This window comes from Arthrobacter psychrochitiniphilus, assembly GCF_003185915.1.
In the GTDB taxonomy this organism is placed as follows: domain Bacteria; phylum Actinomycetota; class Actinomycetes; order Actinomycetales; family Micrococcaceae; genus Specibacter; species Specibacter psychrochitiniphilus.
Genome location: NZ_QHLZ01000001.1, coordinates 632,905 through 690,575, shown reverse-complemented (window position 1 = coordinate 690,575; position 57,671 = coordinate 632,905). Strand labels below are relative to the sequence as shown.

The window sequence follows — 57,671 nt, the reverse complement described above, 5'->3', positions numbered from 1 at the left end:
TTAATTCGGGAAGCCGTGAAGTGGCTGAGCGCCGCCCAGCGTCCGGCCATTGTGGCTGGCGGTGGCGTACGCCGCGGTCATGCCAAAGAGCAGCTGCTCTCCGTGGCGCAAAAACTCAACGCCCCTGTGGTTTGCACACCGGGCGGCAATGGTGCTTTCCCGTGGAACCATGAACTCTCGCTGCAATCATGGGTTGAGGACCGCCATGTCACCGAGGTCCTTGAAGATGCTGATGTGTTGGTGGTGATCGGATCCTCCTTGGGTGAGGTCTCCAGTAACTACTTCACCATGGAACCGCGTGGGCGCATCATCCAGATTGACGCAGAACCCCGGGTTCTAGAATCCAACCGGCCTGCGCTGGGCATCCGTGCCGACGCCGGCCAGGCCTTGAGCGCGTTGGATGAGGCCCTTGATGCTTTCCTCAGTGCCGATGCGAACTGGCACGGAGCAACCCCGCAGGCCGTCGTGGCTGACACACTCGCCAAGGTCCAGGCCCGCCTGGACGGTCAGGATCTGGCCCTGGAACGCAAATTCATGGCTGATATCCGCGACGCCGTCCCGGCCGATATGCAGACCTTCTGGGACATGACCATTTCCGCATACTGGGGCTGGAGCTGTTGGGATTCCAAGGACGGGGAGTTCCACTCGGCCCAAGGCGCCGGAGGCCTCGGCTACGGTTTCCCGGCAGCAATTGGCGGGGCGCTCGGGCTGCAAAGCCACGGTAAACCCGCCCGCGTCTTGGCAGTGGCCGGGGACGGCTCCTCGATGTACTCCATCTCGGAACTGGCCACGGCCAAGCAGCACAACGCCCCCGTCACCTGGCTCATTGTGGATGACGGCGGCTACGGCATCCTGCGCGAATACATGATCGATACCTTCGGCAAAGCCACGCACACGGAGCTGGCCCGCCCGGACTTTGTGAAACTGGCGGAAGCCTTCGGTGTGCCCGCCCGCCGGGTTGCCCCCGAGGACGTGGGGGACGCGCTGCGGGAAGGGTTCGCCGCTGACGGACCCAATGTTGTGGTGGTTGATGTGCTGCTGAAGATGTTCGGCCCCACGCACCTGAATCTCTAACCCGCTTCTCCACCTACAGCGCCGGGAGGTAGTAGTTATGTTTGGAGGCCGGTCCACCGGCCTCCAAACATAACTACTACCTCCTAGCAGGCTATGAACCTGACGTTCGACGGCGGGCGGTCACCTTTCAGCGCGAAGGTGGCCGCCCGCCGTCGTTGTGCCAGTGCAGGAGGCCTGTGTGAGGCACTGGGAGGGATGGCCAGCTGTCATATAGGGAGTATCCGTTGACAAGGTGTGATGGATCACATCTACTTTAGGTAACATCATGTTACCAATGGGTGCGTGGTGTCGGAATCATCCGATCGTATCTATAAGGGGAAGCATGCTGAACTCCGAACTCGTGGCGCGCGTCAGCGCTGCAGGGATCAATCCACCACCACCTCCGCAGCGGCGGCGCCAGCGCAAGCGCCGCGCCGCCATCGGTTCTGCTGTGGGAGCGGTGCTGCTGGCAGCTTTTGTCATTCCGCTGGCCGGGACGCCAGCACAGGCTGCCACCGAGACACTCTTCGAAGCCGAGGCTGCCACGAACGTGTTCACCGGAAAGGCTGTGGTGCAGGACCGCCCCGGCGCCTCCGGAAATAAAACAGTGGGATACGTGGGCGGCGGGAACGGCAAAATTGGTGTCAAGATCAACGTCATTGACCCTGCCCGGACCAAATTGCACCTGCAGTACGTCTCCGGTGAGGACCGGGATGTCTCCGTCCAATGCAATGACGGCGTAGCTACTTTGATTGATCTGTCACCGAGTCCCAGTTGGGAACAGTCCAAACGGCATCAGCTCAGTTGCGCCAACCTGGTGGCAGGAGAAAATATCATCACGTTCTTTAATGCCACAGGCCCGGCCCCTGACATTGATGCCGTGATTGTTGAGACGGCTGCGCAAACACTTTTTGAGGCCGAAGCCGCCGGAAATGATTTTGTTGGCAAGGCCGTCATTCAGAACAACACAGCGGCCTCCGGTGGCAAAACCGTGGGCTATGTGGGCGGCAACAACGGCCAAATCGGGATCAAGGTCAGCATGGAAACCGCAGGGGACAAGGAGTTTGAACTCCAATACCTCTCACCCGATTCAGGCAAACGCAATGTCAACGTCCAGTGCGAAGGCAGCGAGAAGGTGTTGCTGGATCTGGCCGTGGCACCTAATACCAGCACGCCCCTGCGCAAAGCCTTCTCCTGCTACCTGCACGTGGGCATCAACACCATCACCGTGTGGAACGCCAACGGCCCGGCCCCTGACATTGACGCCATCATCTTGAAGACGGACGGATCCGACGGCGGCACGCCCACGAACGTACCTACCGACGGAACCGGGGGTGAGACTCCTGATCCGTATGCGGACAACCCCGCGGCGGCTATGCCTATGGCAGATCAGGACAATGCTGGAAAATGGACCAAGATTGAGGATTACTCCTCCGAATTTAATGGTGTTGATCTGGATGAGGGCTTCACCCGCTTCACCGATCAATGGGGGTGGCGTGCCGAATGGCGGTGGGAAGATGATGCTGCCGTGGTCAAGGATGGGAATCTGGAACTGACCCAGTCCTACGATCCCACCTCGGAATTCAACATCACCCCGAGCAAGTGGCAGACCAACCTCATCGATGTGAACCTGCAGAACAACAATGCGGACACCGTCACCTCCTATGCGGCACACACAGGCAAGACCGGGCTACGTCACACGTATTACAACCAGTACGGCACGCGCACCCAGCAGAGCTTCTCTGGGCTGGCTGCTGGAAGCTACACACTATCTGCCTGGGCAAAGACCACGGGAACCCAAGGCTCCGTGGCTCTGGCAACCCAAGGCTGTGATGGAAGCTCGGAGGTGAACAGTGCCAGCATTCCGCGCAGCAATGGTGCCTGGACCCAGTATTCGCTGGCGGTATCCGTCACTGCGGGAAGCAACTGCCAGGTGGGGCTGCAATCGAATGGCGCTGACTTTGCAGACGTCGCCATGTTTGACGATGCCTCCTTCAGCGCAGACTCTGCCCCTGTAATCAACAAGCTGGCCAACCCCGGTTTTGAGGAAGTCGCCACAACGTACAACAAGTCAGGCGGCGTCCAGCACAAGGAAGCCATCAAGTTCGGCTACTTTGAAGTCCGTGCACAGTCCGGCACCCCGTTCCCGGGGACCTGCCTAGCCTTCTGGCTGGACGGGCGCGAGGGCGACTACGCCACCGAGCTGGACATGGTGGAGATGGGGCAGAACCCGAGTCGGCCCGGATCCGTCGACTTCGCCAAGCACCGCTGGCCGTCCAAGGCGCTTGGACCCAACCATCAATCCGACGGCGGCTCCACCTTCCAGGCGCCCTGGAACCCGTCAGAGAGCATGCATAACTACGGTTTCGAATGGGGACCGGGCGTTCAGCGCTGGTATGTGGATGGTGTGTTGCGCCGGGAAAGCAAGGACCCTGTCTACGACCCCGCCGAGCAGATCATGATCCTCTCGGTCGGTTTACGAGCTCCTTACGTCAATAACCCCGGCGCTTACCCCAACGCTTACGACAACGCTGAGCCGTCCAAGTTCGATTACGTGCGTGTATGGAAGAAGCAGTCCATGACCATTGACAGTGCGGTGGAGGGGAACTATCAGTCCTCTTTCGTCTTCCCCGCAGAGTGGACCGCGAAGCCGGCAACAGGAGCCCTGGGCGGTACGGTGCGCACCTCAAGCACCGCAGGCTCATCCTGGAGCATGCGCTTTGACGGCGACGGCGTGGCTGTCACCGTACCGGTTGGTCCCGGCCAGGGCCAGGTGGCCTATGCCATTGACGGCGGGGATCCCGTCATCGTCGATCATGCGGCGGCCGCTGATGCCATCTCCACGGTGTGGACCAGCCCCACGATCAAGCGGGGTAAGCACGTTCTGACGGCCACGGTGGTGGGAGTTGCGCGGGCCACGGCACTTCCCGTGTCCGTTGACTCCGTAGCCGTGCTGAACAGCGGTGACGCCGTCGTTGCCGACATCACCGTCGTTCCGGAAGCAGTAACCTTCGATGCAGCCGCAGGCACCTACACGGTTCCCGGCACCACAGGAATCGAGTACGTGGTGGATGGTGCCGTAGTTCCGGCGGGCAGCCACCCGTTGCCCAAGCTGGTGACGGTCACTGCGCGAAGCGTGAGCGGTTACGCCATTGCAGATGGTGCTGAAACCTCGTGGAGCTACGCTGCCGAGGTAGTTCCTACTGAGGAGCCCACGGTTGAGCCGACTGAGGAGCCCACGGTTGAGCCGACTGTGGACCCGACGGTTGAGCCGACTGTGGACCCGACTGTGGACCCGACGGTCGAGCCGACGGTGGAGCCCACTGAGTCGGCGCTGCCGAGCCCGAGCCAGAGCCCGAGTGGAACCCCGAGCCCTGCGCCCAGTGCCACAACAACCACTGCGGCCGAGGATGGGCTGGCCAGTACGGGTGCCAGCTCGCCTGCGCTCGCACTGGGCATCCTGGTCCTGCTGCTCGCAGGAGGGGCCTTGGTGCTGGGAGGTAAGGGCCGTCGCAAGGCCTGATCAGTAGCCGGATGCCGGCAGGCCAGTAGTCGCTGAGCCTGCCGGCACTGATCCGGTTGGAGAAGACAAAAAAGTGCGGGGCCAGCTTTCCCTTCTGGGAAAGCTGGCCCCGCACTTTGTGCAGCTCGCTGCGGAAACGGCTCAGGCGCCCGGGGTGGCAGGAATGCCAGGCTCCACATAGCGCTGCGAGTCGGCCATGGGAACCCAGACGGGGGAGGTCTGGCCAAGACCGGTGACGGGACGGTCGAAGGCATCAAAACGGGGCTCGGAATGCGCGGCAAACCAGTCCGTCAGCTGCTCCTGCAACTCTTGCCGGCGAGTCGCGAAGGCGGGATTGTCAATCTCGTTTCGGCTTTCCTGCGGGTCGGCCAGAAGATCGTAGAGCTCACAGACGGCCCCGCCATAGCGCACCACTAGCTTGTGGGACTTGGTACGGATCATCCGGGTGCCGCCGTACTCGTCGAAGATCACAATGGCATCCTTCCTGCTGGCATCCTTCGCGCTGGCATCCGCATCTGCGACGTCATTCAGGAACCGGGGAGCCATGGACTCGCCGGCAATCAAGGGATCCAGCGGGGCCGGGGCTCCAGCCAACTCAAGCAGTGTGGCGTGCAGGGACGCCGCGGAGGTCATGGTGTCATCGAGCCGCGGCACAATGGTCCCGGGCCGGTTGATGATGAACGGGACCAGGATGGAGTTATCCCACACGTTGAGGGGCGTGGTGCCGTTGCCCTTGCCCCAAATGCCGTGGTGGCCGCAGCTGAACCCATTGTCGGAGGTGAAAATGACATAGGTATCATCGCGGATTCCGGCGTCGTCCAAAATGTTCAGCAGACTCCCCACGCCCCGGTCCACCGCCGTGAGTGCGGCACAGAAACCGGCCAAGTTTTCCTGCGGGTTCCGCATTGCTGCAGCCAGATCGCCGTGGTCCCAGTTGAACCAGTCATGGGCGGGAGGCCGGGGAATGCTGGGGAACTCGCTGTCTTTGTACAGGTCCACATATTCCTGCGGGTGGTTGCCGTCCGTCCAAGGGGAATGTGGTGCTGTGTAGTGCACCTGCAGATAGAACGGTTCTTCCGCCTGGGCCAGCTCAGTCAGCATGGCGGCGGCATTTTTGGTGATCGCGTGCGTGATGTAGCCATCCTCGGATTGCTCCTTGCCGTCAGCAATGACAGGTGCACCAAAGTAGGATCCGCCGCCATCCCGGTGGCTATACCAATGACTGAATCCGGGGGCGGGCGTGCGGGCGTCGCCCAGATGCCACTTGCCCGAGTGGGCGCACGTGTACCCGGCCTCATGGAGTAGTTCCGGGGTGGTGGCAAAATCCTGCAAGTAATGCACGCCTCGTGTGCTGACACCGCTGTTTTCACTGCGCAACCAGTCATGCACACCGTGGGCCGAGGGCATCCTCCCTGTCACCAACGACGCGCGTGCCGGTGAACACACCGGGGAGGTGCAGAAGAACCGGGTCAGTTCCAATCCGGTCTCGCCCAGTTCATCCAGAACAGGGGTGATCAATTCGGGCATGGTGCGCCCGCGGGCCCAGGCGCCTTGGTCGTCAGTCATGACAACAATGAAGTTTGGCGCTTTGGCTGCTGTTTGCTTACTCATTTATCCGATCCTGCCACGATGCCGCTTTGGAAGTAGCGCTGGCCGAAGAGGAACAGCACCACTACGGGAATACTAATGATTAAAACGGCTGCCATGAGCAAGTTCCACTGAGTGGAGTCCTGTTGGAAGAAAACCGTCAGGCCAAGCTGGAGTGTTTGCATGTCATTGGAACGTGTCATGATCAAGGGCCACAGGAAATCGTTCCAGGCGCCCTGGAATGCCAGTACGGCAACGACGGCGACAGCTGGGAACGCCAGCGGCGTGTAGACCTGCCAGAAGATGCGGAACTCCCCTGCGCCGTCCAGTCTGGCGGCCTGGCCCAGTTCATCGGGTAGGTCAATGTAGAACTGACGCATGAGGAACACGCCCAGGGCGCTGGCCAGATGGGGGACCATGAGACCGAAGTAGGTGTTCAGGAGTCCGCCGCCACCGGCGCCCAGGATGTCGTTTCCGCCGAGTAGCGGGAACTTCGTCAAGATGATGAACAGTGGCACCATGATGACTTCTGGAGGTACTACCAGAAGGGCGATGAGCCCGCCCATGACCAGGCCCCGGCCGCGGAAATTGATCCGGGCCAGCGCATAACCTGCCATGCACGACAGGGCGACTTGGCAGGCCGAGGAGACCACGGTGACAATGGTGGAGTTGGCAAAATATAGGGCGAAGTCGGCGCTTTGGAAGGCGTTGAGGAAGTTCTCGGGGTGCACGCCGTCGGAGAATAGCGCCCCGCCGGAGGCAGTGGGCCCGCCTAGTGAAACCCCCACCACATAGAGCATGGGGACCAAATACATGGCACAGACCACCAGTGCGATCACGTACAGCCGTGCGCGGCCGGGTTTCCGCCGTCGGGCCTTCTGCATGCGGGGTGGACGGGCCTGCGACTTTTCGTCGATTCGATCAAGGACGGTGCTCATGGTGTGGACAGCTCCTGTCGGGAAAACAGCTTCTGGCCAAGCTTCAGCAGCAGCGAGGCCAACACAACGGCCAGGAACAACAGGACGGCGATGCTGCTGGCGGCACCAATGTTCAGTTCCGTGAAAGCCGAGTCATACATGCGGTAGACGAGGGTGCGGGTTGCGTTGATGGGCCCGCCCTGGGTCATGACGTAGGACTGGGTGAACATTTGCATGGCGCCCAGGAACCAGGTGACGAAGACGAACAGCAGGGTTGACTTCAATTGTGGAATGGTGACGAGGAAAAAGCGCTGGAATGCATTAGCGCCATCCACGTGAGCTGCCTCATTGATGGAGGTGGGGATGGCTTGGATGCCGGCTAGCAGGATCACCATGAAATATCCCAGATTGCGCCACAGGCTCATGACCATGATGGAGGGCATGGCCCAATTTTGGTCGGTCAGGAAGTAAATGGTGTCAATGCCCAGTCCGTTGAGTGCTGCGTTGATCGGCCCGATAGCCGGATCAAAAAGGAACGTCCAGATCAGTGAGATCACTACGTAAGAGGCGGCCTGCGGAATATAGACTACGGTGCGCATGGCGGCGCCGCCCTTGAGGGCCTGACTGAACAGCATGGCCACCATGAGGGCCACAACAACGCCGACAACCACCTGCCCGAACGCAAAATAGAACGTGTTTGTGGCCGCTTCCCAAAAAGCCTCGTCGCCAAAGAGCCTGCGGTAGTTTTCCAGGCCCACCCACTGTGGCTTGTTGATCATGTCGAACTTGGTCAAGCTGAAGTAGCCGGCCACGATCAAGGGGATGATGCTGATAAGCAGAATGACTGCCACTGCCGGCGTGACAAGAGCTACGCCGGCACGGCGCATTTTCCGTTCGGCTAGTGAACTAGGCGACGCCATTGATTTCATTCACCTTCTTATCAATTTCAGTCAGGGCTTCCTCGGTGGTGGCCTGGCCCAAGATGGCCTTCTGGAGCACAATCTTGATGGCCGGGCCGATGGCGAGCATGTTGGGACTTGAGGGTTGGGTCACCACGAATTCGCTGGCCTTGCTGAATCCCTCGGGCAGGCCCTTGAAGAAGTCTGAATTGACGGCGTCGGTACGGGTGGGAAGGGCGCCGACCCGCTCATTGAGGGTTTCCATGGTGCTGACGCTGGTGAGCAGCTTAACCAGTTCCCAGGCTTCGTCTTGGTGCTTGGTGCCAGCGGCAACGCCGAACTTGTTGACCCAGGCCGAGGAGACGGGCGCGCTGCTAGAGGTGGCCTTCAACGGCGGGCCGGCAACGATCTTCGGTGTGGGCTTGTCCGCAAAGTCCTGGGTGTTGCGGTATACCAGCAAGCCCGAATATTCGGCACTGGAGCGTCCGGCAGCCACGGCTCCCGCCCCGGTGCCGGTGAACACATCATTGAAGTCGGAGAGGCCGTCCTTGTAGAAGGAAACAAGGTAGTCAAGAGCGTTCTTGCCCGCGTCGCTGGAGAACGTGGCCTTTCCGGAGGAGTCCCAGTAGCTGCCGCCAGCCTGGAACATCAGCTGTGCAAAGGACTGTTGGATGCCAATGGATTTGTCATTGAACCAGGAGATGGGGCTCTTGGCGGGCCCGCCGTTCTTGGTGGAGAGCTTCTCGGCCATGGCCTTGTATTCATCCCAGGTGGTGGGCAGCGTGTCCTCTGTGTAGCCGACACTTTCCAGATGGTCCATGCGGTAGCAGGCCGTGCGGGTATCGGCGGCGAAGGGTAGCGCGTAGAGCTTGTCCTCGTAGCGGGCGTCCGTGAGCATGTTCTTGTTGAACTGTGCGCTTTCATCCCAGGCAGCAAATTTCTCATCCAGCGGTAGCAGGGCATTCTTGGACGCCAGCGGTGCGGTCCAAATGCCACCCAGTGTCACCACATCGGCCAGGGAGCTGCTGGCTGCGGCTGTGACCATCTTCTGAAAGCCGGAGGCCCAGTCTGAGGTGCGCAATTCCAGCTCAAAGCCCGTTTTGGTCTTGAATTGTTCTGCCACAGTTGTTTTCAAAAAGTCGATGGTCTTCTCATCTGCCCCCAGCAACTGCAAGGAGAGTGTCTTGCCGCCTCCGCCAGTGGCCGATCCTGTGCCCGTGCCGCAGGCCGAGAGGGCAGATAGTGCCCCAAGCCCGGCGGCGAGCGTGCCTGCCCGGAGAATGGTGCGGCGGGAGGGAAGATGGGAGGTAGTGTGCGCTGCGTTGGGCATGTCTCTTCACTTTCATGACGGTTGGGTGTGCCTGGAGCGGATGCACCATGTTCCGCGCTATGTTGGTAACATGATGTTACTAAGGGTGCTGTGTTATGTATCACTCTGTCAAGGTGGCCGAGTAACTTTCAAAATTTGAACGCGGTCTCAGATAGCTGTTGAACGGTGGGCGAACATGATTTCCATGACTCAGGGCGGCGTTAAACGTCACAACCAGGTCCGGGTGCTGCGCGCCGTCAGGGACGCCAGCGGCATTTCCCGCGCCCAACTTGCCGAGGTCCTGAACCTGACCAAGGTTGGCGTGTCACGACCCGTGGCTGAACTGGTGGCTGCAGGTCTCCTTGTGGAAGGGCAGGCCCCGCAATCCGGTCCGGGGCGCCGGCCCATCGGCCTGCAGCTGGCCCTGGGTAAGTTTGCTTCCATCGGGTTCGACATTCGCGTGGACCGGGCCATCGAGGTGGTCAGGGATGTGGACGGAACAGTGGTTTCTCAGCAGGTCATTGATCTGCCACCCGGTGTGACGGCCCCCGCGCTGCTCGCTATTTTGGCGCAACGGATTCTGGCCGCAGCCCTCCTGCCCAGATACACCATCATTGGCATAGGCGTTGCCCTGCCCGCCGAGCTCGATGATTCGCTGCGCACCGTCAAGTTTTCCCTGCCACTGGGGTGGGGAAAGGTGCCATTTTGTGATGAGTTGGAATCCCTGATTGAGAACAGGTACCAGGTGCGTCTGGCCGATGTCTCCGGCGCAGCAGCCCTGGCGAACAGCAGGATGGGCCTGCCTAACCTGGCCCACCTACAAATTGGTTATGGAGCCGGCCTGTCCTATATCCGGGACGGCTCGTTGGGCAGTCTGGGGCTGGTGGGCGAATTCGGACATATGCCCATGCTGGCCGGCGGGCCGCAGTGCTTGTGCGGACGCTTTGGCTGTCTTGATGCGGTGGCGGGGTTCCAAATCCTCGTGGACGGTGCCGCCAGGCTCGGCCTAGCCCATACCACCGGCCCCGGCGGCATGAACGATCTCAGCCGGAGGTTGTCGGAGGAGGCCGGCCAGGGAAATCAGCAGGTCTGCACGCTCATCGAATCGGTGGCACAGTGGCTGGCCCGGGTTGTTGCGGCCGTCATCACCATCCGTCCAGCGCAGGCCATGACAGTTGGCGGCTACCCTCTGGCCTTGGGTGACGCGTTCTGGCAGCCCTTTGTGGCAGCACTGGAGCAATTGCATCCTCAGGCTGCCCAGCTGATGGTGAAGTCCCCGCTCGGTGATGAGGCCTCCACCGTGGGGGTTGGGTTGCTTGGTGCGGAAATCCTCTTTAGTGACCCCATCGGCTGGGCCGCATTGCACTCGGGACTGCCGCAACTGATCTGAACACCGCCATCGTTCCGCAGCGCCGCGGCTGAACACCGGTCTGAACGCCGGGCCCGGCACCCGCCGGGCGTGGTGGCCGATAGGATTGAGGGCATGAGTTCTGCTGTTGGGTCCCAGGCCCGTCCGTTCCAAGTTGACCTGCACGGCGTTGTTGATTTGCTAAGTCGGCACATTTATTCGGGCCCGCAGGTCTATCTGCGTGAGCTGATTCAAAATGGGTGCGACGCCATTTCCGCTAGGCGTGCGGAATCCGGCTACGGGGACGGCGAAGGGCGCGGGGAGATCCGCATATTCCCCTCGAGCCCGGACAACCCCGAATTTCGCATTGATGATGACGGGATCGGCTTGAACGCGGAGGAAGTGGCGCAACTGTTAGCCACGGTGGGCCGCAGCTCCAAACGAGACTTCTTTGACATGCCCCGCCAGGATCTATTGGGGCAGTTCGGGATCGGCCTGCTCTCCTGCTTCATGGTGGCTGATGAAATTGTGGTTGTCTCCCGCAAAGCCGGCGAGAGCGCCGTGCGCTGGGTAGGGTCCGCGGCCGGGACTTTCAGCGTCAGTGTTCTGCGCGGTGCCGAGCTTCCCGTGGGGACCAGTGTGAAGCTGCGCCCGCGCGCTGACGATGCTGAACTGTGCCACCGCGCACAGGTCACCGAGTTGGCCAGCCGCTACGGGCGCTACCTGCCCGTGCCCATCTTGATTGCCGACGGCACCGGCGGATTCGACACCATCAACCAGTCACCCGTGTTTGCGCTGGGCGGTCAGGAGCGTCTTGATCGGCGCGGCGAGATCATGGAACTGGGCACCGAACTTCTGGGCACCCGCCCGCTGGACGCCATTGAGCTGAGTAGCCCCGCCACCGGCACGCGCGGCACCGCCTACATCCTGCCGTTCACGCCGCCACCGGCAGCCCGTGCCGCGCATTCGGTGTACCTCGGCGGCATGCTGGTGGAGGAGCGCAGTCAGGACCTGCTGCCTGAGTGGGCGTTCTTTGCACGCGCCGTGGTGGATTCCACCGGTCTGAAACCCACGGCGTCCCGGGAATCGCTGGTGGCCGATGAATCGCTGGAGATCACCCGGGCTGAGCTGGGTGCGGCCCTGCGCGCCTGGATCATCCGCATGGGTACCGGGAACCCGAACAAGCTGGCAGAGTTTGTCTCCATCCACCACTTGGGCTTGAAATCGCTGGTGGCCTACGACGACGAACTTGCCTCATTCCTGACGCGTTGGCTGAGCCTGGAGACCACTGCCGGACGGATGAGCATCGAGGAGCTGGTGTCCCGCAAGCAGCTCATCCGCTACACAGAGTCGCTGGAAGAATTCCGCCAAATTGCCGCGATTGTCCCTGCCGAGGACCCCGTGGTCAATGGGGGCTACGTGTATGACGCGGAGATTATCCGCCGCCTGCCATTCCTCTTTGACGGGGCCACCGTGGAGAAGGTTGCCCTGGCCTCGCTGCTGGATACTCTCGCCGTCCCGGCCCTGGCCGAGCGTGCCACGGTGCTGGTCTTCGAACAGCGCGCCAGTGCCGTACTGGCCTCCTTTGACGTACAAGTCAGTGTGCGCAGTTTTTCACCGGCCAACGTTTCGGCACTGTATCTGGCAGATGATGCGGTGCTGCGAGGACTCCAGCGCAGCGCCGCCCGCAGGGTGTCCAACTCGTTATGGAACGGTGTGCTGGACCAGGCAGGAAAGTCGCTAGACGCTGCAACGGAGCTCAACCGCCGGCTGCCACAAGCCACACTGTGCGCCAACTGGGAGAACCCACTGATCCGCACATTGGCCCGCAGCAGCGACGAGGCAGTGTTTAACCGGACCATGAAGCTGCTGTATGTGCAGGCCATGCTCGCAGCTCATCTGCCGTTGGGAGCCGCCCAGCGCAGCCTGCTCACCGAATCGCTCAGTGACCTGGTGCAGTTGAGCCTGGAACATTAGCGCCGCCCGAATTTTAATCGCTGGTTGATCCATTGCCGGCACCGCCCCTAGCCCGGGCGCCAACAACCTGCCACCGTGAGGGAACTTGAAATGAACACGAGCGAAGGACTTGAAGGCCTCATCCACGAGGCGGCAACCTCCTCTTGGGGGCCCGAACTTGCTGCCATTGTGGAAAAGGCGTTGGCGCTCGCCGTGGAGCAAGGCGATGAGTCCGGTGAATACCGGGTGCGCTTGATCATGGGCAACAATGCCCAAATGTCAGGAGACACGGACATGCTCCTGACCAATTTTGCCTGGTGCCTGGCTAAGCATGACCAAGACCCGCTGCGGTTCCCGGCAGAGCCTGATGAGGGCAGCGACCTCATGTGGCAGTTCAAATGGATGGCGGGCGTGCTGGGCGCCGACCCCCGATTTTCCAGAGAACAAATAGCGGCCGTCATGGAGGACATGGACCAGCATTACCGCAGGGCCAACCTGGGGATGTCCGGGGTGGCCATGGCACGCTTCGAATTGGCCTTCTATGATGGCCATCTCGAGGACGCCCGGGAAGCGTTCGCCACCCTGAATGCCACGGAGCGTGATGACTACTCCCACTGCGAGGCTTGTGTCCGCTCGGTTGCCATGGACTACTACCTGAGCATTGGGGATGTGGAACAGGGTATTGGCGCCTTTGCGGAAATCATGGACGGCGGCTTCAGTTGCGGTGAAGAGCCGGAGAACGCAATTTCCATGGTGCTACTTCCCTTACTGCGCGCCGGTGACGTAGATGGCCTGGATTCCTTGCACCGGCGCAGTCTGCGCGCAGCCCGGAACAACGCCGATAACTTGGGGATCATCGCCAACCATGTGGTGTTCTGTGCCGTAACAGGCAATGAGGCCCGTGGCGTGGCACTGGCCGAACGGCATTTGGCCTGGCTGGCCCACGATCCCTTGTCCCACCGGAAACACCTGAACTTCCTCACCGCGCTGGGCTTGCTGATGGAGAAAGTGGTTGCAGGCGGCAACGGCGAGATCCCTATCCGGGGCTCGGACAGCGCACTTCTGAATCCCTTCTTGGGGGAGCGTCAGGGTGTTCTTTCCGCCCAGGAACTGGCGCCCTTGTGCTGGGCTGCGGCGGAGGCCCTGGCTGCAGATTTCGATGATCGCAATGGCAACAGCTGGCACGCCCAGCAGGTGCGAGCACGCCGGGAGCTGGTGGCCGAAACTCACCCGTTGCCGCTCGGGGACGAGGCGCTCACTACCTTGGCCCAGCCGGCCGCCGTCGAACCTCAGGGCACTGAAGAGTGGCGTATTCGGGCTATAGATTTAGCAGCTACCGGCCAGTATGACGCAGCGCTGGCGGCCTATGCCAGCGGTGTGCGCGGCACCGAAGACCCCCGGGAGCTGGCCTCCCTGCACCGGGTTGCTGGCGGAATTTACGCCAGCTTACCGGGGGAGAAGAATACGGAGTTGCTGCGGGAATCCGTTTCGTTGCGTGCTATTGCGCTGCGTGCTGCCGGGGATGAGACCATGGCGGCTTTGGCGGAGCGGACCACCGAGCTGCTGGACGGGCCAGGCAATGCGGACAATGCGGAAGGTACTGAGGCGAAACTGGCCCTCATCACCAAGGAACTGGCGTCCCTCACAGACCACCCCGAAGCTTGCTATGACCTTTATGCCGACCGTGCCTATCTCTTGATCGCCGGCGGTCACCTAGAACAAGCCCGGGTAGCCCTGACGGAGACGGAGGCGGCTATCAACGAATGGGCCGTTTCTTTCCTGGCACCATCGGAGCAAGTGCTGCGCCGGGCCAGGGCTTATCACTCCTCGCTCATGCTGCGCCTTGCCGTTGAATCTGATGACCTCGAGGAAATGAGCCGTTGGGTGCAACGGAATCTGGAGCTGGAGACGTACGTGGTCCGCAGGGCCACCAGCTTGGGGATGCGGGCGCGGCTGGCGGCACAGCGAGGTGAGCTCGTCAGCGCCTTGGCCGATGCCGAAGAGTCCACGGATTTGCTGTTGAGTGTGGGAGCGCGTGAGACTGCGGCGCAGTCCAGTGCCCTGACGGCGGCCATTTTGGCCGATATGGGCCGTACCGAGGAATTCCGTTCGCGCCTGCGCTTTGGCATCGCGCAGGCCCGGTTGGCCGAGTCCCCGCAAGTTCTGGGCCTGGCCTACACACTGTCCAGGGATCTGGTGGAACACGGCTCCAACGAGGAAGCCATTGAGATCATAGATGAGACCCTGAATAATTCCGGGCTGGACATAGGGGACCATGACCGCGGGGAACTGTACGAACTTCTGGGTATGGCCCTGCGCGGCGCCGGTGAACTCGGCGGTGCGGTGAACGCCTGGGCTGTGGGAATTACGGCTTTTGCGGCCAACGGGGAAGCTGACCGGGTGGCACAGCTGCACCTGGCGCTCAGTTCCACTTATCAGGAAGCGGGCTATCTTGAGCTGGCTGCCCAAAGCGCGCGGCAAGCCGTTGACACGTTGGCGAGTGCTCTTGAATCAGGGGCTGTTGGGATAGAGCCGCAGGCCCTGATCGCCGCCCACATGCAGCTAGCGGAAGTGCTCAGCCTGGACGACGACGATACCGCCGCCGCCACGATTGAGACCGCCAGCACGCTTGCCGTACAGGCCGATTCGGGCGTGCAGGCGGCGCAGATCCAGCTGATCCGTGCCCGCCACCTGTTCCGGGCAGAAGAGGTGGATGCGGCGGTGGCGCAGGCACTGCAAGCCGCCAGTGCCTTGGAAACTCTTGATGATGGGCAACAGCAGTCCGTCTTGGCGCTTTTGCAGGCTGCGCACATGCTGGACAATGCCAAACGCCATGACGACGCCGTGGCTATTTACCACAGCGTATTGGAAGAGCTGCAGGGGGATCCTCAGGGGCAGGAAATTGTCCGCCACCAATTGGCCGACTGTCTTGAAGCCGGTGGCCGAAATGCTGAAGCCGCAGCTGTGCGCGCAGAGGCGGAAGAAGGCCAGCAGCGCGGCTAGCTACCTCTGCGCGCTGGGTAACTTAATAGGGTGCCACTTAGTACTGTGCCACCTAGACTGGGCCGCATGGCTATTATTCATGACGCGCAGCTGCACCCGTCCAAGTCCGAGCTCCTCATTGAGTGGTTGCCATCGCAGCCGTGGTTTCAGGGCGCCGCCGCCACTCTCGTAAGGGTTGGTGCCTACCGTTTCGATGACCCTGCGGGTGAAGTGGGGATTGAAACCCACCTGGTGGCGGTAGACGGCCGCACCTATCAGGTGCCGCTGACGTACCGGGGCGCGCCGCTGGCTGGGGCGCAGGATTTCCTCATCGCCACCATGGAGCATTCAGTCCTGGGCCGGCGCTGGGTCTACGATGCTACAGCCGATCCCGTCTACCTCGGCGAACTCGCTGCTGCGATCCTGACTGGCAAACCGCAGGCCGTGGAAACCCTTGCCGCCGCTGGTGGGGGAGTCCTTCCGGCCACGGTCCAGCTGGCCAGTACGGGAACACCCGCCACGTCCGACGCCGGGCTGCCGGACTTGCGCTGCGGGTTCCCGGCGACCACCGGGGTAATCACGAACGTTCCCTGCGGAGCAGTGAACTTTGCCATTTTGCGAGAATTGGACACCACCGGGACGGTGCAGCATGAGCACTCATTGAGCGCGCGCTGGGACGGGCAGGAAGTACCGGTTTTGCTTGCCGCTGCTATCGCTGCCTGAGCTCAGAGCGGGGAAACGATAGCCGAGAGTGGCTTGACCGTGCCCAAGCCCCGGAAGAAAGCCCTGGGAATCTGCTTTCTGGTGCTGATTTACGCCGCGGCGTTTATCCTATTGATCATCCCTGCCGTCTTCTTGTTCATTGGCCTGCAAGCGCTCGGCAGCACCATGGGTCTCTGGGCGGGGGAGCCCACTACCAACGACGGCGAAGAGTCCTGGGCGACCATTGCCGGCCTTGTTGCCTTCGCAGTAGTGCTCACCGGAGCAGGGCTCGGAGCGTGGCCGCTGGCCCGGCGTTTCGGCATGCGTCCGTGGCGGAGCGTTGCCATTGCAAGCGGCGCCGTGGTCATGGGATTTGCCGTGTGGCTGATTCCCGGTTTCTAGTAAGGCACAGGTTCCGGTTCTGCCCGTGGGAGCAGCGCGGCGTAAGCAATTGCTGCCGCAATGAACAGGAGCAGAAAGCCCAGTAGACCCATGGCTACCGAGTTGCTGGAGGCCTGCTCTTGGGCGACGCCGAATCAGGCTCAGCATGGTTGCCACGGCGACCAGGACGGCCAGCACAAGGATTGTGGGGCTGTACCCAACGCCGTCGGGCCCACATGTCTGGCAAGGTGCCTGGGCAGCAGTGGGTTGAGAATTAGCCACAGCACAATACCCGCGATCAGGGCGCAAGCCGGTATGACAACCAGCAAAGGCAAGGCTTTCGTCGTCGTTCTTGGTGTACTCGGCTGCTTGGAATTCACAGACAAACTTATCCCCTTTTAGCTCTGCCCCGGTGTCATCCGGCATCCATTCACCGGACCGAAGGGGCCCCTGACTAAAAGGCCAGGGACTGGGAGCGCGGGCCAGGCTATCTGGCTGCCAGGCGTAGATTGACCTTCTGGCAGAGCTGTTCCTCAGTCAGAACGGTCCCACGCTCGTCCTTAAGCGGGAACACAACCACGGTGTTGTTGGGATTCAGGCAGGCACCCAAAGCGGGGGATGTGGTGACGGGGCCATGATTCGTGTTCTCGGGGCCAACGAATTTTCCGGGAACCATGAATCCGTAGGCCCAGGTGGCTTCGCAGGAACTGATGGCACCGGCAACTCCAAGGGGGTCCATGCCATCAGCCTGTGCGGCATCCGTATATTCAGAAGTGGTGGATTGCGCGCTGTAACAACGGGTCGTGTTGTCGATCTGGAACTGGGTTGCGGGAATAACAATTGCTGCTGCGCTAATACCGAGCACCAGTGTTCCCGTGCCGGCCAGGAGAGTCACCTTACGCATCTTGGCCGTGTGCTGTTTCCGTGCGATTTCATTTTGGGTGCTAGACCAAACCCGGTCCATGTCAGCGTCAGTGGGCCAGTGATCGTGTTGTTCATTGTTCATGATGCATCCTTTATTCGCTGGCGGGAGAGCCGGTTGCGGACTGCTGAATGGGTGATTCCCAATGACTGTGCAGCGGCTTCGTAGCTGAAAAGCGTTGACAAGGCAGAGCCGAAAAATCTCTCGGTCCGTGGCCGAGAGTGCCGCGAGCTCGGGTTGCACGCTTCGCAGCAGCGCGGCATCCATGGCGTGGCTTTCGATGTTGTGCCCCGGCTGGTGGAGGTGGGGGGGTGATCTGCCAGATCCGCGTGGTCGCTTCACCATTCCTTCTTGCGGATGTTCCGGCACTGCAGGCGGCACACCGTCGCCAGCCAAGGCATCAGCGAGCCGCCGGGCAAGTCAATGTCGTTGGATTTTTCCCACAGCACTATGAACGTGGCTTGGGCTGCGTCCTCAGCAGAGTTCCTAGACCCGAGAAAGCGATGGGCAACGGTGGCGGTCGCCTTGAAATGACGTTCGTAGATCTCCCGAAAAGCTTCGTGGTCCACTGTTTGGAGGCGTCTGAGTAGCTCATGTTCCGAGACCTGGCGGGCAGCTTGGACAGCTTCGGGCTTCATTGCTGCACACTCGCTTTCATTGGATTTGTTGACGCTTACACCTGTCTATGTCCGTAGCCGAGTAATCGTCTCATCACTGCGGCGTAGTATTTTTTCGCCGGCGGATGCAGCAGCGCCGTTGTCAGTACTCGACTGCATGGCTCGTTTCAGAGCAACGAAACGAACCCTGCCGCCCGATGAGAGGACTACTGAGAGAGAACCACTGGGCAGGGGTTGGCAAAAACCCGCTTCACGTTCATGCAGTGGGATGCGGGGGCACATACTTCGGCATAAATCCGAATGATTTGTACAGTGGGAGGCATGTTACTAAGCCGAACCGCACTGTTGACCTTGATTCTGTCCATTGGGTTGCTCGTTGGCGGGGCGCTCGTCGTCACCTTCACGGCTCTGGGCATATTAGGGTGGGCCCTGCTTGTAGTAGGCATCGTGGCTGCAATCGTCGCCGTCACCACGTCAAAGCCGGAGCGTCTGAGCGAGAAAGCTGGCACTGCACAGAATCAAAACTGAGCTTCCTTTTAGAGCATCAGAATTCCATAACGGCAAGCTCTTGCGGGAGCCACCAGATTACAGTCTCTGACTGTTAGGTGCTGCGGGCCCTGTATCTTGGCGCACCTTTTACCAATCGACGCCTGCTGCGCGCAAAATCGAGTTGATCTTTTCATCATGTTCGGTGTTCCAAGCATCAAGTGTCTGGGCATCCTCTTGCTGGGCTTTCGCCGAGACCGCTTTCAATACCGTTTCCAGGCGGTCAGCTGGCACAGCGACGATCCCTTCCTCATCCGCAACGATGAAATCACCTGGGTGAATGAGTACGCCACCGCAGTTCACGGGTTGTTGCAGCGGAAGTACCACAGCTTTCAGCCCTGGCTTAGGCACTACGGCACGCGCAAATACGGGAAACCCGAGTTCACGGATTTCTTTGACATCACGGATCGCGCCGTCGACTATCAAACCGGCAATCCCGCGCCGGAGTGCGACAGCACAAACGTTTCCGCCTGCGATTGCATGGGAAGCATCACCGCCGTCAACTACCAGTACAGACCCAACGGGGGCACGGTGAATCGCTGCGTGGAGCATCAAATTATCTCCAGGGGCGCAGCGCACTGTATAGGCAGGTCCGTTTAGTTGCGCACCGTCCCACAACGGCCGAATTTCAGAACTAAGGATTTGCGACCGGTTAACCTGATCGGCGACTGCTGTGGGCGAGACAAACTGCGGCAAGGCTGACATGAGGACTCCCTAAAGTGATCGGATGCACTTTGAGCCTACTGGCCAATGGTCGTGGACGTGTCTGGTGAGTGTTGCTTGGGCGGGTACAGCTGGTGCCGAACGAGGATCCGGAAGGCTAGCTGTCGATGTGCCTCGACGACGATCAGATCGATCACCAGAACCTCGTCTCCTGCAGACTGTAATGGCCTCACCGGAGCAGGACCTCTCCTGCGCCAGCACACCTCCACCGGGCTCAATGCGCGGGTCAGCTGCTCTACTGTGTTCCGAGCGGGGACAGGCAGTTGGTGAGCCCGTCATGAAGCAGTGATATCACGTTTAACCGCCTTCAGCGAGTGTTCCTGCCGAGTCAAGAACTGCTTGCCGAACCATCTCGCGGGTCAGGTCTCCGACTTCCTCCGACAGCCGCGCTGTACGTTTCTCCCCGATGAACGGCCGTGCAGGCGAGTCTTGAAATTTGTGCAGACGAGTACTGGAAACGACATACATAGGCTCACTAGTAATATTTGAACGTGTTCAAAAAGAGTGCTTTACTTTGAACTGAACACGTTCAAAAGATGGGACTCGGCATGAATGACAACCGGTTGGAGCGCAAGAGCGATCAAACGAAGGCTCTGGTGCGCCAGAGTGCCCTTGGCTTGTTTCGGAGCCAGGGCTATGCCAAAACCACCATGCGCGCTATCGCGGAGGAGGCGGGTGTTTCACTGGGGAGCACCTATTACTACTTTGCATCCAAGGATGAACTGGTCCTGGAGCTGTACCGCGAGTCCGTGACGGAGCAGCGGGCTGCTGCCAGCGCAGCCTTGCAGGACAAGTCAGGCCTGGGTGAGCGGCTGAAGGCGGCACTTCATGCCGGTGTTGATGCAATGACCCCCTATCACGCGTTTGGCGGTGCCTTCGTTGGTAGCGCACTGCCCCCGCAATCTGCGGTCAACCCCTTTGGTCCGGCTTCCGCTGGGGTCCGCGAAGACGCTATTGGAATTTTTCGCAACGTTGTTGAGGGAACCAAGGTGCCAGCGTTCCTGCGTGCCCAGCTGCCGGAACTGCTGTGGCTCGGCTACATGGGTGTAGTCCTGTTCTGGGTGTACGACCATTCCGAAGACCAACGCCGCACCCGCGCCCTGATCGACGGCGCCGCCCCTCTGATTGCCAAACTGGTGGGACTTTCGAGGCTGCCCGTGGTGAAGCCGCTCATTGAGGAAGCGCTCGCGCTGAAGGCCCGGGTGCAAGGATGAAAAGTGTGGTGATTGCGGGTGCCTCCGGTTTCATCGGAACGTATTTCCGCCGTGAGTTTGCCGCCGGTGGGTGGCAGGTACGCACCGTGGGGCGAACGGGCGACGCCGTGTGGGGCGATACCGCGGCCATCACAGAACTCCTCGAGGGTGCGGACTTGCTGGTGAACCTGGCCGGGAAGTCTGTCTCCTGCCGTTACACGCCAGCGAACAAGGCCGAGATCATCCGCTCCCGCCGCGAGACCACCGCCGAGCTGGGCCGCGCCGTTGCCGGCTGCACCCGCCCACCCGGGGACTGGTTCAATGCCAGCACCGGGACCATCTACCGTGACGCGCGGGACCGGCCGCAAGACGAGTGCGACGGCGAACTTGGCTCCGGCTTCTCCGTCGAGGTGGCGCGGGGCTGGGAAGAAACGCTGGCTGCCGCAAATACCCCTGGCACGCGGCGGATCCCGCTGCGCATCACGATCGCGATGGGGCCCGGCGGCGGTGCCATGCGCCCCTTCAACACCCTGGTCCGGCTGGGGCTTGGCGGGCGCATGGGCGGCGGCGAACAGAAATACAGTTGGGTCCACATCGAGGATCTGTTCCGTGCCGTGATCTTCCTGCATTCCCACCCGGAGATTACCGGACCGGTCAACATTGCCGCGCCCGGGGTCGTGAAAAATGCCACCCTCATGGCAGCCGTGCGCCGGGCTAACCATGTGCCTTTCGGACTGCCTGCCCCTGCCTGGCTGCTGCGGATAGGAGCCGTGCTGATTTGCACGGAAACCGAGCTCGTGCTCAAGAGCCGCTGGGTCTCGGCGAGCAAACTGCAGGACGCCGGGTTCGAGTGGAAACACCCGGAACTGGCTGGTGCACTTGCCGACATCGCAGGCGGCTCCCGTGGCTGAGGAAGGGCAGTACCCGCCCAGACAGGCGCAGAGCGCCCAGTGGGCCAAGAAGGATCGTTTCAGGATGCGCTACGGTGCAAGCGCCCTGATCATCGGTTGGTTGGGCACTTTCCTCCTCTTTTGCCTAGGGCTGACTGTTGCAAATTTGATCGCCGAGGGCCCACACGGGTTGGGAGCGGGCTTCTTCTTCCTAGCGGTGATGTTTGGTTTTCCAGTTGCCCTCTTGGCTGGCCTGCCACTGGCTGTTCTGCTCGCCTGGCCATTGCGGAGGGTCCGGGACCAGCGCCTTCATGTTGTGGCCTTCGCCCTAGCTATGGGGGTGGTTGCAACAGGTGCTGTTCTGTTTTTCTATGCACCGGACTCTGCGGAAATGGGTGGGCTCATGGTCGCTTTGATCCTATGGACCGCAGCGTGCGGTGCTATAGGCCGGGCGTCCGTCATCAAGCTTGTGACGCGCCGTAACCCGCTTGTTCCTGGAGGCCTTGAAGACGGGCTGAGCCGCACCGATCCGGTAGGCTCGCCATAACACTGCCTGCCCCCGCTACTTGCCGAGAATGGATGACCGCGACGTGTCTGCCTCCACCCTGAGAATCACCACCCGGACCATTGAACTGGCAGAACTGGGTAAGGATTCGCCCCTTCCCTCGGTGCAGTCTTTGCTGGAACCTCCCTACACGGTGGGGGAGGGTATCCCGGAAGAAATTTCAGCCGGTGTGCGCTGGGGCAAAGTTGCAAACATTTTCCCCTACTCCATGCAGGAGAGCTACACGCGAGAGACAAGCGCAACGGCCCTGACCGCCGTCGTACTTGAAAATGCGCACGTGAAGGCGACGTTCCTGCCGCAGCTGGGCGGGCGGCTGTGGTCGCTGGAAGACAAGGCCACAGGCAAGGAATTGCTGCACACGAATGAGAAGATCCAGTTCGCGAACCTGGCGCTGCGCAATGCCTGGTTCGCCGGCGGGATTGAGTACAACATTGGCACGCGCGGGCACTCGCCCACTTCCAGCGTGCCCCTGCATACTGCCATGGTGCGCACGCCGGAGGGGCAGGAAATTCTGCGTATGTGGGAGTTTGACCGCCTGCGCGAGGTGGTTTTCCAGATCGATGCGTGGCTGCCGGAGGACTCCCGCGTGGTGCTGGTGGCCGTGCGCATCCGCAATCCCAGCGAGCGCACCGTGCCCATGTATTGGTGGACCAACGCCGCTATTCCACAGACGCCGGACACACGCGTGATTGCCCCGGCGCGGGAATCGTACGCCACAGATTATGACGGTTCCATGATGCGCGTGGACACCACCAACTTCCGCGGCGCCGATGCCACCTGGCCCGTGCGGAATCCTCAGGCTGTGGACTTCTTCTTCGATATTGCCCCGCAGGAACGGCGCTGGGAGGTTGCCACGGATGCCGACGGCGACGGGCTAGCGCTGGTGTCCTCGGCGCAGCTGCGAGGGCGCAAACTTTTTGTTTGGGGTGAAAGCGTGGGCGGGCACCGCTGGCAGGAGTGGCTCACGCCCACCGACTCCGGCACGCCGCGGCACTATGCCGAGATGCAGGCCGGCCTGGCCCAGACACAGTTTGAGCACGTGCCGATGCCTGGCGGCGCCAGCTGGCAATGGGTTGAGGCGTATGGCAACGCCTCCCTTGACCCGGCGCTGGCAGCCGGGGAGTGGGATGGTGCCGTGGCTCATGGTGCAGAGCGCGTGGAGGCCCTGGCTTCTGAAGAGACCATTGCCACTGCCCTGTCCCACGCCGGACGCTGGGCTGATCTGCCACCTACCGAAATGCTGGTGGCTGGCAATGGCTGGGGTGCATTGGAGCGAGTGCGCCGCGAACATTCACAGACTGACTGGCTTGATGAGACTGGCACCCCGTTTGGGGTTGAGACCCTGACCAACGAGCAAGCGCCGTGGCTTGAGTTGCTGCATGCGAACGAGGGCATTGTTGAAAAGCCCTTCGAGGCCACCGCAGGGCAGGTTCCGAGCCAGCCGTTCGGCGGCGCGCATTCCTTTGTGCGCGGCCTGGACTGGGAAGACTTGCTGAGCGCAGGGCGGAACACGAGCGCCGAGGGCGCGTTCCACCGTGCAGTGATGGTGCACGCGCGGGCATCAGACTCGGCCGGGGACTTGGCGGTTGTGGCGTCCTTGTACCGGCAGGCGTTAGAGGCAACGTTTGTGGCAGGTGCCGCCTTGAGCGATTCGAGCCGGGCCTTGGCACATCGTGGACTGGGCCTGGCCCTGTTGGTGGCTGGGGATGTTGCCGGCGGGTTAGCCGAACTTGCTACAGCCTGTGCTCTGGCACCGGAGGGCCGGGAACTGCTGATCGAGGCCATGACCCTCGCCCAAAATAATGGGCAGCCGGCACTGTCTCTGGAGCTACTGGGCAAAGCGCCAGCGCAGTTGGCCGAGGTTGGCAGGATCAAGTTCCTGCAAGCCAAAGCGCATGCGGACCTTGGCGAAATTGAGCCAGCTGCTGCGATTCTTGTGGCAGGGGTCGAGGTGGTGGACCTGCGTGAAGGGGTCAACTCGCTCACCGATCTGTGGCGCCAAGTCTGCCCCGGCCAGGACGTGCCGGAGGCATACCAGTTCAACATGCACTAACCCACCGGCCTGGACGCTCGCTTGGATTCGGGTGGGTTTTGCGCAACGCTCGGTGGGAGTCTATTTATTCAGGGACTCGGGCAGGAACCCTCTGCCCACCACGCGGGCGGCCACCGGGCGGATGAGTTTTGAGCCCAGCGTTATCGCTCGCGCCCGCCAAGGCTCCATGGTGTCCAGCGCTGCCAAGTTACCTGAGGATAAGAAAGTGTGGACGCTCTGCTGGAGTGGTTGCATGAGGCGCACCGGCCATTGGCGACGGCGCTGGAGAAGGCGGCAGGCCGGCGTCGTACTTTGGCCTGCCAGCAAAGGTGGAGCCAGGAGGCGGGCCGCGGCTACGGCATCCTGAACCGCATAGTTCACGCCAACCCCGAACACTGGGCTCATGGCATGGGCGGCATCGCCAATGCAGAGCAGGCCAGTCTGGGACCATTGGGGGAGCCGATCGAGCTGGATGGAGAGCAGCTTCACCTGCTCCCAGCTCTGGACAGACTCCACTACCGGTTGTAAGAAGGGGGCATTGGTGCCAATCCGTGCCCGGAAAGCGGCAAGTCCCTCTGCCTTGATGGCGGCGAAACCATCTTTGGGAATCAGCATGCCCATTTGGTAGTAGCCGGTGCGCGGGATGGTGATGATCATGGTGCTGTTGCGCAGGTAGCCGAGAGTGTCAGGTGGTGCGGACGGGGGAGTGGGAAGCCGGAACCAGAGCACATCTATTGGCACACCGCGGGCAATGGGGTGCAGACCTGCGGATTTTCGAAGTGTTGAATCGCGCCCATCGGCGGCCACGCTCAAGGCGGCTGTGATGTGGAGTGGGCCCTCTGGTCCTGTGGCCTGAACACCGGTCACCGTGGTTCCGGAACGAGTCACGGCTTCTGCCGTGGTGCCCATGAGCAGATGAAAGTTTGGCAGTAACTTGGCCTCCTCCGCTAGCAAGGTCAAAAAATCCCATTGCGGCATGAGCGCTATCCGCTTGTTAGTTCCGCGCAACAAGCCAAAATTGACGGGCGTCAGGCGGGTGTTGCCTAACACCACATCCAGGGTGGTGATGCTGTGCTGTGGGATCTGCAAAAACTTTTCCCGTAAGCCCAACTGGTCTATTAGGTCCAGGGTGGAGGGGTGGATGGTGTCGCCGCGGAAGTCACGGAAAAAATCTGTGTGCTTTTCCAGTACCGTGACGTCCACTCCGGAACGCGCCAGCAGAAGGCCCAGCATTATGCCAGCGGGGCCGCCGCCCGCTATGCAGCACGTTGTTTTCCGCTGATTTCCAACCACGATGCACCTTTCTGAAGGCCCCGATTCCCGGGACCCCGATGCGCTCGATGCTACGCCTGCGGGGCCATCCGTGAAAGCTTTCAGTGAGGGAGCGTTGGGGAAAACCGCGCCTAAAGTAAGTGAGCGGGTGTGGGGGAGGGCGGATTGACAGCTCGGGTGAGGCGTGCCATAGTCTTTAGCATGAACCTGTCAGACAGCTGGACAGCCGGACAGCCTCAAATAGTTCGTGTCAGCGCCGCCGAAGCCGTCTTCCAAGCCATCCGCACCGCTATTGAAGACGGTGAATTGCGCGTAGGCACCAAGCTGAGCAGCGAAACCGCGCTCGCCACCCAATACGGGGTCAGCAGGTCCGTGATCCGCGAGGCACTGCGCTCCTGCACGGCGCTGGGCCTGACTGAAACTCTCACGGGCAAAGGCACCTTCGTCATATCCGCCCGTGTCTCCAGCGATCTGGTCCTGGGGCACTATTCGGCGCGCAGCCTCATGGAAGCCCGCCCCCACATTGAAGTCCCGGCCGCGGAGTTTGCCGCGACCCGCCGCAGACCCGAACAACTTGAGGAAATGCGCGGCATCCTCGAGCTCATGGCCGAAGAGGACGACCCCCAAATTTGGGTCAACCTTGACGCCGCCTTCCACGGCGCCATTGCCCGTGCCAGCGGAAACGGCGTGTTCGAACGGGTGGTCAATGACATCCGCGACGCCATGGTCAACCAGTCCGAAACCATTAACTTGATCACGGGGCGGGCACGCCAATCAGACCACGAACACCAAGAAATTCTGGCGGCCATCACCCGCGGTAGCAGCGCAGACGCCGGCCACGCCATGGCGATTCACCTCTCTGCCGTCGACACCGCCCTTAGCCTCATCATGGGAGAGAAGTAATCATGAGCACCACCGAATTTCCCCGCCACACCCCGCTTGCCGTGCAGACTCGAGGAGAACTTGTTGAGAGTGTCCACTACGGCTCGCTCATCGCACTGGATCCCGCAGGCAAAACCGTTCTGGAACGCGGCGATCCCGAGGATCGCATGTACCCGCGGTCGGCGCTGAAACCACTGATCGCAGTGGCACTTCACCGGGCGGGCCTGCGTTTAACGCAAGAGCAGCTGGCCTTGGCCGCAGCCAGCCACTCCGGCTCAGCGGGCCACCAGCAAATAGCACGGGACATCCTCGCTTCAGCCGGTTTGAGCGAGGACGCGCTGGGCAATTCCACCGACCTGCCCTTCGGCGTCAGCGAGCGCGAGGCGTGGCTGAGTGCCGGTCACCGCCCCACCCAGTTGGCACAAAATTGTTCCGGCAAGCACGCCGCGCTGCTGGCCACCTGTGTTCGCAACGGCTGGCCGCTGGCGAGCTACCTCGACGCCGGCCACCCCCTCACCGCATTGATCCGCGCCACCGTGGCCGAGCTGACCGGCGATCCCATTACCGCCATCAGCACCGACGGTTGCGGCACCGAGGTGTTCGGCCTCTCACTGACCGGCATGGCCCGCGCCTTCAGCAAGCTCACCACGGCGCCGGAGGGCACTGCGGAGTACTGCGTCGGCGCCGCCATGCGCGCGCATCCCATGGTGGTTGCCGGGCTGGGCCGGGATGTCACTACCTTGATGCAAGCCGTTCCCGGGCTGCTGGCCAAGGACGGTTTTGAAGGCATTCAGCTCATTGCCCTGGCTGACGGCAGCGCCGTGGCATTGAAAATTTCCGACGGCGGCGACCGCGCCCGCATGCCGGCCGCCGTTCCCGCGCTCCTGGCCTTGGGTGTAGATCCGGCCCTGCTAAAACCCTTCAACCACCTGCCCGTTTACGGTGGCGGCCGGCCCGTGGGGCAACTCTTCGGACTCCCAACCCTGCCCGCTTAGCAAACCCTGCCCGCTTAGCCGGCCCTGCTAGTAAAAGCAGCCCTGCCCGTAAAAGCAACAGTCAACTACCTTTTCAACTACGGCGCCACGAAGCGCCCAAGGAGCATCATGAGCATCACCGAGCTACTTTCTGCCGCCACCGTCCGGCGTGAACACGATTTGATTGGTGACAGAGACATCCCTGCTGATGTCTACTGGGGCGTGCACACCCTGCGTGCCGTGGAAAATTTCCCCATCACCGGCATTCCCCTGAGCAACAACACGCATCTGGTCAACGGCCTGGCCATGGTCAAACAGGCGGCTGCCCAGGCCAACCATGAACTGGGTCTGCTTGATGAGACACGCGCCGGAGCAATCATTCAAGCGTGTCAGGAGATCATCGCCGGGGAACTTCACGATCAGTTCGTGGTGGACGTCATTCAGGGAGGTGCCGGGACGTCTTCAAACATGAATGCAAATGAGGTCATTGCCAACCGGGCACTGGAAATCCTGGGACACGCCAAGGGGGATTATCAGTTCCTGCACCCGAATGATCACGTGAACCTGAGCCAGTCCACTAATGATGTTTATCCGACGGCGGTCAATGTTGCCACTATCTTTGCCGCGAAATCGCTGGTGAGCGCCATGGAACACCTGTGTGTTTCCTTTGCCGCCAAGGCCGTGGAATTCCGGACAGTGGTGAAAATGGGGCGCACCCAGCTCCAGGATGCTGTGCCCATGACGTTGGGGCAGGAGTTCAATACTTATGCTGTGACCATGGGGGAGGACCGGGCCCGCCTGGCTGAATCCACCTTACTGGTCCACGAGATTAATCTGGGTGCCACGGCCATTGGTACCGGGCTCAACGCGCCTCTGGGATACTCCGCGCTTGCCTGCACCCACTTGGCGGAAATTTCAGGGTTGCCGCTGACAACCTCCATTGACTTGATTGAGGCTACCCAGGATGTGGGCGCCTTTGTGCACCTCTCTGGTGTGCTCAAGCGCGTGGCCGTGAAACTATCCAAGATCTGCAACGATCTTCGCCTGCTCTCCTCCGGCCCCCGCGCGGGTTTCGGCGAGATCACCTTGCCGGCCGTGCAGGCCGGGTCCTCGATCATGCCGGGCAAGGTCAACCCTGTAATCCCCGAAGTGGTGAACCAGGTGGCGTATGAGGTAATTGGCAATGATGTCACCATCACAATGGCGGCCGAGGGTGGGCAGTTGCAGTTGAACGCCTTTGAACCCGTCATTGTGCACAGCCTGACCAAGAGCATGCGCCACCTGGAAGCCGCCTGCATCACCTTGGCCGATAAGTGCATTGACGGCATCACCGCCCACGAGGACAAGTTGCGCGCCCAGGTGGAACACTCGATCGGTCTGGTCACTGCACTGAATCCGGTGTTGGGATATGCCACTTCAACCAAGATTGCGCTCGAAGCGCTGGCCACGGGGCGCGGCGTGGCCGAACTTGTCCTGGAACACAAACTGCTGAGCGTGGAGCAGCTCAATGAACTTCTACGCCCGGAACACCTCGCTAATCTGGGCGACTGAGACGCCCGCACTGTGCGCTTCGCCGCCCTGCAATGGCGCAGGGCGGTACCCAAAGACTAAAGGATCACCAGAATGGCCCATCAGGACATCATTGAGAGCGTTGAACTAGTACAAGATCAGCCCAACGCCGCATTAACAGCGGAGGACGCCGGGCTTCATAAGGGACTCAAAGCCCGGCAAATACAAATGATCGCCATTGGTGGGGCCATTGGCACCGGATTGTTCATGGGGGCTGGAGGGCGCCTGGCCGGGGCTGGCCCGGCACTGATGTTCAGCTACGCGATTTGTGGATTCTTCGCCTTCTTGATCCTGCGGGCCTTGGGTGAGCTGGTTATTCACCGCCCCTCCTCAGGCTCCTTTGTCTCTTACGCCCGCGAATTCTTTGGAGAGAAGGCAGCCTTCGTCTCCGGCTGGCTGTACTGGCTGAACTGGGCGATGACAGCAATTGTGGACATCACCGCCGTCGCACTCTATATGCATTTCTTTGCTAAATACGTGCCCTGGATTGGTGCCGTTCCCCAGTGGGTGTGGGCGCTGGGTGCCCTGATGCTGGTGCTGGGTCTAAACCTGGTGTCCGTGAAAGTCTTTGGTGAGTTGGAATTCTGGTTTGCGCTGATCAAGGTGGTGGCGCTGGTGAGCTTCTTGCTCATTGGCACGTACTTTGTCATTTTCGGCACCCCCGTGGCCGGCCAGGAGGTGGGCTTTAGCCTGATTGCAGACAACGGCGGATTCTTCCCCAACGGGCTGCTGCCGGTGGTGGTTGTCATGCAGGGTGTGGTCTTTGCGTACGCTTCGATTGAGCTGATTGGCACGGCTGCCGGGGAAACCAAAAACCCGGAAAAGATCATGCCCAAGGCCATCAATACCGTCATTATCCGCATTGCTGTGTTCTATGTTGGCTCCCTGGTGCTGCTCTCACTACTGCTTCCGTACACGGCGTACAAGGCGGGGGAGAGCCCCTTTGTTACCTTCTTTGGCTCCATCGGCGTTGAGGGTGTGGACTCCATCATGAACTTGGTGGTGCTGACTGCGGCGCTGTCCTCGCTGAATGCTGGGCTGTACTCCACGGGGCGGATCCTACGCTCCATGTCCCTGGCGGGTTCGGCGCCCAGGTTCGCAGCGAAGTTGAACAAGGGCGGTGTTCCCTACGGCGGCATTTTGCTGACGGCGGCCGTGGCGTTCCTAGGCGTGATCCTTAACGCGGTGGTACCCGCCCAAGCGTTTGAGATTGTGCTGAATATGGCGGCGCTGGGCATTATTGCCTCCTGGGCCATGATCGTACTATGCCAGCTGGCGCTGTACCGATTAGCGAAAAAGGGGCAGGCGATCCGTCCCTCGTTCCGCATGTTTGGTGCGCCGTACACCGGCTACCTGACCTTGGCATTCCTGTTTGCCGTGCTGGTTTTGATGGCGTTCGATTCACCAGTGGGCACCTGGACCATCGCCTCCATTGTTCTCATTGTGCCGGCGCTCATGGTTGGTTGGTACCTGAGCCGGGGACGGATCAATGAGATTGCGGCCAGCCGGGACGGATCCACCGGGGCTCACCCCGTCAGTGCGCACCAGGTCAGTGTGCACCGCCGCGATACCCACCCGGACTCTTCAATCTAGGGGCTGCCGGTGGGGGAAGCTCACCTCGGTGTGAAACAGCAGCTGATGCGGTATTTTGGCAAAAATACTGCATCAGCTGCTGTTTGGATTTCAAGAGGCGGGGCACCAGCGATCAAAGAGCAAGAAGTGATCCGCTAGGACAGCAGGACCTTAAAGCTCAGCGGGGCCGGTGCCAGTTGGTAGGGCGGGAGTACCCCGGGCCCGCAGGATGCGGTGCCGATCCCGTGCACAGCAGCATCAAGAGTGAGGTAGCTGATGCCGTCCGCCACCAAGTCAGGGGTGTGCCGTGCTGCGCTGAGCACTTCCTGGGACCACGGGCGCAGGGTGAAGGAGAAGTCCGTGCCCTGGAAGGTCAGGCTCTGGCCGCCGCCTCGCTCCGTGGCGAGCTGCAATTGCGAGACCCCTGCCCGTGCACCATTTTCCTGCGGCCGGACGTAGGGCACCTCCAGTTCCTCGAGTGAGGCGCTGAACCAGCCAAGCTGCGCGGCCATGCCCGTGTCCGGATACTTTTGGCCTGGCCCAAACCCTGTCCACGAGGCCTGCGAAAATTCACCGGGAAGCTGGAAATCGAAGCCCACCCGCGGCCAGGTCCGGCCCCATCCCGTGCTGGGAGTAAGGTTCGCGCTCAGCTCCATCGCCGTGCCGTCGGTGCGCCAGAGGTAGTCAACATCCACATGGTGGCGGGCCACGGGCACACCGTAGCGCACCCGCACATGCAATTCCCCGGCGTCGTGGGCCATTGACTGCAACCGCCCTTCTAGCAGGGGTAAACCGGCGTCTTCCCATGTGGTGGCGGGACGGGGTGAACCCGGCTGGGCATGGTCCTTGCCGTTGTCATTGTCCGTGGGGGAACGCCAGAGCGTCAGGCGCGGACCATTGAGCGCGATGCCCTTGAAACTGCTCAGCTCACCTGTCATGAGGCTGAAAGTGGCGGGTCCGAAACTTAGCACGTGGCCCTGCCGCGCAATATCCGGGGCGCCGTGTGCGAGCAGCGCGGGCCGGGGTGCCTGCGGGCTCCCCTGTTGCGTCCAAGCGATCTCGTGGCCAGCCGGCGCCCACGGCTGATCCGTTGCGAGCACGGCACTGATGGTCAGAACGCGCTGAGCGGCCAGTTCCGCGTGAACTTCCAGGGGAAGCACGACGCCGGTCTGCTCGCCTGCCGCTGTCACCGGCACCAGAAGCGTCCCGTGAGTGATGCGGCCGCTGGCACTCTCCACCCGCCAGATGAAAGCTAGATGGGAGGTGTCGAGGAAGTCGTACTTATTGCGCACGGTGAGGGTGCGCCAGTCGTGGGAAACGCTCAGGGCGAGAGGCTCCACAACCTTCTTGTAATCGAGCAGTCCCGGCCGGGGGTCCAGATCTGCCGAGATCATTCCGTCAATGACGAAGTTGCCGTCATGGACCTTTTCGCCAAAGTCCCCGCCGTAGGCAAAGTACGCTTCACCGTCAGGGGTGTGTTGGCGGATACCGTGTTCAATCCACTCCCAGACAAATCCGCCCTGCAGACGCGGGTATTTATCGAACAGATCCTGGTATTCCTGTAAACCACCCGGGCCGTTTCCCATGGAATGAACGTATTCGCACAGGATGAAGGGCAAATTGCGCCGATGCGTATCCTGGATTGCATCCGGCAACGGACTTTCTTCCTGGCGCCCAATCAGCTCAACGTCTGCGGGTTTGAGGTACATGCGTGAATACACGTCCACGTACGGGCAGGCCCAGTCTCCTTCGTAATGGACCAGCCGCTCGGGATCGCGGGCTTTTGTCCACTCTGCCATTGCCGCCAAGTTTTCACCCTTGCCAGACTCATTGCCCAAGGACCACATGATGACGCAGGGGTGGTTCTTATCCCGCTCCACGAGCCGTTGCATACGGTCCAGCAGCGCCGCACGGTACTGCGGTTCAGCGCTGGGATTGCCAGCCCACTGTCCATCTTCGAAACCGTGGGTTTCATAGTCACACTCATCGATAATGTAAAAGCCCAGCTCATCCGCAGCCTGGAGCAGGAACGGGTGCGGGGCGTAATGCGCGGTGCGGATGGCATTGATATTGTGTTGCTTCATCAACTTCAGTTCGCGAAGCACTTGCTCCGCCGGGACGGTGCGGCCCAAATCGGGATTGTGCTCATGCCTGTTCACCCCGCGGAACAGCAGCGGGACTCCATTGAGCTTAATTTGGGCATCCTGAACCGTGATGGTGCGGAACCCCACGTTCAAACGCAACGTTTGTGCCGGTGTGCTGATGCGCAGTTCGTACAGGGATGGGGACTCGGCACTCCACGGCTTCACTACCCCCACATCCAAGGCTGTGCCTTGAAGAGCTGCGCCATTCAAGGGTGCTTTGAATCCCAATGCAGGAATCTCCACCTTGGCCCCGGGCATGGGTGGGTCGAGCTCCACCCGCAGCGTCCCGGTCCCTGCAGCGGTATAACCGGCGTGCACAAAAACGTCTCTGACGGCGCCCGCCGGGTGCGCCAGCAAGGTCACATCACGGAAAATTCCCGGGAGCCACCAAGCATCCTGATCCTCTAAATAGCTTGCCGCACTGAATTGGGCCACCCGGACCACCAACACATTGGTGCCGAGGCGCAGAAGCCCGGAAACATCAAATTCCGCAGGCAGCTTTGACCCTCGTGTGGTTCCCAGCAATGCCCCGTTAAGCCACACGGTTCCGGCATTATCAATCCCATCAAAACGCAGGAGGGCACCGGCAAGGAACTCTGCACCCACCTCAAAAGCAAGCCTGTAGTCACCCACTGGATTTGCATCCGGAACAAAGGGAGGATCCAGCGGGAACGGAAACTGCACGTTGGTGTACACAGGAGCACCGTGACCATGGAAATTCCAGTTCGACGGGACAGGCAAACAATCCCATACGACATCATTGAACCCCTCGCTCTCGATGCCCTCAGGTGCCTGCGCCAGCGAATCCGAGTAATGGAAACGCCAGTCCCCATTGAGTGAAAGCGTGGGCAGCCCATCCTCTACATGAGCCCGGGGTGGAAGGCTGCCCGTGCCGGGCCCAGGATTAGTCAGGTCCATGATCGCTTCGTACGGGCTGGCGGCAAGGTTGGCGAGCGAAGGTAGCGGGTTCACAGCAGTGGTTCCTTTGCAGGTCAGAGAAGGGTGAAGAGCACGCACCTAGTATATGCAAAGTGTCATAGTCTGCCTTGGTTTGACACTGCGGCAGCTAAGAGGGCAATGTGATCTAAGATACCCAGCTCAACTCTGTCCCCATTTCTGTCTCCTGCAGTGAAATGGTCACAAAAAGTTGAGTATTGGGCGCAAATTTCAGGCCCCACTGCGGGGTTTGGGCAATCCTTTTCCCTTCAACAATGGTGGTGATGGCGAATGAAGCCAAGAATTATCACGTCAATTGCATTATCGGCCCTAGTGACAATGTGTCTTAGTGCCCTCCCGCTCAGCAGCGTCTCAGCAACAGCCCAGACCGGAACCGGAGCGGCTACAACGCTGGGCACCGAGGCCACCCTGCTGGCCGAACCGCGCGTTCTTTTTAGCGATGATTTCCAGACCAACGACGGCGCGAAGTGGCTCGAAGCCAAGGCCAATGCAGCTACGGAGATCTTGTTCACCGGCGGCATGGCGAGCATCAAGGGCGGCGGCCCGGAAAACCGGATCCTGTCCAAGGCCGAAATCCTGTCCAACAACTTCACCCTTGATCTGGACTTGTTCATCAACGCTGGCAACACCAACAGTGCCGTGAAGATGGGCTTCTTCGCATCAGAAGGCGCAGCCTCGCGCTACCAGCTCACCTACGACGGGCCGAGGAAGGCCCTGCGGCTCGAAAAAGCCGAGGGACCCACCGTGACGGTCCTTGGCGCCCCGGCCAACATTGACCTGCCCGTGAACACCGACGGCGAGCCACACCACATCAGCATCGAGGTGGCAGGTGACCAGGTGCGCGCCCTCGTGGGTGGCACGGCCATGCTGGACGTTCCCGACGCCGGTACGGCCTCCGCCGTGCAGGGCCGGATCATGTTCGCCAGCCAGTTCCCGAACCAAGACTTCAGTGTGGACAACGTCCAGGTAAGCACCACAGAGGCCGAGAAGGCCGGTGAATACACGGTGGAACTAGCCACCGAGACCAACAAGGTCCTGGACACGGACCCGGCAACGGCTGGTGGCACGGTCTCGGCCAACCGCAGCTCTGGAGACCCCGGCGACGTTGTGACACTCTCCTACACGCTCAAGCCCGGCTACGTGTTCAACGGCTGGGAATCCAGGCGTCTGGACACCAACACCAGCACTGACGGTTTGCTAACCATCACCGACAACCGTTTTGCTTTCAATGACAAGACCGGCAGCGTGCTGGTCATTGCAAAGTTTACCGACGAACCCCACGACCCGAATGTGTTGTTCAAGGACTACTTCGACACGGCACTGAACGCCCATGGGCAGTACACGATCCCCACGCCGGAGGATGCGGCCATTGTCGACGGCGAATTGGTCCTCTCACCTGCCAAAGGCCCGGCATCAGTGCAGCTCAGCAGTGCAGTGTTGGCCGAACTGGTCAACTACCGTATTGAATTTGATGCGCACAAGGCCAACGGCACCCCCGGCACCATGCAGGTGGCCTTCCGCATGGCCGGCTTCACCGACCGCTACGCCCTGGTCCTGAACGGTTCCAAGGCCATGCTGCGCCGCTTTGACGCAGCAGGTGGGAATGTTGAACTGGCCAGCACCATGTACGACTTCAACCAGGCCCGCAGTTCGGTCCTGATCGACGTCTCCGGCGACACCGTCTCCGTCTCAGCCGGCGGCGCCCCGCTGCTGTCCTACATGAACAAGGACGACGGCGCGAAGGACAGCGCGGACTGGTCAGGTGTTACCCCCGGGTTCGCGCTGATCAACATGACCCCTGGAGCCCCTGTGGCGTTCGATAACGTCAAAGTGGCGGCGACCCCGGTCTACGTCAAGGCCTCAGTTGAGGTGAGTAACGCAGGGGTGCCGGACCTCGATCAGGCAAGTGGCGCCGTCGTGCTTTCCAAGTATTCGACATCCGCCGGGGACACCATCACGTGGCAGAGCTACCCCAAGGGCGGTTACACGTTCGCCGGGCTTTCCTACAACGGTGTGCCGGTGACGGGGGAGGCGTTCACCGTTCCCGCCGGCACCACAAACGACATCACGCTCGTGGCCCTGTTCGAGGCGCAGACCGCCTCAGCCACCACGTACTACATTGATTCCGTGGCTGGCGACGACGCCCGCACGGGCAGCTCGCCCGCACAGTCCTGGCGCACCCTGGCCAAGGCCAACCGAGCACTGAACCCGGGCGATGCGATCCTGCTCAAGCGCGGCAGCAGCTTCGAGAGCGCCGGTGCGGCTCTGTCCTTCACCGGCTCGGGAACGGCAGCACAGCCCATCCGTGTTGGGGCTTACGGCGACGGCGAACGGCCCGTTCTCAACGGTGCCGGAGCGGTTGAGAATGTGGTGACGCTGCACAACCAGGAATACGTGGAGATTTCCGGCCTGGAAATCACCAACCTGGATGCACGCTACAACACCAGTTTCGGCCTGAACACGAGCACCAACACAGTGAAGAACCTGCGTGCGGTCAACATCTCCGCCCGCGACTTCGGCATTGTGAACGGCATTTCCCTCACCGACCTGTACATCCACGACATTAACGGCAACCTCAACGCCAAGTGGAACGGTGGCATCTTCTTCGACGTCGGCGCCACGGTGGACAACGGCGAACTGCTCGGTGTGCCAACAAAGTTTGATGACGTGCTGATCGCCGGCAACAAACTCGAAAGGGTGGACCGTTCGGGCATCAAGCTCGTGAGCTCCGCCTGGTCCAACCAGTCGCTGGCGAACTCGCCCGGGACACCGCTGAACTGGTACCCGTCAACGAATGTTGTGGTCCGTGACAACCAGTTCCGCTACATGGGCGGTGACGCCATCACCGTCCGCGACACCGACGGGGCACTGATAGAACACAACCTGGTGCGGCACTCCCGCTACCAAAACACCGGATACAACGCCGGGATCTGGCCCTTCCAGGCCACCAACACTGTGATCCAGTACAACGAGGTCTCCAACACCCACGGCGTACAGGATGGTCAAGGCCTGGACACCGACCACGTGTCCTCGTACTCGGTCATGCAATACAACTACTCGCACAACAACGAGGGAGGCTTCATGCTCATCATGAACGGCTTCCCGCACACGGCTCCCACCATCCGCTACAACATCAGCCAGAACGACGCCGATAAAACCTTCGAGTTCGCCCGAGGGACCGCCGCCGGAACCATGATCTACAACAACACCATCTACTCCGATTCCACCCTTCGGGGGCCGCGTGGCGGCGTGCTCGACCTTGCCAACTCAGGTGCAGGAACGGGCAACCGCGAGGTGTTCATCTTCAACAATGTTTTCCACTACCCGGAGGGGCAAACCTTCTACGTGGGGGAAGCCGAAACCATGAAGACGAAGGCGATGCTGCTCAACAACGCCTACGCCGGCGGAATTACACCTCCCGCTGCGGAAGAGCACGCCATCACCGGCGAGCTCGGCCTGCCTGGCGTTGGCACCGCACCTGAAGACGGGGCTAGCCTGCCGCTGACGGGCACCAACGTGGGCGGGCACTTTGCCGGCTACATGCCCCAGGAATCTTCGGCACTAAGAAATTCAGGGCTGAGCATCGACGAGGTGGTGGCGCATTATGGCGGAACGGTGACTGACCGCAGGGCCATGAGCCCCACCCAAATCCACGCCTTGGCACTGCAGGGTAAGAGCATCGATTTCGTGGCAGGCCCCAACATGCCTGCTATTGACGGAGTCCGCTACGGTACCGACTTCCTCGGCACCACGCTGCCAGGCACGCTGCCAGCGCGGGATGCACAGAACACCGAGGGAATCACCGTTGGTGCCATCCAATTCGTGGTTGATGAGCCCGCCGTTGAACCGGAGCCGGAAGAGACGCCCGCACCGGATGTAACGCCCGCACCGGGAGAGGCGCCCGCTCCTGGGGAGACCCCCACTCCTGAGGAGTCGGCAACGGCTACGCAGCAGGCACCCGCTGGTTCTTCCGCTAGCGGGCCGTTGGCCTCCACCGGTGTGAGCGGCTTCTTTGGGGGCGCCGCCATAGCGGTAGCACTCATGATGCTCGTTCTAGGTGTTGCACTGCGCCGGATCCGGACACGGGCCTAGTGCGCAGCCGCAAAACAACTACTTTGGGGTGGGAGGTGCGCTCGGTCAGTGTTGTCATCGGAATTATCTTGATGGCTTGGCTGACCGGGTGCACCGCCCCGCCCCCAGGGGGTGGTGCGGTCATCGATGCGGTCTATGTGCACGCTGAGGGAATTCACGACGGCGAGCTTGCGCAACGGAAGGCCTACGATCTTGCGGTCTTTGAATGGGCTGCTGAGAGTGGTCTTGCTGGCGTGCCCTCCTACAGCGAGCTGGAGCAGGACTATACGGATGCGGTGTCCTCTCAAGTTGCCGGCAAGGCGACGGGAACCGGTGTCTACGGTGCCCGGACCATGACGCTGTGGGACTTCTATCTGGAACAAGTGGAGCGGCGTGTGCAATTGCTCAAGCCTGAGATTCGCGAGGCCTTGAGCATGGATGAGGTGCGTGAATACTACGAACAGCACCCGGAGGCGTTCAAGCGGCAAGAGCTCATCACGCTCAAAGTCACTGATTGGCAGGGCGGCCGGGCGCTGTCAACCCGTGAGGTGGTGATTGATGAGACGAACGTGCGCATGCTCCAAGAAGGGGACGACGCTCTGATCTCCGCCGCGCTTGATCTGGGGCAAGGTGAACTTGCAACGGTTCAACGCCCTGATGGCAGTTTTGCCCAGCTTGAATGTCTCTCGCGGAAGGACAACGGGGTACAACCATTAGATGCCGTGGTCCAGGCCGCGGCTAGTCAGCTGGCAGACCAGCGCTTCGGCAGCGAATTGCAGCGCAGAATCAGCGCAGCCTCCTAGCAGGCACAAAGAGGGCGGCAACCACGGAACAGTGGTTGCCGCCCTCTTTACATCTGCTTTTCTTGAGAGGACCGTGAGTTCTAGTGGGACACGGCCGGTTCCAGACTTGCCCCGAACAAGTGCGCGCCGGTGTCCGGCAGGATCTTCTTCACAACGGGGCCGTTGATGCGCCCAGAGTTGTCCGGGTCCACGGGGGCCTGCCAGGAAACGTTGACGGCACCCGTGCCCGGATTGAGCCGGGCGTACAGGTCATCAGCCAAGTGCTCCCGTCCGGTGCGGCGCAGATGCTCCATGTACAACACCGGGTCATTGTAAAGTGCGGGACCATTTTGCAAGGTGGTCTGCATGGGGTCCGGCAGGGATCCGGGCATGCCAGCATAAGTGTTCCACCAGACGGCCAGTTTGGAACGCATCTGATCTACTAGATCCGGCTCCTCCGTGAGCAGGTTTTTGACCAGGTAGGGATCTTCCGTGACGTTGAACAGTGATTCCCATTCGGCGCGGAAAGCCCCAGGATGGTAGGTGCGGATGTACAGGTGATCCCGGGTGCGTACGGCGCGTTGGTAGGTATGGGCGCCGTGCCCCAGCACCAGGTAGTCGCGTGAATCAATGGACTCTCCGCGCACAGCGTCAGCGAAGGACTCGCCCTGCCACTTTTCCGGGATGGGCAGGCCCAGCAGATCGCAGATGGTGGGAGCGTAATCAATGTTGTAGAGCAAGGCATCGCAGCCGGCTCGGCTACCAGCTTCTTCGGTCAATCCGGGCCATTTCACCAGCATGGGGAGGTGGTGGGTGGGTTCGCTGGCTAGGCCGTGCTCCGCATAGGAGCCTTGTTCCCCGAAGGCCTCGCCATGATCGGCGCTGACTACTATTGCTACTTCTTCATCCAGACCTAGAGCCACCAGGCCCTCCAATAGGCGGCCGAACTGGCTGTCCCAGAAGTGAATGGCGCCGTCGTAGCCGTTGATGAGTTTTTCGTAGTCCGCACGGGTGCGGATTTCTTGGGGGAAGTTATAGGGCACTCGCCGTTCAAATAAACCGTCTGAGTACATGAAATCAAGGGCAGAGCGCGGGCCGTAAATTTCGCCATGCCCGTCAATGGCTTCTTGATCTGGCCACGCCGGAGCAGGGCCGGAAGCGGCTGCTTTGTCCGTCCATTCCTGCTCTTGGAGGTAATCCATGTGCGGATCCCAATACGTCAGGTGCAGGTACCAGTCATCGGTGTCCTTGTTCCGTGCAATCCATTCCAGGGCAGTGTCCGTGACAATGTCCGCCGGCTCGTCGCCAACATCCGGGGTGGCGCGGATGCTTTCCCGGAAGTTGCCCAAAAAGTACCAGGCCCGGTGCCGTTCGGCGAAGGAGGAGACTGCTGCCGTCAGGTAGCCGTGTGCGCCCAGGTGCTGGCCCAGGAGCGGGCGCCCTTCAACCAGGCCGTGTCCGGAGTCTGCCCGGAAACGTGCCGCCTCACCGTGGTGGCCGATCACGCCGTTGGTGATGCCGAACTGGCCGCTTGTCAGGGCCGTCCGTGACGGCATGCAGGGGGAGTCTGAGGCATAGTAGCGGTCAAAACGGGCCGCGTCCTTGGCAAAGACATCCAAATTCGGGGTGATGGGACGCTGGTAGCCGTAGGGCCCGGTGTGGTCGGGTCGGAGAGTGTCGACGTCGACATAGATAATCTTCATGGGTTCCTCTTTAGACGTGGCCCGTGACGGGGCCGCCGCCAGTGGCAGCGTAGTCAGCAATTTGTTCAGTCAGCCGGGCGTGGGTCAGCTCCAGCCAGGTCAGGTAGGTGGTGCCCAATAGGTAGGAGCGTTCGCGGCCCAGCCGTACCAGTTCCTTGTGCCAGGTGGCGTCTACCTCAATGGCGGCATCCTCAGGGTCTAAATCATCGCTATAGGCCTTCACCCGCTGTTGATCGCGGCGGTAGTCCAGCTCAGTGCTCAAGATCTTCAGCGCTACTTCCGGGCCCAAAATGCCGGTGAGTAAAAACCGCATCTGGAAATCGGAGTCGAGCGGACGCACCGTGGGCACATGGGGGGACAAAGCCCACTCTTTAAACGTTGCAACACCGGCATCGGTCAGCCGGTAAACCTTCGCGTCGGGCCCCGTGTTGCGGTGATCGATCACCAGATTCACCCAGCCCTTGTCAAGGCATTTAGTCAGTTGCCGGTAGATCTGGGACGGCTGGGGGGTGTAGCCGAAGAAGGGACCTTCTTGATTGAGCCACTTGTGCAGGTCGTAGCCTGCCATGGGCGTTCGCACCAAATGACCCAAAATAATGCACTCAAGCTTGTTAAGCACCGTGTTGCCTCTCCTCCTACTATGTGCTTAGAATCATAGCTGTCTAATGAACGGCTCGCAAAGAGTCAGGCAATATGTTCAACTTTGTACATGAAAATGTACCTAGTTCGGATGTTAGTGCGTCCAGCGTCACCCATGCAGATGTAAAACAAAGGAGTTTCCATGAAGGCACCTAAGCGGGCCTACCGGGTCTTAGCCCTGGCAGCTACGGCCGCAATTTTTCTATCCGGTTGCGGCGGCGCCAATGATAAACCGGCGGCAAACCCGTCAGAAGATGCCGTTCTGACCCTGGCCTCCGGTGTGGAGCCGCAGTCACTGGATCCCGCAATGTCGCGTGAAGCCCAGTTTGTACAGTACTTTCAGCCGGTTTTTGACACGCTCATTCGCCGCGATTCCAACGGTGACCTCCAGCCCATGCTGGCCACCAAGTGGGACATTGCCAAAGACGGCAAGGCTCTCACGTTGACTCTGCGCGAAGGAGTGAAGTTCACCGATGGCGGTGACGTCACCGCAGAGGCCGTCAAGGGTAACCTTGACCGGTTTAAGGCAGCTGGCGGACCGTTGGCTGGCGCCCTGGGTGCCGTGGAGAGCGTTGATGTCCTGGATCCTGCGACAGTGAAGCTGAACCTCTCCACCCCTGACCCGGCACTGCCGTACGCGCTGGGCGGGCCCAGCGGCTACATCCAGTCACCGGCCAACTTCGATGCCGCCACAGTGGACACCCAGCCGGTTGGCTCGGGCCCCTATGAGCTGGATCGCTCCGCAACCACCCCCGGTTCGCAGTACACGTTCGTGAAGAACGAGGATTACTGGGACAAGGACCTGGTGAAGTTTGCCAAGATCGTCATCAAGCCGATCAAGGATGAAAACGCACGCTTCAACGCTGTCCGTTCCGGCCAGGCTGACGGCATGATCGCCACAGCCAAGACGGTTAAGGCCGCCGAGTCCGCTGGCGTCACGGTCAAGATGGTTCCGGGTGACTGGCAGGGCTTGACGCTGCTGGACCGCGCCGGAAAGCTGTCCCCTGAGCTCGGCAAGGTTGAAGTCCGCCAGGCCATCAACTACGCCATTGACAAGGACGCAATATTGAAAAATGTTGCCCAAGGCTTTGGCAAAACCACCAGCCAGGTGTTCGGACCGTCCTCATCAGCGTTTGTTGAATCTCTGGACGGCGCCTACAGCTACGACGTTGACAAGGCCAAAGCCCTGCTCAAGGAAGCTGGCCTCGCCAACGGGTTCACCCTGAAGATGCCCACGTCCTCTGACATGGACCCCGCACTGGCACCGGCCATCAAGGATCAGCTCGCCAAGGTGGGCATCACTGTTGACTGGGTGGACATCCCCTCGGCCCAGTACCAGCCGGAGCAGCAGTCAGGCACGTACGCTGCCGCCTTCACAGCGTTCGGCCAGCCGGTAGTTGCTTGGTCTGCAGTGAACTCCATGGTGACTGAAAATGCGCCGTGGAACGTTTTCCACTCCAGCACTCCGGAGACCAAGACGCTGATTGCGGATGTTCTCGCCAGTGATGAGGATGCTGCCGGCGCCAAGTTGGCGGAACTGAACAAGTACTTGGTGGACAATGCCTGGTTTGCACCCTGGTACCGCATTGATCAGCCGTACTTCATCTCCAAGAACGTCACCGTGACTGTCCAGAACGGCCAGCCGGTTCCGTCGATCTACAACTTCGCCCCGGCGAAGTAAAAACCCGCACCACAGACGGCGGCGGCCGGATACCCGGCCGCCGCCACCCTAACCTTCCAAGGATTGGCCCTTGATTTCCTACATCTTCCGGCGCATCGGGTCGGGCATTGCATTGGTGGCAGCTGCCTCCTTCATTGTGTTTGCCTTGATGCTTGCCAACAGCGAGCACGTGGCGCGCAATATTCTCGGTGACCAGGCCTCAGTAGAACAGCTGGCAGCCAAGCAGGCTGAACTGGGCCTGAATGATCCCATGATTCTCCAATATCTGCACTGGCTCCTTGGTGCGGTTCAAGGCGATCTGGGTCAGTCCTGGTTCAATGCCGAATCGGTCAGCTACCTGCTGGCAACCCGCGTCCCTGTGACACTTTCCATTGCCGTGGGCACTGTCATCATCTCCACCGTCATCTCCGTTGTGGTGGGCATAGTTGCGGCACTGTACAGGGGCTGGCTGGACAAACTGCTGCAAGTGGTTTCAGTGGCGGGCCTGGTCTTTCCAGGCTTCTGGCTGGCGCTTGTTCTGGTGGTCAAGGTGTCCATTGACTGGGGCCTGGTACCCGCCACCGGGTACACACCCTTCGGCGAATCGCTCAGTGGCTGGCTACTAAGCCTGACGCTTCCTGTCTTCTCACTGGCCATCGGCGCTGTTGCGGGCCTGTCCCAACAAGTGCGCAGTGCCACCATCGCGGTACTGGAGATGGACTACGTGCGCACTTTGCGTAGCCGTGGCCTGTCCGAGGCAAGCGTGCTGTTCCGTCACGTCCTGCGCAATGCCGCACCCCCCACACTGACGGTCATGTCCTTGAACTTCATTGCCCTGATGTCAGGGGCTGTCATGATTGAGCGCGTCTTTGCCCTTCCCGGACTCGGTAGCATCGCCGTGGACGCCACGGGTGTTGGAGACATTCCGATCGTTGTAGGCGCCGTGGTGATCTCCGTTGTCATTGTTGTCATTGTCAACCTGCTCATTGACCTGATCAATGGGTGGCTGAATCCGAAAGTGCGGTTGTCATGACCCAAGCCCTAGAACCCGCAACCGCGGCACCCAAGAGCGCATCCGCTCAGCGGCAGGGCCTTGGCTCCCGCATTGCCTCCTCTCCCATGGCGGCAATTTCCCTGGGCGTGCTGGCCTTCATAGTCCTGGCCGTCATCCTGGCACCGCTGCTGACACGTTTTGACCCCTCCGTCTCGGATATTGGCCAGGCCCTGCTGGGCCCCAGCCCCGAGCATTGGCTTGGCACGGATAGTGCCGGCCGTGACGTCTTTTCCCGCATTGTTTACGGCGGCCGTATTACCTTAGGCGGCGCCGCCTTGGCTCTGATTGTGGCCATGGCCATTGGCGTGACCACGGGCTTGTTTGCCGGCTACTTTGGCGGCGCACTGGATTCCAGCGTTGACTGGGTCTCCAACTTGCTCATTGCCCTTCCCAACATCATGATCCTGCTGGCCGTCCGTGCCGCCTGGGGCTCCAACGTGTGGCTGAGCATGACCGTGTTTGGCGTACTGATGGCCCCCGGCTTCCACCGGCTGGTCCGCGCCATTGTCAGCGGCGTGCGCAACGAACTTTATGTTGATGCTGCCCGGGTATCCGGGCTGTCGCTGACCCGCATCCTGGGCCGTCACGTTCTGGTGGCTATCCGAGCACCCATCATCATTTACGCGGCCCTGGCCGGCGTGGTAGTCATTGGCGTGCAATCCGGTCTGGACTTCCTGGGCTTGGGAGACGTCACTGTTCCCAGTTGGGGAACCATGCTCAACGAAGCCCTCGTCAACCTTTACATTGCCCCCGGCCTGATGCTGTGGCCCGGCATCGCCTTGGGCGTTGTCAACGCCGCACTGATCATCTTCGGCAACAGCCTTCGGGACGCCTTGGAAGACCGGCCGCGGGTACGCCGTCGCAGTACCTCTTCAGCCAAGCAGTCCGCCAAGAAGAACGACGCCGTCACGCCCGCAGCGCCGGAACCCGCGGCTTTCGCTGGGGGGCAGAGCCCTGTTCCCGGCTTTGATGAGGTCCCGGACGGCAGCGTTCTGGCTGTGCGTGGGCTCCGGGTTGGATACCCTAGCGCGGATGGGATCAAGGACGTTGTCAACGGCGTATCCCTGGGTGTGCGGCGGGGTGAAATCCTTGGTCTAGTGGGTGAATCCGGCTCCGGAAAAACTCAGACCGCGTGGGCAATTTTGGGCCTGCTTCCTTCCGGGGGACGGGTCACCGGCGGCACAATTGAGATCGCCGGTCAATCGCTGCCCGGATTGTCCAAGGGCGCCATGCGCTCCATGTTGGGCAAAAAAGTGGCCTATATTCCGCAGGAGCCCATGTCCAATCTGGACCCTTCGTTCAAGATTGGCTTCCAGCTGGTGGAGCCATTGCGCAAGCAGTTGGGCCTGTCCGCCAAGGACGCCAAGGCCAAGGCGCTGGCCATGTTGGATCGGGTGGGCATTGCCGATCCGCAGCGTACTTTTGACTCCTACCCGCACCAGATCTCCGGCGGCATGGCACAACGTGTGCTCATTGCCGGCGCTGTGGCGTGTGATCCGGATGTTCTGATCGCCGATGAGCCCACTACTGCGCTGGATGTGACTGTTCAAGCCGAAGTTCTTGATCTGCTGCGCGAACTGCAGAAGGAAAAAGACATGGCAGTGGTCATGGTGACTCACAACTTTGGTGTGGTGGCCGATCTTTGTGACCGCGTTGCCGTCATGAAACTGGGCCAGATCGTGGAACAGAACACCGTTGAGGTGCTCTTTGCCAACCCGCAACACCCGTATACGCGCATGCTCCTTGAGGCCGGGCTGGAAGACAAGACGCCCCGCACCCGGCTGCTGCGGCCCGTAGATGAACCACTTCAGGAGGCTGCACTGTGAGTGCTCCATTGCTCCAGGTAAGTAACCTGGTCACCGAATACCCCGTCAAAGGTTGGCGCAAGCCCCCCGTGCGTGTCCTGAAGGGCATCAACCTGGACGTCAAAGCCGGCGAGACCGTGGGCCTGGTGGGGGAGTCGGGTTCCGGTAAAACCACCATTGGCCGTGCTGTCCTGGGCTTGGCGCCTGTGAGCGAAGGCAGTATCACCTTCAACGGGCAGGACATCTCTCACCTCAGTGGGGCGGCACGCCGTCAGGTCAGCCGCGATATTCAGGTGGTTTTTCAGGATCCATACACCTCTCTTAACCCGGCCATGACCATTGCGGACATCCTCTCCGAGCCGCTCATTGTCCAGGGCAAAGGAAAAGCAGAAGCCCGGGCCAAAGTTGCCGGACTGCTGGAACGGGTGCATCTGCCCGCAGATGCAGGGACGCGCCTGCCACGGGAATTTTCCGGCGGCCAGCGCCAACGCGTGGCCATTGCCCGGGCCCTGGCCATGGAACCTAAGCTGATTGTCTGCGACGAACCTGTCTCTGCGTTGGATCTGAGCACCCAGGCACGGGTCCTTGACTTGTTTTTGGAAATCCAGGAACAGACCGGCGTGGCCTACCTGTTCATCTCGCATGATCTGGCCGTGGTTCGGCACTTGAGTCACAGGGTTTGTGTGCTCTACCGTGGAGAAGTCATGGAAATGGGGGACGCCGCCGAGGTGACGGAAAACCCGAAGAACGATTACACCCGGCGCCTGCTGATGGCATCTCCCATTGCCGATCCCGTCCGCCAGCGCCAGCGCCGGCAGGAGCGGCTGGCAATGGCGGCAACGGCCAGCACCGCCTAAGCACTGCCGGCAGAGGAACTCCTTCTGCCACCGCCGGTCCCTTAAACTGGGGCCGGCGCACCTTATTTAAGCCACGGAATTTAGCCCACAGAGTCTAATCCACAGTTTTTAACCCCCAGACGGAAACGGATGCACCCATGAATGAGACAGCAGCCCCGAGCACACACGGGCCCGTGGTGGTCCCCGCCCTTCAGCGCTGGAGCGCCGGTGATGGCACCGTGACTGTGGCCGATGGCTGCCAGGTGCACTGGAACCATGATTCCCTGGCCGAGCTGGCACATCAGCTGGTGGAGGAGGTTGCTGAAGTGGCTGGCATTAGCGCCACAGTTTCAGGGCAGAACACTGCCGGGCAGGCCGGGCCTGGGGCGCTCGGTGAACTGGGCGCCGGGGTGAACATTGTGCTGTCCTTGAATCCGGCGGTTGACTTTGGCACAGACCACGCCACAGCGGATCAGGAAGGTTATGTGCTCAGGGTGGGCAACGGCGTCGTGCTTGAAGCACGGACGCTGACAGGTATCTTTTGGGGCACCCGCTCACTGCTGCAGATGCTGCTTGCCTCCCGCGAACTGCCGTGCGGCACGGCCGTGGACTGGCCCAACTACCCGGTACGTGGATTCATGCTGGATGTTGGGCGGCGGTTCTCGCAGACAGCGTTCCTTTCGGACATGGTGCGGTACATGGGCTGGTTCAAGCTCAACACGTTCATGGTGCACCTCAACGATAATGAGATTGCCAAGGACACCAAGCGCAGCTGGGATGTGGCCCAGGCGGCGTTCCGGCTCGAGTCCGAGAACCCGCAGTTTGCCGGGCTGGCGGCCACGGATGGCAGCTACACCCGGGCGCAGTGGGATGCACTGGAGGACCTTGCGGCAGCTCACCACGTGAACCTGATCCCCGAGATCGATGTCCCCGCCCACGCCCGCTCGCTCATCAAGTGGAAGCCGGAGTTGGGGCTCAACGGTGGGGATTCGGACATGCTGGATTTGTCCCGCCCGGAAGCCACAGAGCTGGTCAAGGAATTGTTCAGTGAATTTGTGCCGTGGTTTAGAAGCCCCGTGGTGCACTTTGGCGCCGATGAATACGCCAAGGACCACGAACCCGAGTACCGCCAGTTCTTCAATGGCATCAGCGCCCACCTCCGGTCCTTGGGCAAGGCACCCATGGCCTGGGGGAGCCTGAGCACCATGGCCAACGGCGCCGGCCACCCCGAGAGCGGGTATAGCCGCGAAGTGACAATCTGTTCCTGGAACAATGACTGGTACAGCGGCCAAGCCGCCGTGGCTGACGGCTACAACATCATCAACACCAATGATGATCTGTTGTACATTGTTCCGTTTGCCGATTACTACCACGGTGGTGCGCTGGACGGGCAGCTGCTCTTCGATACGTGGGAGCCGCACGTTTTTGGTGAAGGCAAGAACCTCTACCCGCAGCACCCCCAGTTGCTCGGGGCAGCCAGCGCACTGTGGAATGATCTTGTTCTCAAGGACTATGACGAGCACGTCATGCACGCCATGATGGAGCCTGCCTTCGGGTTGCTGGCCCAGAAGATGTGGCGCGGTGTGGTGCCCGGAATGGACTATGACACGTTCATGACGCGCTCTTCTGCGGTGTCCCGCTGGCCCGGGCGCGAATTCCTGAAGTAAGTAGCTCCTGAGTTGTTGCGGAGAGTAGCGCTGGCGTAGCGCCGTGCGCCGTCGAATCTGGCTGTGCTGGACGGGAATAACCCGGGCAGCACAGCCGTTGACTCCGGTAGATGCAAACGCATGAAACAAGGAGTAGATGTGCAGCGTACCGTAGTTGTTATTTCAGCCGGTCTGGGCGTTCCGTCAAGTACACGGATGCTTGCAGATCAACTAGCTGCCGAGGTGCGTTCGCGCGTTTCTGCTGCAGGAGCCGAGCCGGTCATTGATGTTATTGACCTTCGCGACTACGCCACTGACATTGCCAACAACATGGTCACCGGTTACGCCGGGCCTACTTTGGCAGAGGTCATTGCGCGTGTGGAAGCGGCCGATGCCATGATCGCTGTAACGCCCACGTTCAGTGCCTCATACTCGGGGCTGTTCAAGTCCTTTTTTGACATTCTGGATCCGAAACTTCTTGACGGCATGCCTGTTCTCTTCGGTGCAACTGGTGGATCCTCCCGCCACTCCCTGGTTCTTGACATGGCTATTCGTCCGCTGTTTAGTTACTTGCGTGCCAACACCATGCCCACCGCCATTTATGCCTCCCCAGAGGACTGGGGCGGATCCGGCACTGACCCACTCGAGCAGCGAATCGGGCGGGGGGCTGCCGAGCTGGTTGCCGTCCTGCTCGGTGAGGAGCACCGTGCCGGGAATCCCGATCACAAGGCCAAAAGGGCGCAGCGGCAGATGAGCGAGGCTTCATCCCTGCCGTTTGAGGAACTGCTTGCCCAGACACAACGCCGCTAAGTGCTGATGTGCAAGGCAGCTAAGTGCTAACTTGCGGGCCCGCTCACAGCTAGAAGATGGGTTGCTCGGGTTTTACCGTCAGTGGCGGCGGATCCAGAGTGTCAAGGACCACCATGAGTGCAGTGCGGTAAATCTCGGGATGGATTTCAGGGCTGGCGTGGCCCGTGTGTGGGACGTTATAGACAAAGTGCGGGTTGCTCGGCAGCAGTGATTCCCAGCCGCGGATTGCTTGGGCGGCGTTGACAATGAAATCCTCAGGATCGTAAATCAGCCCGATCCCCGTACTGGTGGGTACATCGCCGTCGTACTGGCGGGGAAAGGCCTGCAGAAACGTGGCCTGGGTGGTGCTGAGAATGAGCGAATTGTTGTTTGGGTCAAAGGATCGGGCCACACCGCTGCGTGCTGCTTCATACATGCCCTGACCGTTGGGATTAGCGAGCCCGCCCCAAAGCCCCGCGGCCAAGCGCCCTACCAGGCCCAGATACGGCACCACTTTGCCGGCAATCGAGATGTATTCCTTGCCGGGATCCAAGGTATCGGCCACATCACTGGGGCTGGAGCCCATCACAATAACCCGCACCTTGACCCCAATCTGGGTCAACAAAGAGGCCAGCACCACGGCGGCCATCCCGCCAAAGCTGTCTCCGTAGAAATACACGGTGTCTATTTTGCGTGCAAAAACATCGCGCTGGATGGCGATGAAGAGCGAGGCTATGTCAATGCCCTCGTTGGAATAGCCAATAAAGGATGCTGAGGCTCGCTGGTTCATGGCCGGTTGCAGTGCTTGAAGTTTGCGCCCGGCATCGCGGTAGCTGACCCGGAATCCACCGAGCAAGTACCAGGTCTTACCTGGGAAACGGGCGGCTGCTACCTTGTTCTCGTCATTGTCCGGGGTGGTGATGCGGTACTGGCTGCGCTCAGTGAACCGGGCATCCAAGGCAATGTTGGCTTGAAAAGCCGTGGTGAGGGCGCCTGCGCCCATGGTGAGAAAGAACAGCCGGCGCGGTACATCGGGTATCTGGTGCGCAGGCTTAGCAGGACGCTCGGGCCGTTCCGGCTCGTGGTCCCGGTGCTGTTCGCTGTTAGGGGCTGTGCTTGCTGTCATATTAAGTCACAGCCATTGTGTCACGCTTCGCCGGTCACAGATCACGGCCTGTCTGCGGGCTCGTTGACCACGCCCGGTAGAATCAGCCTCGTGAATGAGCACTCATCTGTTCCCAGCGCTGACCTCCCGCAGACACCCTGTGCCGGGGGCGCAAGTGGGCGCCGGTATTCGGGTTTGGAGCCATCCGAGCGGACTCAAGAGCGGTACCAGAAGTTCATTGAATCGGGGACGGGAGTCTTTGGCACTGTGGGCTACTCCGCTGCCAAGGTTAAGACGTTGTGCCAGGGCGCGGGTCTGAGTGAACGCTATTTTTATGAGTCCTTTGAATCTCGTGAGCATCTACTCACTGTTGTTTACGCCCAGTTGTCGATTAAGTTGATGAAACACGTAAAGTCCGCTCTGCAGGATCCTGAGGCGACGCTGCACGAAGCCATCCGAGCCAGTCTGGGCGCAGTTGTTAGATTTATGTTGGCGGATCCTCGCCATGCCCGGATCATGTTGGTGGAAGTGGTTGGCGTTTCTGCTGAGCTTGAAGTGAAGCGTCACGAGATTTTGAAAGAATTTGCTGGCCAATCGATGGCCATGCTCTTGCTGTTGGCTGGGGTTTCCCCGGAAGGGACTGTAGAACGGCCGGCGGGCGCTGTTGCGGGCGCTGTTGCGGGCGTGCCGCCGGGCGCTGACGCGGGCGCTGGAACCGCCCTAGAACGTCGCAGTGAAAAAGCCGCGCCGGCCACTGTGCTGGACTTTGCCAGGCTCACTGCCGTCTCCATGGTGGGCGGAGTTAACAACATGCTCCTTGACGCGGTGCTCGAGGGCGCTGCTGTTAACGTGGAACGGATCGTTGAGGTCTCCTACCAACTGGTCTTCAATGCCTCGGCCGGTATTCGCAAGCTGGCCGCCGCGCCGTTTTAGCGTTTGTCAGGCCTGTGAGCACATGTTGCCACACATAACCTTAGGTAGCTTGTGATCAAGGTGACAGGATGGTGCTATGTCATTTCCACAACTATTTGCCGCGTACTGGTGGTTACTTTTCCCTCTCGGGGGCATGGGGGTAGGTGCCTTCAAAGCGCTACTTTCCTCCCGCGATCGTGCCCATGAGCGCAAGATCGAAATGTACAAGCTTAAACATCCCGAAGTTGCCGGGCTTGACGTTTCCATCCATCACAACACGGAGGAAAAGGTCCCGCCTGCTCATCCGGATGTCACCACCGCGGACGTGGAGAAGGTCATGGCTGATCACGATGAAGTCAACCGGCGCTGGCTGCGCTACGAGCTTGATATTGCCAAACTTATTGACTTTCCCATGATGAGTGACGTCCGCGAACCCCTGACCGTTGCCTTTCTTCGGGCCAAGCGCGACGCCGATGGCTTGCGTCCGCTCAATGTCGCTGAGATTCCGTCCAAGAGCAGGTGGGACGATTACCGCAACGCCGTCAACGCCTTCGCTGTGGCGTTTGACGTGGCTGAAATGGAAGCCCGCCGCATCAAGGACTCGGGCTTCAGCACTGACGAACGCCAACGGCTGGGGACGGCCCGCAAACTCATCAACATCGCTGAAAACGATGCTGCCACTGCGGCAGAACGCCAAACGGCCATCAAACGGGTCCGGCGTGAGCTCGATGGCGTGATTGTGCTTCCCGACGTCACCTTAGCTTCCCTCGAGCAGCAGGTGGCACGGATGATCGAGGGCCCGGAAAGTGGTACGGACACGCACCCCTGAGCCGGCCTTCTGCTGGTTCCGCCTAGAATGCCACGAGCCTGGATGCCACGTTCGGTATGCGCATGGCCTGGTCCGAAGCTGGCGCGGGGTTACTTTGGACTGCCTGGAGCAGACCCATTGGATGTCCGGCTTGCTCAATATCAGGCGAAGCGGACGTGTTTCAGCCAAGCCGCGCAATCGAGGTTGTGGGTTCTGGAAAAGCCGATCCGCCCCCCTGTGGCATCAGCTCATGGGCGTCCCCTTCCAGGGTGAGTGGTTCATAGAGTCAGCGGCCAACGGCGCCGCCCATCATGACAACCCCCACGGGGTAAGCTGATGATTTGGTCCGGAACAACCTGATGATGATTGAGGGCTTGCCGTGTCTGCGTATTTCCTTCGCAATGCTTTTTCAGCGCCCTGAACTCATGCTCAGCTGGGTTAGCCAGGGACTTGAGAGGATAAGCACCAGCTCTAGCGTCCAGCAAGGCGCATAGAGAAAGTCCAAGGTGAGCAGCGCCGGAATTTGCCTTCAGAACGTTGTCAGCTGGTCCCAATTTAGGGGATGTATGCTGAAATCCGTTCTAAGGATGCGCAATGCAACGTACAACAGTTATTACAGGTGCCAGTGACGGTATTGGCGCCGCCGCCGCAAAAATGTTGGCCAACCCGGGGGACACTCTGGTGCTGGTGGGCCGCTCACCAGAGAAAACCAAGGCTATTGCCCACGAGCTGGAATGCGATTATTTCGTTGCCGACTTCACGGAACTAGACCAGGTGCGGACGCTGGCCGCTGAATTGTCCACGAAGTATCCGCGCATCGATGTGCTGGCCAACAACGCCGGCGGCGTCATGGGGCATCGCGAAGTCACAGTTGACGGGCATGAGAAAACTTTTCAGGTCAACCACCTGGCACCGTTCCTGCTGACCACCTTGCTGATTGAGAAGCTCGTAGCTGACCGGGCAACTGTCATCAACACCTCCAGCGCCGCGCACAAGGTGATGGCTAAGTTCGACATTGATGACCTCGACGCCGTGAAGCACTACAGCACCAACGCCGCCTACGGAAACGCGAAGCTGGCGAACATCTTCTTTACCAAGGAACTGCAGCGCCGCTACGGCGACCACGGAGTTAATGCTGTTGCCTTTCACCCGGGCATAGTGGGAAGCAACTTTTCAGCGGATTCGGCGGGCCCCATCAAACTTATGTACAGTTCGGTGGCCAAGAAGTTCCTCCTTACCTCAGCTGAGGGCGCGGATACTCTCGTGTGGCTTGCCACCACGCAACCGGGTACTGATTGGACTCCGGGGGAGTACTACGTGCGCCGGAAACTGACCAAGACCAGCCGCCAAGCACAAGATCCCGCACTAGCGCTCCAGCTCTGGGAACACAGCGCAGCCATGGTCCAGTGACGAAGCAACAGTGAGCAAGAAACAGTGACCGGAAGAGCAGAATCCACAAAGCAGTGCTTAGGAGAGCAGGCGCCCGCCTGTGTAGACACCTTCGGCTAGTTGCTCCACCAGCCAAGGGCTGAAGGCGAACGGCGTGGCCGTGACTGCTTCCTCAACGTCCACCACGTCGCTCCAGGCCCAGTCACACACTTCCTCGGTGTTGGGTGTGAGGGGGGCATCGCTGTCATAAACAGCGGTAAAAACGGGACAGATTTCATTCTCCACAATCCCTGACGCGTCCGTAGCCTGGTACCTGAAGTCCGGAAGTGCCGGCTGAATGTTGGTCACGGTGATGTTCAATTCCACGGCGGCGCGGCGAATGATCGCTTCTTCGAAAGATTCGCCCGGGGCTGGGTGGCCGCAGAAGGAATTTGTCCATACGCCCGGCCACGTCAGCTTCGTGAGCGCGCGGCGGGTCAGCAAAGTGCGGCCCTGGGAATCGAAAAGGTGGCAGGAGAAGGCCAGATGCAGGGGCGTTTGTGCCGTGTGGACCAGCGACTTGTCCGCGCTGCCCATCTCAGCGCCGTTGTCATCTAATAACCTGACCAGCTCAATTTTTTGACCCATGATGGGACCAGTTCCTTCCGTTCGCAGCAGTTCTAGCACGGCCTGTACGTCTTTCCTCCGGGCGCATAGCACCGGGGTCCAGTGTATCCGGGGTAACCGCCGCCGGAGTCTTGCGCCGTGGGCTGGTAGGCAGGCGGAACGTAAGGTGCCGGAGCTGGCGGAACGTAGACGGGTGGAAGGTTGCGGATCCGTTCAGCGTCGGCAGCCTGGGCGGCCACTGTGATCACAGCGGCCGTTGCTGCTGTTGTGGAGCCCGCTGTGGCCGGGCTGCAGTATCCAAGGATTGTGTGGCTGCAGAAATTTGCGCATCGTGGACAGGTGGGAGGAATGTTGAGTTCTTGCCCACGGTTACGGCTGAGCCAAGTCCCACCCTGGCGATCTCAGCGCTGACAAATGCGTCACTTGAGGTGAAAACGGCAGCCAGTATGCGGGCGTCCTTGTCCGTCCGTTCAACGTCATACATCAACTTGATCTTGGCATCCACGGGAAGCAACTCGCGCAGGAAGTCTGTGGTGTCCCCGCTGCAGGCGGTGGTGCCGAAAACCATCGCGGCGGTGAGCCCCATTGCGGCCAGAAAACGACTGCTGGAAAATCTCATGCTGCGCGTCATGGAAATATTTGTACCTAAAGAATGCCAGGAGTCATTGAGGACTCGATGACTGTCCAGTTTACGGGCGTCACCGGCTACGGTTTCACCACGTCATGCGGTACTACGGCATGGAGTTCATAGCCCCCCGTCTGCAGCTTCCAGTAGTGCAGCCGCAGCGCCCCCGCCGTTCCCTGCTCCACATAGAGGCGCCAACACACGTCCTCGCCTCGAAGAGTGGGGGCGGCATGGGCACCGTCATTGAGCCGCAGAACATGAGGTTCGCGTTTACGCAGCGGACCCTGCCGGTCTGCCACCAGATCCACCACGGCACGCAAAGTCTTGTTGCGTTGTTGCTCCGTCAGCGCCGCCCACGACTCCAGGAACTGTGGGCTGCTGCTGAAATTTCCCAGCGGATGGAGACGCTTTTCGGCCGCAGGAACCATCCGAGCCCAGAGCGCAAGCAGATCAAAATTGAACTGCTCCTCCGGATCCAGAAACAGTTTTTCAGGCGTACTTTCAGTCCTGGACGTGGCGGAACGGCGCTGTCTGCGGACCTGCACCAGTGCCTCGCGCGTTTTGGCCAGATCCGTTTTGAGGACCTCCACTTGATGCTCGGCCAAATGCAGTTCTCGGGCAAGCTCACCGGAGCCGCGGCGCTCCTCCTTGAGCTGATCCTGCAGCGCCCGGGCCACCTGATCCGTAGCGCCCTGCCGCTTCGCCGCTGCCAGCAACTCGGCAATGGTGTGCCGGGCGGCCTCCAGCTGCATTTGTGTGCTTTGCAAAGCGGAGCGTCGTTGGGCTGGGCTGAGTAGGGATTCCTGTTGGGAAAGGTCGACGCCGGACAGACCCGCCGCGCCGTTATCGAGGGGGACCTGGGGGGAAGGGGAGGCAACGGCCGTGCCGGTGGTGAAGATGGAAGCGTAGGGCCGGTTCGCCTCCAGCCAGGGCGGGCCCCCGCGCAGGAGAGCAGGGGCGCGGACGGCTGGTTCGTCGTCGTCCACGTCCAGCATGGAGAGCCGGACCGCACCGTTCTCATACAAAACACGGACTCGGACCACCTCGCCCTCGGTCAGTAGATCTTCGGCGGAATCCAGGTCATTGGAGGAGATCCGCTCCACACCGATGCGGAAATCACTGCCAGGCCAAAGTTGCACCCAGGCGTGGCGGGGACTGACGGACTTGACACGGCCCAGTGCCACATCGCCTTGTTGATAGACGGTGACGGGGGAGGGGTGGGGCAGCAGGAGCGCCTTGATGTCCAGGACGTGGGTGGCCGGGTTGAGTACTCCCGTGAGCTCTTGGCCCTTTGCCACCAGCCAATCCAGCGGAATGCCGGGTAGTAGATCCTCGCTACGGATGAGGGCCGTTTCGCCGCCAGGAAGTAGCTCCACCAGGGCCCTGTCCTCGCCCGGGAAGCCCTTGACCACCGCTGGCGAAATCACGGGCAGGGACGCCGTGTGGGGCCGTGATGGGTTGAAGCGTTGGGCCGCTAGAACCTCATGCTCAAGGGTGTCGTACAGCTGTGGCAATGCGGTGCTCCGGTGCAAAAGATGAGGACGGGAAACTCTCTCCAGCCATCGCTCGCCGTGCGGATAGACCCGGGCTCCTGTGCCGTAAATGTGGAGGCGCGAGGGCAGACCCTTTTCCAGCTGGTGGGTTTCATCCCCATTGACCACCATGAAGGTCCGGGCTTCTTGACCCAGCCGGGCGGCCAGCACATGCGGATCAATACGAAATTGTTGTTCCGGGATGTGGGAGATGACTAGCACCGTGACGTTGCGCTGTGGATCCATCAGGAGCGCAGCCAGCGCTTTGCCACTCAGTTGTTCCACGGCAGGGTGTTCCGCCGCGGGCTGTGCTGGGGCGGGGTGGCTGAGGGACTCTGGTGCCGGGAGCCTCTTCCTGTTTTTCTGTGCAGGCATGGGGCTCCTTCCATCGTTTGCGCCGGATCGTCGTAGTGACATACCTTACAGCGCGCCCATGCTGCCAATGGCTCAGGGGTGGCAGGTTACGCCCTTTTGGATCATCTCATTTGAGTCTGCGAGTAACGTTTGAGCCACATTATTCCTATTCGTTTGGATGAATGGCGCTAAAAGGGTTTTGCTGAAAGCTGATGGCTTAGGGGTGCCATCGGATCGAATTGATCCGATCGGACAGTCCTGCCGGGGCTGGGCAATTTGCTTGGCCGTAGTGAAAGTTCACTGGGGTAGGTTTGCATCAATGAGTGTGAGCCGGGTTACATTCCCGTCTTTCGCCCAAGGAAATATAGGCTCACGCAAGCCTCTGCCACCATCCATGGCGGGGCCGGCGGATCAGGTCAAGGACGGTTACATGCTCTTACTTTTGGCATCATGGCGGGCCCCGGTCAGCCCCGGTGCAATCCTCCTCAAGGCTGAAGTAAGGCCCGCGCAATGATCGGGTTCATTGCCAAGCGCTTCATTAATTACGCGATCCTTTCAGCCATCGCCACGCTCAGCGCCTATGTCTTGGCCAGCATCATCTTGAACCCGGCTGCGCGCTACCTAGGCCGTAATCCGCGCCCCAGTGATGCCACCATCAACTCCATCCTGGATGGCTTGGGCGTCAACCCGAACACCCCCTGGGTGGAGCGGCTGTGGGCCTGGATTGTGCGGCTCGTGACCGAAGGGTCCTTGGGCGACACCATTCATAACACTTCAGTGATCAGTGAGATCGCGGCCCGCGCCGGAACCAGTCTGCGGCTGTTGATTTTAGGTACCGTCATTGCTGCGATTGTAGGTGTGACACTGGGCGTGTGGGGTGCGGTGCGTCAGTATAGATTCAGTGATCAAGCCATTTCCGTAGCCTCCTTCACCATTCTTGCCACACCAGCATTTGTCCTAGGCATCTTGTTGATGATTGTTGCCACGTTGCTCAATAACTTCCTGGGTGTTCAGCTGATCAGCTTCACGGGCGAATACACCCCAGGGCTCGATGGCGGCTGGTGGGTCCAATTCGGGGATCGAGCCGGGCACCTGTTGCTGCCAACCATCTCGCTGGCCCTCATGGGGGCTGCCGGATATTCCAGATACCAGCGCAGCGCCATGCTGGATGTACTGGCTGCGGACTACATCCGGACCGCACGTTCCAAGGGGCGAACCCGCGGTTCGGCGCTTGTCCGTCACGGCGTCCGGGTAGCCCTGATCCCCATGTCCACCTACTTTGCCTACTCCTTCGCCACGGTCTTGGCCGGTGCCGCCGTCACCGAACTTGTGTTCAGCTGGCACGGTATGGGCGAATTGCTGGTCCAATCGATTTCCCAAAGCGATATTAATGCCTTTACGGGAGCCATCTTGTTCAACGCCATCCTGATCCTGATCGCCGGAACATTGGCCGATGTTGTGTATGCGGCCCTTGACCCGAGAGTGCGGGTGTAGCCATGTCCATGCTTGATGAAATGCCGGCACCCGATGCTACTGCGGTCATTACAGACGTGGTGCATTCGGCAAAGCCTGTCTCCCGTCTGCGTCTGGTCATGGCCCGGCTGCGCAGCACACCGCGGTTCTGGGTGGGCATCATTGGCCTGGGCGCCATCATCCTGTGGGCCATCTTTGGCCTTGTTCCCAACGCCTGGAACTACACGGATCTGGATATTTACAACATGGGATCAAGCCCCAGCCGGCTCCATTGGTTTGGCACCAGTGACATTGGCGAAGACATTTACGCCCAAACTATTGTGGGCCTGCGCAAGTCACTGATCATTGGCCTCTTGGTGGGCCCCTT

The 57,671-nt window shown here is 60.7% G+C and carries 44 protein-coding genes (2 of these 44 only partly in view); 29 read left to right on the top strand and 15 right to left on the bottom strand.

The genetic code is table 11. The features are described 5' to 3' along the window. Together CVS29_RS02940 and CVS29_RS02935 are read left to right on the top strand one after the other, a co-directional pair. Positions 1-1,074: the 3' portion of a thiamine pyrophosphate-binding protein gene (locus CVS29_RS02940; protein ID WP_110104799.1), read on the top strand. The gene continues 582 nt to the left of window position 1, outside the view; 1,074 of the gene's 1,656 nt are visible here — the last part of the coding sequence; its start codon lies beyond the left edge, outside the window; its stop codon occupies positions 1,072-1,074. 322 nt (positions 1,075-1,396) lie between these two features. Further along, the gene (locus CVS29_RS02935) at positions 1,397-4,576 is read left to right on the top strand and encodes a family 16 glycosylhydrolase (RefSeq protein WP_170120876.1); all 3,180 of its coding nucleotides are present in this window, start codon (positions 1,397-1,399) and stop codon (positions 4,574-4,576) included. 141 nt (positions 4,577-4,717) lie between these two features. Here CVS29_RS02935 and CVS29_RS02930 read toward each other — a convergent pair whose 3' ends face one another. From CVS29_RS02930 to CVS29_RS02915, 4 genes are read right to left on the bottom strand one after another with little or no spacing between them, the layout of a single operon-like run. Then, complete coding sequence (locus tag CVS29_RS02930) at positions 4,718-6,187, bottom strand: sulfatase-like hydrolase/transferase (protein ID WP_110104797.1); 1,470 nt, start codon at positions 6,185-6,187, stop codon at positions 4,718-4,720. After that, entirely contained in the window at positions 6,184-7,101 is a 918-nt protein-coding gene (locus tag CVS29_RS02925; RefSeq protein ID WP_245932022.1) for a carbohydrate ABC transporter permease, read from the bottom strand. Before CVS29_RS02925 ends, CVS29_RS02930 begins: the two co-directional genes overlap by 4 nt. After that, positions 7,098-8,000, bottom strand: a complete 903-nt coding sequence (locus CVS29_RS02920; RefSeq protein WP_110104796.1) for a carbohydrate ABC transporter permease — start codon at positions 7,998-8,000, stop codon at positions 7,098-7,100. Before CVS29_RS02920 ends, CVS29_RS02925 begins: the two co-directional genes overlap by 4 nt. Further along, the gene (locus CVS29_RS02915; protein WP_110104795.1) at positions 7,987-9,309 is read right to left on the bottom strand and encodes an extracellular solute-binding protein; all 1,323 of its coding nucleotides are present in this window, start codon (positions 9,307-9,309) and stop codon (positions 7,987-7,989) included. Before CVS29_RS02915 ends, CVS29_RS02920 begins: the two co-directional genes overlap by 14 nt. A 175-nt stretch (positions 9,310-9,484) precedes the next feature. On the opposite strand from CVS29_RS02915, the gene CVS29_RS02910 reads away from it, so the two are divergent. The 5 genes from CVS29_RS02910 to CVS29_RS02890 all read left to right on the top strand — a co-directional run bounded on the left by CVS29_RS02910 (position 9,485) and on the right by CVS29_RS02890 (position 16,678). Further along, entirely contained in the window at positions 9,485-10,678 is a 1,194-nt protein-coding gene (locus tag CVS29_RS02910; RefSeq protein WP_110104794.1) for an ROK family transcriptional regulator, read from the top strand. Between the two features lie 93 nt (positions 10,679-10,771). Then, positions 10,772-12,613 (top strand): HSP90 family protein, encoded by a 1,842-nt coding sequence (locus CVS29_RS02905; RefSeq protein WP_110104793.1) that lies wholly within the window; start codon positions 10,772-10,774, stop codon positions 12,611-12,613. 90 nt (positions 12,614-12,703) lie between these two features. Continuing rightward, positions 12,704-15,595 (top strand): ATP-binding protein, encoded by a 2,892-nt coding sequence (locus CVS29_RS02900; protein ID WP_110104792.1) that lies wholly within the window; start codon positions 12,704-12,706, stop codon positions 15,593-15,595. 66 nt (positions 15,596-15,661) lie between these two features. Then, a complete protein-coding gene (locus tag CVS29_RS02895; RefSeq protein WP_110104791.1) occupies positions 15,662-16,297 on the top strand; it encodes a CG0192-related protein in 636 nt (211 codons plus the stop codon). A gap of 39 nt (positions 16,298-16,336) precedes the next feature. Beyond that, positions 16,337-16,678 carry a hypothetical protein gene (locus tag CVS29_RS02890; protein WP_110104790.1) on the top strand — a complete coding sequence of 114 codons (342 nt, stop codon included), beginning with the start codon at positions 16,337-16,339 and terminating at the stop codon, positions 16,676-16,678. 466 nt (positions 16,679-17,144) lie between these two features. Here the strand turns inward: CVS29_RS02890 and CVS29_RS02880 are convergent, their stop codons facing one another. Together CVS29_RS02880 and CVS29_RS02875 are read right to left on the bottom strand one after the other, a co-directional pair. Then, a complete protein-coding gene (locus CVS29_RS02880) occupies positions 17,145-17,663 on the bottom strand; it encodes a hypothetical protein (protein ID WP_110104788.1) in 519 nt (172 codons plus the stop codon). A 254-nt stretch (positions 17,664-17,917) separates the two neighbouring features. Continuing rightward, positions 17,918-18,217 (bottom strand): RNA polymerase sigma factor, encoded by a 300-nt coding sequence (locus CVS29_RS02875; RefSeq protein ID WP_110104787.1) that lies wholly within the window; start codon positions 18,215-18,217, stop codon positions 17,918-17,920. 300 nt (positions 18,218-18,517) lie between these two features. Here CVS29_RS02875 and CVS29_RS02870 point away from each other — a divergent pair, with 300 nt between their 5' ends. Next, on the top strand, positions 18,518-18,724 hold the full coding sequence (locus CVS29_RS02870; RefSeq protein WP_146212979.1) for a hypothetical protein: 207 nt from the start codon (positions 18,518-18,520) through the stop codon (positions 18,722-18,724). Positions 18,725-18,832: 108 nt separating this feature from the next. Here the strand turns inward: CVS29_RS02870 and CVS29_RS02865 are convergent, their stop codons facing one another. Beyond that, complete coding sequence (locus CVS29_RS02865) at positions 18,833-19,447, bottom strand: RraA family protein (protein ID WP_110104785.1); 615 nt, start codon at positions 19,445-19,447, stop codon at positions 18,833-18,835. A gap of 566 nt (positions 19,448-20,013) precedes the next feature. On the opposite strand from CVS29_RS02865, the gene CVS29_RS02860 reads away from it, so the two are divergent. From CVS29_RS02860 to CVS29_RS02845, 4 genes are read left to right on the top strand one after another with little or no spacing between them, the layout of a single operon-like run. Beyond that, on the top strand, positions 20,014-20,679 hold the full coding sequence (locus CVS29_RS02860; RefSeq protein ID WP_245932021.1) for a TetR/AcrR family transcriptional regulator: 666 nt from the start codon (positions 20,014-20,016) through the stop codon (positions 20,677-20,679). Continuing rightward, on the top strand, positions 20,676-21,569 hold the full coding sequence (locus CVS29_RS02855; RefSeq protein ID WP_110104784.1) for a TIGR01777 family oxidoreductase: 894 nt from the start codon (positions 20,676-20,678) through the stop codon (positions 21,567-21,569). The genes CVS29_RS02860 and CVS29_RS02855 overlap by 4 nt, the downstream gene beginning before the upstream one ends. Then, a complete protein-coding gene (locus CVS29_RS02850) occupies positions 21,562-22,095 on the top strand; it encodes a hypothetical protein (RefSeq protein ID WP_110104783.1) in 534 nt (177 codons plus the stop codon). The genes CVS29_RS02855 and CVS29_RS02850 overlap by 8 nt, the downstream gene beginning before the upstream one ends. Before the next feature lie 43 nt (positions 22,096-22,138). Continuing rightward, positions 22,139-24,166 (top strand): DUF5107 domain-containing protein, encoded by a 2,028-nt coding sequence (locus CVS29_RS02845; protein ID WP_245932020.1) that lies wholly within the window; start codon positions 22,139-22,141, stop codon positions 24,164-24,166. A 60-nt stretch (positions 24,167-24,226) separates the two neighbouring features. Here the strand turns inward: CVS29_RS02845 and CVS29_RS02840 are convergent, their stop codons facing one another. Next, entirely contained in the window at positions 24,227-25,438 is a 1,212-nt protein-coding gene (locus tag CVS29_RS02840) for an FAD-dependent oxidoreductase (protein ID WP_245932019.1), read from the bottom strand. Between the two features lie 180 nt (positions 25,439-25,618). Here CVS29_RS02840 and CVS29_RS02835 point away from each other — a divergent pair, with 180 nt between their 5' ends. From CVS29_RS02835 to CVS29_RS02820, 4 genes are all read left to right on the top strand, one after another. Continuing rightward, the gene (locus CVS29_RS02835) at positions 25,619-26,320 is read left to right on the top strand and encodes a FadR/GntR family transcriptional regulator (RefSeq protein ID WP_110104781.1); all 702 of its coding nucleotides are present in this window, start codon (positions 25,619-25,621) and stop codon (positions 26,318-26,320) included. Positions 26,321-26,322: 2 nt separating this feature from the next. Then, complete coding sequence (locus tag CVS29_RS02830; protein WP_110104780.1) at positions 26,323-27,294, top strand: asparaginase; 972 nt, start codon at positions 26,323-26,325, stop codon at positions 27,292-27,294. Positions 27,295-27,402: 108 nt separating this feature from the next. Continuing rightward, positions 27,403-28,824 carry an aspartate ammonia-lyase gene (gene aspA / locus CVS29_RS02825; protein ID WP_110104779.1) on the top strand — a complete coding sequence of 474 codons (1,422 nt, stop codon included), beginning with the start codon at positions 27,403-27,405 and terminating at the stop codon, positions 28,822-28,824. 72 nt (positions 28,825-28,896) lie between these two features. Next, complete coding sequence (locus CVS29_RS02820) at positions 28,897-30,435, top strand: amino acid permease (protein ID WP_110104778.1); 1,539 nt, start codon at positions 28,897-28,899, stop codon at positions 30,433-30,435. 134 nt (positions 30,436-30,569) lie between these two features. Here the strand turns inward: CVS29_RS02820 and CVS29_RS02815 are convergent, their stop codons facing one another. Beyond that, positions 30,570-33,530, bottom strand: coding sequence for a glycoside hydrolase family 2 TIM barrel-domain containing protein (locus CVS29_RS02815; RefSeq protein ID WP_211315079.1), 2,961 nt, complete (start codon positions 33,528-33,530; stop codon positions 30,570-30,572). 303 nt (positions 33,531-33,833) lie between these two features. Here CVS29_RS02815 and CVS29_RS02810 point away from each other — a divergent pair, with 303 nt between their 5' ends. Then, complete coding sequence (locus tag CVS29_RS02810; RefSeq protein ID WP_245932046.1) at positions 33,834-37,607, top strand: right-handed parallel beta-helix repeat-containing protein; 3,774 nt, start codon at positions 33,834-33,836, stop codon at positions 37,605-37,607. Beyond that, a complete protein-coding gene (locus tag CVS29_RS02805; protein ID WP_110104776.1) occupies positions 37,607-38,389 on the top strand; it encodes a peptidylprolyl isomerase in 783 nt (260 codons plus the stop codon). The genes CVS29_RS02810 and CVS29_RS02805 overlap by 1 nt, the downstream gene beginning before the upstream one ends. Positions 38,390-38,469: 80 nt before the next feature. On the opposite strand, the gene CVS29_RS02800 is transcribed toward CVS29_RS02805, so the two are convergent. Then, positions 38,470-40,071, bottom strand: coding sequence for a sulfatase family protein (locus CVS29_RS02800; protein WP_110104775.1), 1,602 nt, complete (start codon positions 40,069-40,071; stop codon positions 38,470-38,472). 10 nt (positions 40,072-40,081) lie between these two features. Continuing rightward, the gene (locus CVS29_RS02795) at positions 40,082-40,690 is read right to left on the bottom strand and encodes a PadR family transcriptional regulator (protein ID WP_110104774.1); all 609 of its coding nucleotides are present in this window, start codon (positions 40,688-40,690) and stop codon (positions 40,082-40,084) included. A gap of 162 nt (positions 40,691-40,852) precedes the next feature. Here CVS29_RS02795 and CVS29_RS02790 point away from each other — a divergent pair, with 162 nt between their 5' ends. From CVS29_RS02790 to CVS29_RS02765, 6 genes are all read left to right on the top strand, one after another. After that, positions 40,853-42,391: an ABC transporter substrate-binding protein gene (locus CVS29_RS02790; RefSeq protein WP_110104773.1), complete on the top strand. Its 1,539-nt coding sequence runs from the start codon at positions 40,853-40,855 to the stop codon at positions 42,389-42,391. Positions 42,392-42,461: 70 nt separating this feature from the next. Continuing rightward, on the top strand, positions 42,462-43,403 hold the full coding sequence (locus tag CVS29_RS02785) for an ABC transporter permease (protein WP_110104772.1): 942 nt from the start codon (positions 42,462-42,464) through the stop codon (positions 43,401-43,403). Beyond that, positions 43,400-45,250, top strand: a complete 1,851-nt coding sequence (locus CVS29_RS02780) for a dipeptide/oligopeptide/nickel ABC transporter permease/ATP-binding protein (protein WP_110104950.1) — start codon at positions 43,400-43,402, stop codon at positions 45,248-45,250. The genes CVS29_RS02785 and CVS29_RS02780 overlap by 4 nt, the downstream gene beginning before the upstream one ends. After that, positions 45,247-46,086, top strand: coding sequence for an ATP-binding cassette domain-containing protein (locus CVS29_RS02775; RefSeq protein WP_110104771.1), 840 nt, complete (start codon positions 45,247-45,249; stop codon positions 46,084-46,086). The genes CVS29_RS02780 and CVS29_RS02775 overlap by 4 nt, the downstream gene beginning before the upstream one ends. A 137-nt stretch (positions 46,087-46,223) precedes the next feature. Beyond that, positions 46,224-47,732, top strand: a complete 1,509-nt coding sequence (locus CVS29_RS02770) for a beta-N-acetylhexosaminidase (RefSeq protein WP_110104770.1) — start codon at positions 46,224-46,226, stop codon at positions 47,730-47,732. 120 nt (positions 47,733-47,852) lie between these two features. Then, entirely contained in the window at positions 47,853-48,521 is a 669-nt protein-coding gene (locus tag CVS29_RS02765) for an FMN reductase (protein ID WP_110104769.1), read from the top strand. A gap of 49 nt (positions 48,522-48,570) precedes the next feature. On the opposite strand, the gene CVS29_RS02760 is transcribed toward CVS29_RS02765, so the two are convergent. Then, a complete protein-coding gene (locus CVS29_RS02760; protein ID WP_146212978.1) occupies positions 48,571-49,626 on the bottom strand; it encodes an alpha/beta hydrolase in 1,056 nt (351 codons plus the stop codon). Between the two features lie 90 nt (positions 49,627-49,716). Here CVS29_RS02760 and CVS29_RS02755 point away from each other — a divergent pair, with 90 nt between their 5' ends. The 3 genes from CVS29_RS02755 to CVS29_RS02745 all read left to right on the top strand — a co-directional run bounded on the left by CVS29_RS02755 (position 49,717) and on the right by CVS29_RS02745 (position 52,735). Further along, on the top strand, positions 49,717-50,538 hold the full coding sequence (locus tag CVS29_RS02755) for a TetR/AcrR family transcriptional regulator (protein WP_146212977.1): 822 nt from the start codon (positions 49,717-49,719) through the stop codon (positions 50,536-50,538). A gap of 76 nt (positions 50,539-50,614) precedes the next feature. Next, complete coding sequence (locus CVS29_RS02750) at positions 50,615-51,346, top strand: hypothetical protein (protein WP_110104766.1); 732 nt, start codon at positions 50,615-50,617, stop codon at positions 51,344-51,346. A gap of 573 nt (positions 51,347-51,919) precedes the next feature. After that, complete coding sequence (locus tag CVS29_RS02745; protein ID WP_110104765.1) at positions 51,920-52,735, top strand: SDR family NAD(P)-dependent oxidoreductase; 816 nt, start codon at positions 51,920-51,922, stop codon at positions 52,733-52,735. A 57-nt stretch (positions 52,736-52,792) separates the two neighbouring features. Here CVS29_RS02745 and idi read toward each other — a convergent pair whose 3' ends face one another. The 3 genes from idi to CVS29_RS02730 all read right to left on the bottom strand — a co-directional run bounded on the left by idi (position 52,793) and on the right by CVS29_RS02730 (position 55,852). After that, positions 52,793-53,341: an isopentenyl-diphosphate Delta-isomerase gene (idi, locus tag CVS29_RS02740; RefSeq protein WP_110104949.1), complete on the bottom strand. Its 549-nt coding sequence runs from the start codon at positions 53,339-53,341 to the stop codon at positions 52,793-52,795. Between the two features lie 223 nt (positions 53,342-53,564). Next, positions 53,565-53,951 (bottom strand): hypothetical protein, encoded by a 387-nt coding sequence (locus CVS29_RS02735; protein WP_146212976.1) that lies wholly within the window; start codon positions 53,949-53,951, stop codon positions 53,565-53,567. Between the two features lie 74 nt (positions 53,952-54,025). Beyond that, entirely contained in the window at positions 54,026-55,852 is a 1,827-nt protein-coding gene (locus tag CVS29_RS02730; RefSeq protein WP_110104763.1) for a hypothetical protein, read from the bottom strand. A 489-nt stretch (positions 55,853-56,341) separates the two neighbouring features. Between CVS29_RS02730 and CVS29_RS02725 the strand changes: the two genes are divergently transcribed. Both CVS29_RS02725 and CVS29_RS02720 read left to right on the top strand, forming a co-directional pair. Beyond that, positions 56,342-57,325, top strand: a complete 984-nt coding sequence (locus tag CVS29_RS02725) for an ABC transporter permease (RefSeq protein ID WP_110104762.1) — start codon at positions 56,342-56,344, stop codon at positions 57,323-57,325. Between the two features lie 2 nt (positions 57,326-57,327). Then, positions 57,328-57,671, top strand: the 5' end (the start) of a protein-coding gene (locus CVS29_RS02720) for an ABC transporter permease (RefSeq protein WP_245932018.1). Its footprint extends 583 nt past the window's final position; only the first 344 of its 927 coding nucleotides appear in the window; it begins with the start codon at positions 57,328-57,330; the stop codon falls past the right edge of the window.

What these genes read in the sequence shown, in the direction of transcription:
- CVS29_RS02935 (WP_170120876.1), top strand. Translation starts at nt 1,397, where the DNA reads ATGCTGAACTCCGAACTCGTGGCGCGCGTCAGCGCTGCAGGGATCAAT.
- CVS29_RS02930 (WP_110104797.1), bottom strand. Translation starts at nt 6,187, where the DNA reads ATGAGTAAGCAAACAGCAGCCAAAGCGCCAAACTTCATTGTTGTCATG.
- CVS29_RS02925 (WP_245932022.1), bottom strand. Translation starts at nt 7,101, where the DNA reads ATGAGCACCGTCCTTGATCGAATCGACGAAAAGTCGCAGGCCCGTCCA.
- CVS29_RS02920 (WP_110104796.1), bottom strand. Translation starts at nt 8,000, where the DNA reads ATGGCGTCGCCTAGTTCACTAGCCGAACGGAAAATGCGCCGTGCCGGC.
- CVS29_RS02915 (WP_110104795.1), bottom strand. Translation starts at nt 9,309, where the DNA reads ATGCCCAACGCAGCGCACACTACCTCCCATCTTCCCTCCCGCCGCACC.
- CVS29_RS02910 (WP_110104794.1), top strand. Translation starts at nt 9,485, where the DNA reads ATGATTTCCATGACTCAGGGCGGCGTTAAACGTCACAACCAGGTCCGG.
- CVS29_RS02905 (WP_110104793.1), top strand. Translation starts at nt 10,772, where the DNA reads ATGAGTTCTGCTGTTGGGTCCCAGGCCCGTCCGTTCCAAGTTGACCTG.
- CVS29_RS02900 (WP_110104792.1), top strand. Translation starts at nt 12,704, where the DNA reads ATGAACACGAGCGAAGGACTTGAAGGCCTCATCCACGAGGCGGCAACC.
- CVS29_RS02895 (WP_110104791.1), top strand. Translation starts at nt 15,662, where the DNA reads ATGGCTATTATTCATGACGCGCAGCTGCACCCGTCCAAGTCCGAGCTC.
- CVS29_RS02880 (WP_110104788.1), bottom strand. Translation starts at nt 17,663, where the DNA reads ATGAACAATGAACAACACGATCACTGGCCCACTGACGCTGACATGGAC.
- CVS29_RS02875 (WP_110104787.1), bottom strand. Translation starts at nt 18,217, where the DNA reads ATGAAGCCCGAAGCTGTCCAAGCTGCCCGCCAGGTCTCGGAACATGAG.
- CVS29_RS02870 (WP_146212979.1), top strand. Translation starts at nt 18,518, where the DNA reads ATGTTACTAAGCCGAACCGCACTGTTGACCTTGATTCTGTCCATTGGG.
- CVS29_RS02865 (WP_110104785.1), bottom strand. Translation starts at nt 19,447, where the DNA reads ATGTCAGCCTTGCCGCAGTTTGTCTCGCCCACAGCAGTCGCCGATCAG.
- CVS29_RS02860 (WP_245932021.1), top strand. Translation starts at nt 20,014, where the DNA reads ATGAATGACAACCGGTTGGAGCGCAAGAGCGATCAAACGAAGGCTCTG.
- CVS29_RS02855 (WP_110104784.1), top strand. Translation starts at nt 20,676, where the DNA reads ATGAAAAGTGTGGTGATTGCGGGTGCCTCCGGTTTCATCGGAACGTAT.
- CVS29_RS02835 (WP_110104781.1), top strand. Translation starts at nt 25,619, where the DNA reads ATGAACCTGTCAGACAGCTGGACAGCCGGACAGCCTCAAATAGTTCGT.
- CVS29_RS02830 (WP_110104780.1), top strand. Translation starts at nt 26,323, where the DNA reads ATGAGCACCACCGAATTTCCCCGCCACACCCCGCTTGCCGTGCAGACT.
- aspA (WP_110104779.1), top strand. Translation starts at nt 27,403, where the DNA reads ATGAGCATCACCGAGCTACTTTCTGCCGCCACCGTCCGGCGTGAACAC.
- CVS29_RS02820 (WP_110104778.1), top strand. Translation starts at nt 28,897, where the DNA reads ATGGCCCATCAGGACATCATTGAGAGCGTTGAACTAGTACAAGATCAG.
- CVS29_RS02810 (WP_245932046.1), top strand. Translation starts at nt 33,834, where the DNA reads ATGTGTCTTAGTGCCCTCCCGCTCAGCAGCGTCTCAGCAACAGCCCAG.
- CVS29_RS02800 (WP_110104775.1), bottom strand. Translation starts at nt 40,071, where the DNA reads ATGAAGATTATCTATGTCGACGTCGACACTCTCCGACCCGACCACACC.
- CVS29_RS02790 (WP_110104773.1), top strand. Translation starts at nt 40,853, where the DNA reads ATGAAGGCACCTAAGCGGGCCTACCGGGTCTTAGCCCTGGCAGCTACG.
- CVS29_RS02780 (WP_110104950.1), top strand. Translation starts at nt 43,400, where the DNA reads ATGACCCAAGCCCTAGAACCCGCAACCGCGGCACCCAAGAGCGCATCC.
- CVS29_RS02770 (WP_110104770.1), top strand. Translation starts at nt 46,224, where the DNA reads ATGAATGAGACAGCAGCCCCGAGCACACACGGGCCCGTGGTGGTCCCC.
- CVS29_RS02765 (WP_110104769.1), top strand. Translation starts at nt 47,853, where the DNA reads ATGAAACAAGGAGTAGATGTGCAGCGTACCGTAGTTGTTATTTCAGCC.
- CVS29_RS02760 (WP_146212978.1), bottom strand. Translation starts at nt 49,626, where the DNA reads ATGACAGCAAGCACAGCCCCTAACAGCGAACAGCACCGGGACCACGAG.
- CVS29_RS02750 (WP_110104766.1), top strand. Translation starts at nt 50,615, where the DNA reads ATGTCATTTCCACAACTATTTGCCGCGTACTGGTGGTTACTTTTCCCT.
- CVS29_RS02745 (WP_110104765.1), top strand. Translation starts at nt 51,920, where the DNA reads ATGCAACGTACAACAGTTATTACAGGTGCCAGTGACGGTATTGGCGCC.
- idi (WP_110104949.1), bottom strand. Translation starts at nt 53,341, where the DNA reads ATGGGTCAAAAAATTGAGCTGGTCAGGTTATTAGATGACAACGGCGCT.
- CVS29_RS02735 (WP_146212976.1), bottom strand. Translation starts at nt 53,951, where the DNA reads ATGACGCGCAGCATGAGATTTTCCAGCAGTCGTTTTCTGGCCGCAATG.
- CVS29_RS02730 (WP_110104763.1), bottom strand. Translation starts at nt 55,852, where the DNA reads ATGCCTGCACAGAAAAACAGGAAGAGGCTCCCGGCACCAGAGTCCCTC.
- CVS29_RS02725 (WP_110104762.1), top strand. Translation starts at nt 56,342, where the DNA reads ATGATCGGGTTCATTGCCAAGCGCTTCATTAATTACGCGATCCTTTCA.